This window comes from Pseudomonas sp. 273 (assembly GCF_029201425.1).
In the GTDB taxonomy this organism is placed as follows: domain Bacteria; phylum Pseudomonadota; class Gammaproteobacteria; order Pseudomonadales; family Pseudomonadaceae; genus Pseudomonas; species Pseudomonas delhiensis.
On the sequence record NZ_CP116775.1, the window covers coordinates 5,754,094 to 5,810,108 of the forward strand.

The window sequence follows — 56,015 nt, forward strand, 5'->3', positions numbered from 1 at the left end:
CTGTTGCTGGCCGGCATCAGCTGCGCCGCCCTGCTGCGCCTGCAACGCGAACAGCGGAGCCTGCGTGCGCAGACCGCCGACTCGCAGTCGCGCCTGCGCCAGGCCGCCCAGGCCCTGGCGGCGGTGGACGAGCGGGTGCTGGTGACGAGCGCCGACGGCCGCCTGGTCTACCTCAACCCACCGGCGGAGCAACTGCTCGGCGTGCGTGCCGAAGACGCGACCCTGCACCATCTCGCCCGCCTGCTGCCGGAACTGGCGCAGCCGCCCAGCGAAGGCACGCTGCCGGGCAGGCAGTACGTCACCCTGGAACGCAACGGCCGCCGCCGGCGCTACGCCGTCAGCCGCCACCCGCTGGAGGAATCCGCGCCCGGCGAGGCGTCCGACTGGGTGCTGCGCGGCCAGCAGGCGCCGGGCGGGCACGTCTGGGTGCTGCGCGACGTCACCGAGGAGCAGCGCTCGCTGCAGGTGCTGGAAGAGACGCGGCGGCGCTACCAGGACATCTTCGACGGCGTCGGCGTGGCCCTCTGCGTGCTCGACCTCTCGGACCTGCAGCGCTTCTTCGCCGACAACGGCCTGCGCGAGGCCGGCCGCCTGCAGGCCTGGCTGGAGCGCCGCGAGGAACACTGGCCGCAGCTGCTGCGGCTGATCCGCATCAGCGAGGTCAACGAGGTGGCGCGGCGCCTGCTCGGCGTGGAGAGCGGCGAGCAGGCCTGGCGGCAGCTGATCGGCGACAGCCCGCGGCGCCCCGGCAGCGCACGCGCGCGCATCATCGAGGCGATCCTCTGCGGCACCGGCCTCATCGAGCAGGAAGTCGCCATCCGCACCGGCCAGGGCGAGCTGCGCCACTTCTGGCTGCAGCTGCGCATCCCCGAGCACCTGCCGGACTATCGCGCGGTCACCCTGAGCCTGTCCGACATCAGCAGCCGCAAGCAGGTCGAGCTGTCGCTGATCGAACGCGAGAAGTTCTGGTCCGACGCCGTGCGCGCGGTGCCCGATACCCTGTACATCCACGACATCACCGCGCGCCGGGTGATCTTCAGCAACCATCACCTGGGCAGCCAGCTGGGCTACGGCAAGGAAGAGCTGGAGCAGATGGGCGAGCGCTTCTGGGAATGCCTGCTGCACCCGGACGACGTCGAGTACTACTGGCGCATACGCAACCTGCAACAGGTGATCGGCGACAACCTGCTGCTGGACAGCCAGTTGCGCTGGCGCCACCGCGACGGCAGCTGGCACTGGTTCGACATCCGCGAGCAGGCCTTCAGCCGCGCCCCCGACGGCCGTGTGGCGCGCCTGATCGGCGTGGCCAAGGACATCACCGACACGGTGGAGGCGAACAACTCGCTGCGCGAGAGCAGCCGCCGCTACCAGATGCTGGCGGAAAGCATCAGCGACGTGATCCTCACCACCGACGCCCAGCTGAACATCGACTACATCAGCCCGTCCATCGAGCAGACCTTCGGCTACAGCCCGGACTGGCTGCTGCACAACGACCTGCAGCAGATCGCCGCCAACCCGGCGCAGCTGGGGCGCCTGCACGCCCTGCTGGAGCGCGTGCGCGACGCCATAGGCGCGCCGCGCCGGCTGGCCGCCCTGCGCGAGTCCAGCGCGGTGCACCTGTTCACCTTCGACTGCCTGCGCGCCGACGGCCGCAAGGTCCCGGTGGAGCTGCGCATCGCCCTGATGTGGGACGACTCCGGGCGCTTCGTCGGCCTGCTCGGCGTGGCCCGCGACATCAGCCAGCAGCGCCGCGCCGAGCGCGAGATGCGCATGGCCGCGACCGTGTTCGAGCATTCCACGGCGGCCATCATGGTCACCGACCCGGCCGGCTACATCGTCCAGGTCAACGACTCCTTCTCGCGCCTGACCGGCTACGCCGCCGCCGAGGTGCTCGACCAGCAGCCGCGCCTGCTCACCGCCGACCAGCAGGAAGCCAACCAGCTCAAGCACGTGCTCGACAGCCTGCAGCGCAGCGGCAGCTGGGAAGGCGAGATCCTGCAGAAACGCAAGAGCGGCGAGCTGTACCCGTCCTGGGTGGGCATCACCGCGGTGCAGGACGAGGAAGGCGACCTGGTCAGCTTCGTCTGCTTCTTCAGCGACATCAGCGAGCGCAAGGCCAGCGAGCGGCGCATCCACCGCCTGGCCTACTACGACGCCCTCACCCACCTGCCCAACCGCACCCTGTTCCAGGACCGCCTGCACACCGCGCTGATGCAGGCCGAGCGGCACCGCCAGTGGGTGGTGCTGATGTTCCTCGACCTCGACCGCTTCAAGCCGATCAACGACTCCCTCGGCCATGCCGCGGGCGACCGCATGCTCAAGGAAGTGGCCGAGCGCCTGAACCGCTGCGTCGGCGACAACGATACTGTGGCGCGCATGGGCGGCGACGAGTTCACCCTGCTGCTGCCCGCGCTGGAAGACCGCGAGCGCGCGCTCAAGCGCGCCATCCAGGTGGCCGAGCGCATCCTCGCCAGCCTGGCCCGGCCCTTCACCCTGGAAGGCCGCGAGTTCTTCGTCACCGCCAGCATCGGCGTGGCCCTGTCGCCGCAGGACGGCGCCGAGCTGAGCCAGTTGATGAAGAACGCCGACACCGCCATGTACCACGCCAAGGAAGTGGGCAAGAACAACTTCCAGTTCTACCAGGCCGAGATGAACGCCCGCGCCCTGGAGCGCCTGGAGCTGGAAAGCGACCTGCGCCGGGCCATCGAGCAGGGCGAGTTCGTCCTGCACTACCAGCCGCAGTTCACCGGCGACGGCCGCCGCCTCACCGGCGCCGAGGCGCTGCTGCGCTGGCAGCACCCGCGCCGCGGCCTGGTGCCGCCCACCGAGTTCATCCCGGTGCTGGAGGAACTGGGGCTGATCGCCCAGGTCGGCGACTGGCTGCTGGCCGAGGCCTGCCGGCAGATCCGCATCTGGCACCGCGACAAGGTGCGGGTGCCCAAGGTGGCGGTGAACCTGTCCGCGCGGCAGTTCGCCGACGGCCAGTTGGGCACGCGCATCGCCGGCATCCTCATGGAAACCGGCATCCCGCCGGCCTGCCTGGAGCTGGAGCTGACCGAAAGCATCCTGATGAGCGACGTGTCCGAGGCCATGCACATCCTCTCCGGGCTCAAGCGCCTGGGCCTGGCCATCGCGGTGGACGACTTCGGCACCGGCTACTCGTCGCTGAACTACCTCAAGCAGTTCCCCATCGACGTGCTGAAGATCGACCGCAGCTTCGTCGACGGCCTGCCCCACGGCGAGCAGGACGCGCAGATCGCCCGCGCCATCATCGCCATGGCCCACAGCCTGAACCTGATGGTGATCGCCGAGGGCGTGGAAACCCAGGCGCAACTGGACTTCCTGCGTGAGCACGGCTGCGACGAGGTGCAGGGCTTCCTGTTCGGCCGGCCGATGACGGCGGAGCAGTTTGCGGCGCTGTTCTCCAGCAATGCGTTGTTCCTGCTCGGCTAGCGTCAGGATTCCCCTGTAGGAGCCTATCGTACGGGCAGGCACGGCTTCTCGTAGGAGCGAGCTTGCTCGCGAATGAGCCCCCCGCTGCGGAATCTGTTCGCGAGCAAGCTCGCTCCTACGAAGAGCACTTCGGCGTAGTTGGCAAGACAGTTGCTCCTACGCCATGCCCCCGGCGGCGCCTGTAGGAGCGCGCCCTGCGCGCGAATCGCGGGCAGGGCCCGCTCCAACAGCGCTCCCCCCGCGTGAACCCCGCTTATCCGCCACATGACCGCCTTTCATATGCCAGCGCGCGCGCCCTGGGTTAGAATGCGCCCCTTTCCCAGCACCGATCCTTATGAGGACCGCCATGTTCAGCCGTGATTTGACCCTCGCCCGCTACGATGCCGAACTCTTCGCCGCGATGGAGCAGGAAGCCCTGCGCCAGGAAGAGCACATCGAGCTCATCGCCTCCGAGAACTACACCAGCCCGGCGGTGATGGAAGCCCAGGGTAGCGTGCTGACCAACAAGTACGCCGAAGGCTACCCGGGCAAGCGCTACTACGGTGGTTGCGAGTACGTCGACGTGGTCGAGCAACTTGCCATCGACCGTGCCAAGCAGCTGTTCGGCGCCGACTACGCCAACGTCCAGCCGCACTCCGGTTCCCAGGCCAACGCCGCCGTGTACATGGCCCTGCTGAACGCCGGCGACACCGTGCTGGGCATGAGCCTGGCCCACGGCGGCCACCTGACCCACGGCGCCAGCGTCAGCTTCTCCGGCAAGATCTACAACGCCGTGCAGTACGGCATCGACGGCAACGGCCTGATCGACTACGACGAAGTCGAGCGCCTGGCCGTGGAACACAAGCCGAAGATGATCATCGCCGGCTTCTCCGCCTACTCGCAGATCCTCGACTTCCCGCGCTTCCGCGCCATCGCCGACAAGGTGGGCGCCTACCTGTTCGTCGACATGGCCCACGTGGCCGGCCTGGTCGCCGCCGGCATCTACCCGAACCCGGTGCCCTTCGCCGACGTCGTCACCACCACCACCCACAAGACCCTGCGCGGCCCGCGCGGCGGCCTGATCCTGGCGCGCAAGAACGAAGAGCTGGAGAAGAAGCTGAACTCCGCCGTCTTCCCGGGCGGCCAGGGCGGCCCGCTGGAGCACGTCATCGCCGCCAAGGCCGTGTGCTTCAAGGAAGCCCTGCAGCCCGAGTTCAAGGCCTACCAGGAACAAGTGGTGAAGAACGCTCAGACCATGGCCCAGGTGTTCATCGAGAACGGCTACGACGTGGTTTCCGGCGGCACCCAGAACCACCTGTTCCTGCTCAGCCTGATCAAGCAGGACATCACCGGCAAGGACGCGGACGCCGCCCTGGGCCGCGCCTTCATCACCGTGAACAAGAACAGCGTGCCGAACGACCCGCGCTCGCCCTTCGTCACCTCGGGCCTGCGCATCGGCACCCCGGCCGTGACCACCCGCGGCTTCAAGGAAGACGAATGCCGCCAGCTGGCCGGCTGGATCTGCGAGATCCTCGCCAACCTGGGCGACGAGGCCGTGGAAGGCCGCGTGCGCGAGCAGGTCAAGGCCCTGTGCGGCAAGTTCCCGGTGTACGGCAAGTAAGCCTTACCCGCGAACGACGAAAAGCCCGGCATTCGCCGGGTTTTTTGTTTTCGCTTTTTTGCTTTTTTGTAGGAGCGAGGGGGACGCCTAGTTCTTGCTCGCGAACGGTGCCTCCCGGTTGTTGAGGTGCGATAGATCGACTCTGCTCCCTCTCCCCAGCCCTCTCCCTGTGGTGGTTCAATTTCCTCGGACACCTCGATAGGTGGAAAATCCACTGAATAGAGGAGTCATTCATGAGCCGTAAACGCAGAACATTCGATGCCAGTTTCAAGCTGCAAGTCGTCCAGATGATCAAGGACCAGGGCCTGAGCATTACGCAGGTCTGCCGAGATATGGACCTGGGAGAGACGGCAGTTCGCCGCTGGATTCAGCAATACGAAGCCGAACTGTCGGGACAGGCGGGAGTGGGTAAGCCGCTGACACCCGAGCAGCAGCGGATTCGTCAGTTGGAGGCCGAGAATCGCCAATTGAAGCAGGACAACGACCTGCTAAAAAAGGCTTCGGCCTTCTTTGCCCGCGAACTGAAGTGATTTACCGATTAATCGCTCAGCAGCAGAAGAAGGTCGGGATTACGCGGCTGTGCCGGCTGCTGGGTGTCAGTCGGTCAGGCTACTACACCGCGCAGCGCCGCCCCTTGCGCCCATCCCTGCACTGCCCGGTAGCCGCCTCCCTGAAAGCCCTGTTCATGAGCTGCGGGCGTACCTATGGGAGTCGTCGCCTCCACGCCGCCCTCAACTCCGAAGGCGTGCGCGTAGGACGCTACCGAGTCCGCCGGCTGATGCGCGAGCACCGGCTTCGGCCTGTCTGGAAGCGCAAGTTCGTGCACACGACCAACAGCAAGCATGACCTGCCGATAGCCTCCAATCTGCTGGCCCGCCAGTTCGATCCTCCGGCCGTAAACCAGGCCTGGGTGGCGGATATCACCTACATCCGTACCCGTCGAGGTTGGCTGTACCTGGCCGCGGTGATGGACCTGTATTCGCGCAAGATCGTCGGCTGGGCGATGGCACCGAACATGCCGGCGGAACTGGTCTGTTCGGCGCTACAGATGGCGATTGCTCAGCGGCAGCCAGCACCAGGCCTGGTCGTGCACTCGGATCGTGGTAGCCAGTACGCCAGCGAGGTTTATCGTGCGCTGCTCAGGCGGCATGGCCTAGTTTTGAGCATGAGCCGCAAGGGGAACTGCTGGGACAACGCCGTCATGGAACGTTTCTTCCTGAACCTGAAAATGGAGCGGGTCTGGCAACGTGACTACGCCAATCATGCCGAGGCTATGACCGACATCGCCGACTACATCGTCGGCTTCTACAACAACGTACGTCTGCACTCCAGCTTGGGCTATCTGCCACCCACCAGCTACGAGCGCAGGCCACCCAGACAACCTATCGAAGTGTCCGAAATTATTTGACCACCACACCCTGAAGGGAGAGGGGGCCGTCCGTGCCGAGAGAAGGCATGGTTTCAGCCGGCAATCTCTGTGCTAGCCGGCTGACTCCAGAACATCAGCGTCTGCCCAACAGTCCCCTCTCCCTTCAGGGAGAGGGTGCTCTTCAGGATGAACACCAGACCCCGCCGACAAACACCCTTCGCGAGCAAGAACTAGGCGTCCCCCTCGATCCTACGAAAAGCAGTGCCCTCCCCTCAAGGCCGCACCGGCGCATCCCGCAGCGCATTGAGCTGCCGCGCCAGCGCCTCCGCTTCCACCTGGCTGTCGAACCCCTCCAGCATCACCCGGCCGTCGCGCACCGGCTCGGACACCGGCGGCAGCATGCGCAACTGGCCGTCGATCACCACCGCCAGGGCCTTGCCCCGCTGCTTTTCGGTCAGCCGCGCCAGGCGCTGGCTGGCGTCGGGGGCGAAGGTCACCAGCACGCCGGGGCGGCCGCCGTTGCCCAGCACCACTTCGGCGCGCTGCACGTCGCGCTGGGTGAGTTCGGCGCGGGCGATGACCAGCACCGCCTGGCCTTGCGGGTCGGCCAGGGTGCGCGTGCTGGCCGTGGCCTTGTCGGCGGTGGCGTGGATGTCGAAGCTGTGCTGCGGCAGGACCGGCGGCGTGCCGGCGCAGGCGCCCAGCAGGGCGAGGAGGCAAAGCGGGATCAGGCGTTTCATGGGTCGACGACGGGTCAGGCAACAGTGGAATCGGGCCGGATGCCGGTTGGACAACGGCGCGCGCCGGTCATTGCGTACCGGCCGGCACATGATAACGCCGATGGCGGCCCGGCAGGCGTGGCAGAGGTCAACGAAGGGGCTGGCACGGGCCTTGCGTTGGCAGTCGCGGCCGAGGCCGGCTAGGCTCGTCGGGGAAGCGGGCGACGGGCTCGATACCCGCGTTTCCGGCGAGCTGCTATGATGCCCGCCTTTTTTGCCCAGGCCGCGCGAGACGGCCATTGTTGACCGACCGGTCGAGCCGCAGGACGCCCAAACACGGGGAGCACGACATGCTGGAAAAGCTGTTCCAACTCAAGGCGCACAACACCAACGTACGCACCGAGATACTGGCGGGGGTCACCACCTTCCTGACCATGGCCTACATCCTCTTCGTCAACCCGAGCATCCTCGGCGAGACCGGCATGGACAAGGGCGCGGTGTTCGTCGCCACCTGCCTGGCCGCGGCCATCGGCTCGGCGATCATGGGGCTGATCGCCAACTACCCCATCGCCCTCGCCCCGGGCATGGGCCTGAACGCCTTCTTCACCTACACCGTGGTGCTGCACATGGGCCACACCTGGCAGGTGGCGCTGGGTGCGGTGTTCCTCTCGGCCTGCATGTTCTTCATCATCTCGATCTTCCGCATCCGCGAATGGATCATCAACAGCATCCCGCTGGCCCTGCGCTCGGCCATCGCCGCCGGCATCGGCCTGTTCCTGGCGCTGATCGCGCTCAAGGAATCCGGCATCGTCGTCGCCAACCCGGCCACCCTGGTGGGCATGGGCGACCTGGCCAGGCCCGAGCCGCTGCTGGCGATCCTCGGCTTCATCCTCATCGTCGCCCTGGAAGCGCGCCGGGTGACCGGCGCGGTGATGATCGGCATCCTCGCCGTGACCTTCATCGCCATCGCCCTGGGCGTGTCGCAGTTCGGCGGCGTGGTGTCGATGCCGCCGTCGCTGGCGCCGACCTTCCTCCAGCTGGACATCAAGGGCGCCCTGGACATCGGCCTGACCAGCGTGATCTTCGCCTTCCTCTTCGTCGACCTGTTCGACAACTCCGGCACCCTGATCGGCGTGGCCAAGCGCGCCGGCCTGATGGGCAAGGACGGGCACATGCCGAAGATGGGCCGGGCGCTGATCGCCGACAGCACCGCGGCCATGTTCGGCTCGCTGCTGGGCACCTCCACCACCACCAGCTACATCGAGTCCGCCGCGGGCGTCTCCGCCGGTGGCCGCACCGGCCTGACCGCCATCGTGGTCGCCGTGCTGTTCCTGCTGGCGCTGTTCTTCGCCCCGCTGGCGGGCAACGTGCCGGCCTTCGCCACGGCGCCCGCGCTGTTCTTCGTCGCCGTGCTGATGGCCTCGGGCCTGGCCGAGATCGACTGGGACGACCTGACCGTGGCCGCGCCCGTGGTGGTCACCGCCCTGGCCATGCCGCTGACCTTCTCCATCGCCAACGGCATCGCCTTCGGCTTCATCACCTGGACCGCCTGCAAGCTGCTGGCCGGCCGCTTCCGCGAGCTGAACTGGGCGCTGGTGATCCTGTCGGTGCTGTTCGTCATCAAGCTGGGCTGGTACAACGCCTGAGTCATCTTTACCCATGCTGCATGGGTATCGCTTCGCTCCACGCCATCCTACAAGTGGCATGCCGTAGGATGGCGTGGAGCGCAGCGATACCCATCGAATGCCGCCGCCCCACACGAGTTTCCCGCCCCATGAGCAGCCCTCGCTTCGACCCCGCCGCCTACGACACCCAACTGGCCGACAAGGCCGCGCGCCTGCGCGAGCTGCTGGCGCCCTTCGCCGCGCCCGAGCCGCAGGTGTTCGACTCGCCCCGCGAGCACTACCGCCTGCGCGCCGAGTTCCGCCTGTGGCGCGAGGGCGAGCAGCGCCACTACGCGATGTTCGAGCAGGGCAACAAGCACACGCCGATCCTGATCGACGACTTCCCCATCGCCAGCCTGCGCATCAACGAGCTGATGCCGCGCCTGAAGGCCGCCTGGGCCGAGCACGCCCTGGGCCACAAGCTGTTCCAGGTGGAATTCCTCACCACCCTGGCGGGCGATGCGCTGATCACCCTCTGCTACCACCGCCCGGTGGACGAAGCCTGGCAGGCCGCGGCGGCGATGCTGGCCGCCGAGCTGGGCGTGAGCATCGTCGGGCGTTCGCGCGGCAAACGCCTGGTGGTCGGCCGCGACTACGTCGAGGAAGCCCTGCTGGTGGCCGGGCGGACCTTCCGCTACCGCCAGCCGGAAGGCGCCTTCACCCAGCCCAACGGCGTGGTCTGCCAGAAGATGCTCAACTGGGCCTTCGAAGCCCTCGGCCAGCGCGACGACGACCTGCTGGAGCTGTACTGCGGCAACGGCAACTTCACCCTGCCGCTGGCCACCCGGGTGCGCAAGGTGCTCGCCACCGAGATCAGCAAGACCTCGGTGAACGCCGCCCTGGCAAACCTGGCCGACAACGCTGTGGATAACGTCACCCTGGTGCGCCTCTCCGCCGAGGAGCTGACCCAGGCGCTGAACGAGGTGCGCCCATTCCGCCGCCTGGCCGACGTGGACCTGAAGGGCTACGACTTCGGCAGCGTCTTCGTCGACCCGCCGCGCGCCGGCATGGACGCGGACACCTGCGAGCTGACCCGCCGCTTCGAGCGCATCCTCTATATCTCCTGCAACCCGGAGACGCTGGCGCAGAACATCGCCCAACTGCACGACACCCACCAGGTGACGCGCTGCGCGCTGTTCGACCAGTTCCCCTACACCCATCACATGGAAGCCGGCGTGCTGCTCGAGCGCCGCCGCGGCTAACCCAACCTGGGTTGGGCGGCGCGCACCGCGCCGCCGGCTAGGCTGCTGTGGATAACCACAAGAGAGCCTCGCCATGCACCGCTTCCTGCTTCCCCTGCTCGCCCTGCTGCTGGCCGCCTGCGCCGGCAGCGACCCGGCCAAGGTGACGGTCTCCCCGGCCGCCGACGGCCACCAGGGCAGCTTCTCCATCCAGGCGGTACGCGCCCCCGGCCACCGCCTGGACCTCGAGGACCGCTTCGACGCCGCCCTGCGTCGCGCCCTGGAAGCCAAGGGCTACCGCTTCCAGGCGCGCAATGGCGAGTTGCGGGTGCTCTATGCGCTGGGGCTGGAGCGCCAGACCGGGGTGATCCAGCGCCCGGTAGCGACCCAGGAGGGCGTGGTGAGCCAGACGCAGATCGCCGATTCCGACCTGGCGCGGCTGGTCATGCGCATCCTCGACGGAGGCAGCCGCGAGGTGCTCTACGAAGCGCAGTTGAGCAGCCAGCTACAGGACCCGAACCTGAGCCAGGAGGCTTTCGACAAGGCGCTGGCGAAGCTGCTGGAGGATTTCCCGGCGCACCGCCCCTGAGGCGGCTCAGCTGTAGCTGGAAGGCGTCTTGCGCACGAACTTGATGCTGTAGCTGAAGTCCGGCTTGCGGGTAACGCTGATGGCGCGGCGGGTGACGGTGTCCAGGGTGACGTTCCAGAACCCGGTGCTGGGCACCCGGATGCGCGCCGGGAAGCGCTCGAAGGCACCGCCGTGGTAGGCGTGGCGCGCGCCGTTCTTGAAGCTGCGGAAGTTGGCGTCGGTCATCAGGCGGATGTTGCAGGTGCGCGAGCATTCGATGACCACGAGGTCGCCCTCGTTGAGGTGTTCGCGCTTGTGGATGAATTTCATGTTGCGGGCCTGCATGTGACGGTCGAACGGGGCGCAACGATAGCATGGAAGCCGGCGCCGCCCCAGCGGCGCCGGCTGGACGCGAGTCAGTTCGCGGCGCGCAGGCGGATACCGTCGGCCTCCACGCGCTGGCCCACCTGGAACTCGGCGTTGGGCGAACGCACGGTGCGCTGGCTGCCGTCCGCTGCCTGCACCACGTAGGCCTTCTGGCTGGCGCCGCTGGCCTGCTGCACGCCGCTGCCGGCCAGCCAGCCGATGCCGGCCCCCGCCAGCGCGCCGAAGGGCCCGCCCAGGGCGCCGCCGACCAGCAGCCCGCTGCCCGCGCCAAAACCGCCGCCGACCGTGTTGTCCGGCCGTTCAGCCACCACCTGGTCCGCCTGCGCCACCGCGCAGGACAACAGCACCAGACTCATTGCACACAGGCTCGCTACTTTCATGATCGCTCCATTGGCGTTTGAAGGTAGCCAAGCCATTACAGCAAGCGTGCCAGCCCCTGGGGGCCCATGGATCAAGGGCTGGCGCGAGACGGAAGTCAAAATGACCAGCAGCAGCGGAGTCATCCTGACTCGCCGCGGAGTCTTTCGGACCTGACTCAGAGCCCTTCGAAGTCGGCGTCGCGCACCTTCTCCACCGGCGCCTCCGGCAGCGGTTCGGCCGGCTCCGGCTCGCGCCGGCCGCGCTCCAGCCAGTACAGGGCGAAGATCGCCAGCAGCGATACGCTGCCGCGGTAGACCAGGCCGTAGAGGGTGGCGTCGGTGTCGATGCCCAGGCCCGAGGACCAGGCGATGAGCAGGCGCGACAGGGTCAGGGTGAGCTGCACCAGCACCACCAGGATCAGCCCGGCGCGCAGCAGCTCGCGGCGGCGCAGGGCGAACAGCAGGAACAGCGCCAGGGCGAACTGGTGGCCGCCGTAGAACACCTGGGCGTCGCTGACCGACTCCGGTTCCATCAGCAACATGCCGCTGAGGTTGGCCATCTCGTAGGGGCGCACCCAGTACAGCAGGCCCAGGCCGGCCCATACCAGGGCCTGTAGCAGCAAGACGAAGCGGGCGAAGAGCATCCTGTTCCTCCTGGGGCCCGTCAGCCCTCGGCAAATGAAGATGGATAAAGGACACAGACCTTGCTCGGCACGCCGAGTTCGCCGGCGGCGTCATAAGCTGATACAGAGCAGGGACGGGCGCCGCCGTCCCTGAGAGTATGCTCCACGGATTTCGTTCTGACAGGAGCTTCCCATGCGCCGCATCCTCCTTCTCGCCGCCCTCCTCGCCGGCACCGCCCAGGCCGCCCAGCCGTTGACCATCGACGTGCACCGCGACGCCAACTGCGGCTGCTGCAAGGACTGGATCAAGCACCTGCAGGCCAACGGCTTCACGGTCAACGACCACGTCGAGGCGGACATGTCGGCGTTCAAGACGCGCCTGGGCGTGCCCTACGCCATGGGCTCGTGCCATACCGGGGTGATCGACGGCAAGTTCGTCGAGGGCCACGTGCCGGCCCGTGATGTGCTCGCACTGCGCGAACGCGCCGACCTGGTGGGCGCCGCGGTGCCGGGCATGCCCATGGGCTCGCCTGGGATGGAGATGGGTGACCGCCAGGATGCCTACCAGGTACTGGGGCTGGGCAAGGATGGCAAGGCGGTGGTGCTGGCGGATTATCCGGGGCGTTGAGGTTTTTCTTGAGGGCTTGGAGCCATTCTGCTGTTCTGGGACGTGGGATCGGCTCCGCCCCTCTCCCTAACCCTCTCCCTGAAGGGAGAGGGGACCGTTGGGCAGGCACTGATGTTCTGGAGTCAGCCGGCTAGCATAGAAATTGCCGGCTAAAATCAAGCCTTATCTCGGCACGGACAAGCCCCCTCTCCCTTCAGGGAGAGGGCTGGGGAGAGGGAAAGAAGCCCCCGCGAAGCACCAATGCATCCGGAGAGCTCCCTTTCCCATACGCCTTTCGCTTACTCCCCCACCTTCGCCGCCTTCGGCAACAACCCATCGGCCCGGAACATCGCCTTGATCCCCCGCACCGCCTGGCGCAGGCGGTCGCGGTTCTCGATCAACGCAAAGCGCACATGGTCATCGCCATAGTCACCAAAGCCGATGCCCGGCGAGACGGAGACCTTGGCGTCCTTCAGCAGCTTCTTGGCGAACTCCAGCGAGCCCAGGTGCGCGTAGGGTTCGGGGATCTTCGCCCAGACGTACATCGAGGCCTTGGGGTTCTCGACCATCCAGCCGGCCTCGTGCAGGCCCTTCACCAATACGTCGCGGCGCGCCTGGTACTGGCTGGCGATGTCGCGCACGCACTGCTGGTCGCCTTCCAGGGCGGCGATGGCGGCCACCTGCAGCGGGGTGAAGGTGCCGTAGTCGTGGTAGCTCTTGATCCGCGCCAGCGCCGAGACCAGCTCCGGGTTGCCGACCATGAAGCCGATGCGCCAGCCGGCCATGTTGTAGCTCTTGGACAGGGTGAAGAACTCCACCGCGATGTCCTTGGCGCCCGGCACCTGCATGATCGACGGCGCTTTCCAGCCGTCGTAGACGATGTCGGCGTAGGCCAGGTCGTGCACCACCAGCACGTCGTACTGCTTGGCCAGGGCCACCACGCGCTCGAAGAAGTCCAGCTCCACGCACTGCGCGGTGGGGTTGGAGGGGAAGCCGAGGATCATCATCTTCGGCTTGGGGATCGACTCGCGGATCGCCCGTTCCAGCTCGTTGAAGAAGTCGATGCCCGGCACCAGCGGCACCGAGCGCACCTGGGCGCCGGCGATCACCGCGCCGTAGATGTGGATGGGGTAGCTGGGGTTGGGCACCAGGATGTTGTCGCCGTGGTCCAGGGTGGCCAGCATCAGGTGCGCCAGGCCCTCCTTGGAACCGATGGTGACGATGGCCTCGGTTTCCGGGTCGATGTCCACCGCGTAGCGCTCCTGGTACCAGCGCGAGATCGCCCGGCGCAGGCGCGGAATGCCGCGGGAGGTGGAGTAGCCGTGGGTGTCTTCGCGCTGGGCAACCTGCACCAGCTTCTCGACGATGTGCGGCGGGGTGGGGCCGTCGGGGTTGCCCATGGACAGGTCGATGATGTCCTCGCCGCGGCGGCGGGCGGCCATCTTCAGTTCGGCGGTGATGTTGAAGACGTAGGGCGGGAGACGATCGATACGCGCGAAGCGGCGTGCTGAACGGGGTTCAGTCATGATTTCCTCGGTGAACGTAAGCGCCCGGAACCGTCCGAGCGACGCCGGCCACTGCGGTGGCCTGAAAAGCTGGGCTTTTCTTGTCGGCGAACATATCCGCCGTTAGGCTCGCTGTCGAGTCCTACTTTCAGCCAGGGAGCCCCATGTCCCCTCAGCATTACTGGCAGCTCGACGTCTTCGCCGAACACCCCCTCGGCGGCAACGGCCTGGCGGTGTTCGCCGACGCCCGCGGCCTGGCCGACGCTACCCTGCAGGCCCTGACCCAGGAGCTGCGCCAGTTCGAGACGCTCTTCCTCTACCCCACCGCGCAGCTGGACACCTACGGCGCGCGCATCTTCACCCAGGAGGAAGAACTGCCCTTCGCCGGCCACCCGCTGCTGGGCGCCGCCGCGCTGCTGCACCACATCCACCAGCGTGGCGAGCAGGAACACTGGACGCTGCAATTGGCCGCCAAGGAGGTGAACCTGACCACCCGCCGCCACGGCCAGGGCTTCATCGCGCAGATGAACCAGGGCCAGGCGCAGTTCGGCGCCGTGCTCGACGACGAAGCCCGGCGCTGGTTCGCCGAGGCCTTCTCGCTGCAGGCCAGCGACCTCGCCGGCTACCCCGCCAGCGTGGTCAGCACCGGCCTGCCCTACCTGCTGCTGCCGGTGCGCGGCGAGGCGCTGGGGCGCATCCGCCAGCGCGCCGAGCTATCCACGCCGATGGGCGAGCGCCTGTCCGCCCTGGGCGCGGCCTTCGTCTTCCTGCTGGACGTGGATGGCCGCGAAGGCCGCACCTGGGACAGTGCCGGGCTGGTGGAAGACATCGCCACCGGCAGCGCCGCCGGCCCGGTCGCCGCCTACCTGGTGGAACTGGGCAAGGCCCGCCGCGGCGAGACCTTCGAGCTGCACCAGGGCCGCTTCCTCGGCCGCCCGAGCCTGCTGGAAGTACGCGTCGGCGACGACGACCAGGTGCAGGTGGGCGGCAAGGTGCAGCTGCTGGCCCGCGCCGAGCTGCTCTGCCGCCTCGACTGACGGCCGGACTGGCGCACCACGCGGGCGCCGACGACACTCAACCCACGCACATTCAGGAGAAGACGCCATGCTCTGGCGCAAAGGACGACGCAGCGACAACGTGGTGGATGCCCGCGACGACAGCGGCGGCGGCATGGGCGGTGGCGGCATGCGCATCGGCGGCCGCGGCCTGAGCCTGGGTGGGGTGGCCATCGTGGTGGTGGTCGGCCTGCTGATGGGCCAGGACCCGATGCAGATCCTCGGCAGCCTGCTCGGCCAGATGGACACCGGCCAGGCCCCGGCGCGCCCGCAGGTGCAGGGCCGCCCGGCGACCGGCGCCGACCCGCAGGTGGATTTCGTCCGCGCCGTGCTCGGCGACACCGAGGACACCTGGGGGCAGATCTTCGCCCACAGCAATGCCCAGTACGAACAACCCAAGCTGATCCTGTTCAACGGCGGGGTGAACTCGGCCTGCGGCTTCGCCTCCTCGGCGGTGGGGCCCTTCTACTGCCCCGGCGACCACCGGGTGTACCTGGACCTGGGCTTCTTCCGCGAGATGGAGCAGCGCTTCTCCGCCGCCGGCGACTTCGCCCGCGCCTACGTGATCGCCCACGAGGTCGGCCACCACGTGCAGAACCTGCTGGGCATCTCGGCCAAGGTCGAGGCCGCCCGCCGCCGCGGCGCGCCCATGGAGGGCGCCAACGGCCTCTCGGTACGCCTGGAACTGCAGGCCGACTGCTTCGCCGGGGTCTGGGCCAACAACGCCCAGCAGCGCCTGCAGTGGCTGGAGCCGGGCGACATCGAGAGCGCGCTGAACGCCGCCAACGCCATCGGCGACGACCGCCTGCAGAAGCAGTCCCGCGGCACCGTGGTGCCGGACTCCTTCACCCACGGCACCTCGGCGCAGCGCATGCGCTGGTTCAAGCTCGGCTTCGACTCGGGCTCGCCGGGCAAGTGCGATACCTTCAAGGCACAGGCGTTGTAAGCAGTACGAAGGGATTCCGCCGCGGGGATATGTTCGCGAGCAAGCTCGCTCCTACGAAAAGCCGTGCTCACCTGCAATGTAGGAGCGCGCCCTGCGCGCGAATCGCGGGCAGGGCCCGCTCCTACAGGTAGCCGGGAAGCACGGTCCTCCCCCGTAGGAGCGGACCTTGTCCGCGATAGCCGGAAGTATCGGCGCGATTCGCGGATGAGATCCGCTCCGCCGCCCCGCCCGCGCCATTCCCTTGTAGGAGCGCGCCCTGCGCGCGATATCGCGGGCAGGGCCCGCTCCTACAGGTAGCCGGGAAGCACGGTCCTCCCCGTAGGAGCGGACCTTGTCCGCGATAGCCGGAAGTATCGGCGCGATTCGCGGATGAGATCCGCTCCGCCGCCCCGCCCGCGCCCTTCCCCTGTAGGAGCGCGCCCTGCGCGCGAATCGCGGGCAGGGCCCGCTCGCCAGGCGCTTTACAGGTAACGCCTGAGCGTCTGCAGGAACTCCGCCGGCTCCACCGGCTTGAGCAGGAAGTCCAGCACGTTCAGGCGCATCGCCTCGACCACGTCGCGGGCGCGGGTGGTGCCGGAGAGCACGATGATCGGCAGGAAGGTGCCCTGGGCGCTGAGCTGGCGGATCAGCTCCAGGCCCGCGCCCTCGCCGTCCATGCACAGGTCGGTGACCAGCAGGTCGATGGCCGATTCGTCGCGGCCGATGCGGCGCAGGGCCTGGGCGCTGTTGCGGGCGGTCAGGCACTGCAGGTCGGCGCTTTCGATCAGCTCGCGCATCTCGGCGAGCACCTGCGGGTCGTCGTCCACCAGCAGCACCGTCGGGGGGCGCTCGGGGCGGACGGTGATCTCCAGCAGCGCTTCGATCTCTTCGTCGTCGAGCAGGTTGCGGTACGCGTGAGGCAAGGGCTCACCCATGGCGGCATTTTGCGATGATTATAGCGGCATTCCGCCACACCACCGTAGCGACCCCCGGCCCAAGAAAAAGCCGGCCCGAAGGCCGGCTCTGTCAGCAAGGGCAACCGACCTTAGCGCACGCCTTCCTGGCGCAGCGCCGCGGGGGTGAAGTCGCTTTCCGAAGCGCTGTAGTTGAAGTCGTAGGCGGATTTCTCCTCGTTCTTCAGGCCCAGCACCAGGTAACGGCTGGAGAGCAGGTCGTACAGGGTTTCCGCGGTGTACCAGGGCACCTGGTTGTTGTAGTAGTACTGCGAGAAGGCCTCGGCCACGCGCCACAGGGTTCCGCGGCCGTCGTAGTGGTCGATCTCGGCGGCCTGCCAGGTGTCCTCGTCGATGTAGAAGTCGCGCTTGGCATAGATGTGGCGCTCGCCCGGCTTCAGGGTGGCGACCACGTGCCAGACGCGGTGCAGCTCGTAGCGGGTCAGGTCCTGGTTGAGGTGGCCGGGCTTGATGATGTCCGCGTACTTCAGCTTGGGATCGTCGAGCTTGTAGTTGTTGTACGGGATGTACAGCTCCTGCTTGCCCACCAGTTTCCAGTCGTAGCGGTCCGGCGCGCCGTTGTACATGTCCAGGTTGTCCGAGGTGCGCAGGCCGTCGGCGGCGGTGCCGGGGCCGTCGTAGGACACCTGCGGGGCGCGGCGCACGCGGCGCTGGCCGGCGTTGTAGAGCCATGCCAGGCGCGGCTCCTTGACCTGGTCGAGGGTCTCGTGCACCAGCAGTACGTTGCCGGCCAGGCGGGCCGGGGCGGTGACCTGCTGCTTGAAGTAGAACAGCACGTTGCTCGGCTTGCTCGGGTCGTAGTCCTTCAGGTCGGTGCGGAACACGAACTCGTCCTGGAAGTACACCAGCGAGTAGCTGCCGTTGACCTGCGGGGTGGCCTGGGTCACCAGGCGGCGCACGTGACCGCCGCGGTAGCGGGTGATGTGGTTCCAGATGACTTCCAGGCCGTTCTGCGGGATCGGGAAGGGGTTGGCGGTCTGGAAGTTCTGCAGGCCGTTGCCGCCCTGCACCAGGTTGGTGGCGGTGGCGTTCTTCCTGGTCGCTTCCAGCACCGAGTCAGGCAGGGTGGCGGTGCGGTGCGACGGGTACACCGGCATCTTGTAGGTGTCGGGGTAGCGCTTGAACATGGCCAGCTGGCCGGGGGTCAGCTTGTCCTTGTACTGCTCGACATTCTGCGCGGTGATGGTGAACAGCGGCTTCTCGCTGGCGAAGGGGTCGGCGAGGAAGCCCTTGGCGTCGACGGCACCGGCATTCTTCGGCAGGCCGCCGGTCCAGGCGGGGATGCTGCCGTCGGCGTTGCCGGCCTTCTCGGCGCCGACCGGAGTCAGGGTGGAGCCCAGCTTGGCAGCGTCGGCGGCGGATACCGCGGCCATCACCTGGGTGGCCAGCAGGCTCAGGCCCAGGGCCAGCGCGCCGGTTTGCAGCAGTCTCTTTGTTGTTCTCATTATCGCGTCGTCCTCGATGAGTCGTTACTGCTCGCGCAACGGCCGCGCCGCCGCGCTCGCGATCTCTGTCTGCTGGCGCCCCGCCCGGCAGCGGGCGGAGCGCGGGTAGCGCTTAGAAGTTCACGCCGAAGCTGAGCGCGACGAAGTCGCGGTCGACCAGGGTGGAGTACTTGCCGTCGAAGTAGTTGGTGTAGGAAAGGCTCGCGGTGTAGGTGTTCAGGTAGTCGGCGTCCACGCCCAGGCTGATCGCCTTGCGGCCTTCCTCGAAGTTGCCGCCCGGGCCGGGGGAGTAGCCGTCGACATCGTGGGACCAGGCCACGTTGGGCTTGAGGTTCACACCGGCGAACACGTCGTTGTAGTCCCAGATCGCCCGCATGCGGTAGCCCCAGGAGTCGGCGGTGGTGAAGCCGTCGTTCTCGCAGTTGCGCGACAGGTTGTTCTGCGGCCCGTTGGCCCCAAGCGTCGAGGCGTTGAGCACCTGGCAGGTACCCCCGGCAGCGGGCCGGGGCCGAACACCGGGTCGCGGCCGTAGCGCGCCTTGGAGGTGCTCTCCAGGCCGCCGACGTGGGTCCAGCCCACCTCGCCCACCAGGGTCAGGCGCTCGGCGCCCATGACCTGGTCGAAGAAGTGGGTGAAGGTGGTCTGCAGCTGGGTGATTTCCTTGCGGGTGTAGCCGTGCAGGTCGGTGTCCGGGGCGCCCTCGAGCACCGAGGCGTTGCCGAACACCGGGCCGCCCAGCGGTACCACGCCGGCGAACAGGATGTCGGTGGTGTTCAGCTGCACCGGGGCGTTGGGCCGGTAGCTGATCTCGCCCTGCCAGGCGGTGCCGGTGGGCAGCGTGGTGGAGAAGCTCAGGCCGTACAGGTGGATGTCTTCCGGGTACTCGACGAAGTACGAGGAGTTGCCGGCCACCAGCAGCGGGGCGAAGGCCTGCAGCGGAGTGCCGCTGAGGGATCGCGCCAGGTTGTAGGTGCTTTGCGAGGCGCCACGGCCGCTGAAGATCGGCAGGCGGCTGTGGTAGTTCATGTAGTAGCCGCCGAACTCGGTGTTCAGGGCATCGGCGTAGTACTTCAGCGACAGGCCGTACTGGCCGCTGTCGCGGGCGTCACGGTCCGGCCCGCGGCGCACCAGGGCGCCCTCGTTGTTGACGTCCACGCCGAACTGCTTGGCCAGCGCCACGTTCCCCGCCCCCAGCGCCTGGGCGTTGGTCAGCACGCGCAGGTTGTCGGTGCAGCCGTCGGCGATCACGTCGGGCTGGGAGAAGAAGGTGCCGCAGTTGTCGACCACCGTCTGGTCCCACTCCAGTTGGTAGAAACCTTCGGCGGAGAGGTTGTCGGTGAGGTTCTGCGACAGGTAGAACATGTTCACCGGCACCAGGGCTTCCTTGATCTCGGAGCCCGGGCGGCGCAACGCGGTGACGTCGAACGGGTTGATCGAGTTGATGCCGCCCTGGATGAAGGTGCTCTCGCCCCAGTTCACCACCTGCTTGCCCAGGCGCACGTTGCCCGGCAGGTCGGCGATGCTGTACTTGTGGTAGATGAAGGCATCGAGCAGTTCGGCGCCGGAGGCCTGGGCGGCTTCCTTGCGGCCGCTGTCGCTGAGCGGCTTGAACTCGGTGCTCTCGTCCTTCTGCTCGAAGTCGTACCAGTACTTGCCGCGCAGGAACACGCCGGTGTCGCCGTACTTCAGCTCCAGGTCGTGGATGCCCTTGAAGATCTTCGAGAAGGTCTTGCCGGCCTTGTAGTTCAGGTGGCCGTCGTCGGAGGTCTGCGACAGCCCCTTGCCGCCGTTGTTCACGCCGATCAGGTTCTTGTCCGGATTCTGCGTCGACCAGCTGGCGCCGACCGACAGGCTGGAATCGAAGGAACCCTCGATCTCGCCGATGTTGAAGGTGACCGCCGAAGCGGGAGTGGCAAGCGTGGAAGCCAGGCTGACGGCCAGCGGCAAACGCGCCAGGCGCCAGATCTTCTTCATTTGTGTCATCGACGCTACTCCATGTGTGATTTTTGTTATGAGTGGCAGCGACTATAGCCAGCCCCCCGACGGGCTTGATCCCTCGAAAGTGTGATTTAGCGCGTCGCTGCGGCAACGAGCCGCAAGCTAGACGGCTCGCAGAAAGGATTAGCAGAGGCTGCGCCCCGTGCCAAGCGCTTGCTTGGGGGACGCAGCCGGAGGGAAGGGATTACAGGGCGGAGAGGAATTCGCTGCCGGACTCCTGCCAACGAGCGATATCCACACGGATGCGCTTCTTGTCCAGCTTGCCCACGCTGGTCTTGGGAACTTCAGTAACAACGGCGATCTGCGAGGGAATCGCCCACTTGTTGATGTGGCCCTGCTCGACGAAAGGCTTGAGGTGTTCCTTCAACCCTTTCGCATCCAGTTGCTGGCCCTCGAAGAGCACCAGCAGGGCGAACGGGCGCTCGCCCCATTGCGGGTCCGGCACCCCCACCACGGCCACCTCGCGCACCGCCGGGTGACGGCTGATGAGGTCTTCCAGCTCCAGCGAGGACAGCCATTCGCCGCCGGTCTTGATCACGTCCTTGATACGGTCGCGGATATCGATGAAGCCCATGCCGTCGAGGGTGGCCACGTCGCCGGTGTGCATCCAGCCGCCGGCCCAGAGCTCCTCGCCCTTCTGCGGCTCGCGGAAGTAGCCCTGGGTCAGCCAGGGCGAACGCAGCACCAGTTCGCCCTGGGACTCGCCGTCGGCCGGCAGCAGCTGGCCGTGTTCGTCCATGATCGCCGCGTCCACCAGCGGCACCGGCACGCCGGCCTTGATCCGGTAGGTGGTGCGCTCGTCCTCGCTGCCGGCCTTGAGCTCCTCGTTGAGGTAGGCGCAGGAGATCAGCGGGCAGGTCTCGGACATGCCGTAGGCGGCGGTCAGCTGGATACCGCGGGCCTGGGCCGCCTCGTACAGCGAGCGGGTCAGCGCGCTGCCGCCGATGATGATCTTCCAGCCGTTGAAGTCCAGGCCCTGGGCGGCCTTGGCGTTCATCACCATCTGCAGGATGGTCGGCACGCAGTGGGAGAAGGTGACCTTCTCGCGCTTCCACAGCTCCACCAGCAGTTCCGGGTCGTAACGCCCCGGGTACACCTGCTTGATGCCGAGCATGGTGGCCACGTAGGGGGTGCCCCAGGCATGCACGTGGAACATCGGGGTGATTGGCATGTACACGTCGCTGTTGCCCATCAGGCGGATGCTGTCCAGGCTGGCGATGGTCGAGGCCATGGCCAGGGTGTGCAGCACCAGCTGGCGGTGGGTGAAGTACACGCCCTTGGGGTTGCCGGTGGTACCGGTGGTGTAGAAGGTGGTGGCCACCGAGTTCTCGTCGAAGTCGGGGAAGGCGTAGCGCGGGCTGGCCGCGGCCATCAGCGTCTCGTATTCGCCGATGCAGTCGGGCAGCGCGCAGGTCTTGTCGGCGCCGTCGGTCAGCAACAGGGTCTTCTGCACCGTGGTCAGCTGCCCGGCGATGCCCTGGTAGAGCGGCACGAACTCGCTGTTGACCAGCACGAAGCGGTCCTCGGCGTGGTTCATGGTGTAGAGGATCTGCTCCGGCGAGAGGCGGATGTTGATGGTGTGCAGCACCGCGCCGATCATCGGGATGGCGAACATCGCCTCCAGGTAGCGGTGGCTGTCCCAGTCCATCACCGCCACGGTGTCGCCGGCCTGCACGCCGGCCTCGGTGAGGACGTTGGCCAGGCGCGCGACGCGCTCGTTGAAGGTGGCGTAGTTGTAGCGCACCAGGTCGCGGTAGACGATCTCGCGGCTTTTTTCGTAGCGCGCGCCGGACAACAGCAGGCTCTTGACCAGCAACGGGTACTGGTAGGCATTGCTCGCAGCGGGGAGGAGACGGGTCTTGAGCATGTTCGGCTTACCTGTGGGACCTTCATGGGAGTCGATGCCGGTGACTGTAGAGGCGCGATCATGACCAATCATCCATCCAAAGAGTGATTTGCGGGTGACTCTTTGGCCTGATCCGGTCACGCGCTAGAATCGCCGCCACCCGGTCGTTCACGGCCGCCCCCAAGAACAAGAGCCACGAGGTAGTTTTCCATGTCCGAAATCGTCATCGTCAGCGGCGCCCGCACCCCCATGGGCGGCTTCCAGGGCAGCCTGGCCGCGGTCCCCGCGGTGGAACTGGGTGCCATCGCCATCCGCGAGGCAGTCGCCCGCGCCGGTATCGACGCCGCCGATGTCGAGGAAGTGATCATGGGCTGCGTGCTGCCGGCCGGCCTGAAGCAGGGCCCGGCCCGACAGGCGGCACTCAACGCCGGCCTGCCCGCCGCCACCGGCTGCACCACCATCAACAAGCTGTGCGGCTCGGGCATGAAGGCGGTGATGCTGGCCCACGACCTGCTCAAGGCCGGAACCAACACGATCATGGTCGCCGGCGGCATGGAGAGCATGTCCAACGCCCCCTACGTGCTGGAGAAGGCCCGCACCGGCCTGCGCATGGGCCACGCCGAGATCAAGGACCACATGTTCCTCGACGGCCTGGAAGACGCCCGCAGCGGCCGCCTGATGGGCTCCTTCGCCCAGGACACGGCGGACAGCAACGGCATCACCCGCGAGGCGATGGACGCCTACGCCATCGAGTCGCTCAAGCGCGCCCAGGCGGCGATCAAGGACGGCTCGCTGGCCAGCGAGATCGCCCCGGTGACCGTGACCACCCGCAAGGGCGAAGTGCTGGTGAAGGACGACGAGCAGCCGCTGACCGCCAACCTGGACAAGATTCCCAGCCTGAAGCCGGCGTTCAAGAAGGACGGCACCATCACCGCGGCCAACGCCAGCTCCATCTCCGACGGCGCCAGCGCCCTGGTCCTGATGACCGCCGAGGAGGCCGCCCGCCGCGGCCTGAAGCCGCTGGCGAAAATCGTCGGCCACGCCACCCAGAGCCAGGACCCGAGCGAATTCACCCTGGCCCCCATCGGCGCCATGACCAACCTGTTCAGGAAGACCGGCTGGAGCAAGGACGACGTCGACCTGTTCGAGATCAACGAAGCCTTCGCCATGGTCACCATGCTGGCCATGCGCGAACACGGCCTGGACCACGCCAAGGTCAACGTCTACGGCGGCGCCTGCGCCCAGGGCCACCCGGTGGGCTCCACCGGCTCGCGGATCATCGTCACCCTGATCAACGCCCTGCAGAAGAAGGGCGGCAAGCGCGGCGTGGCCTCGCTGTGCATCGGCGGCGGCGAGGCCACCGCGGTGGCCATCGAGCTGCTGTAACGCTGTTACCGGTAACAGAAAAAGGGCGCGACCATGGTCGCGCCCTTTTCGTTTCGGCTCCGTGCAAGCCGCTGTGTATGCCATTCCCTGCGCGCGATTTTCGGCTGCTGGCCGGAACATCGGTGGCAGGTCTGAGAGCCCCTCTCCCCGTGCCGAGAAAGGATTTGGTGTTAGACGGGTAATCGGTACAAGCCGGCTAACGCCGAAGCAACCGAACACACCGAACGGTCCCCTCTCCCTTCAGGGAGAGGGTTAGGGAGAGGGCGCTCTAAAACCCAACACCCAAAGCCCCAGCCAAGCACCATTCGCGAGCAAGCTCGCTCCTACGAAAAGCGCAAGCCCCCAACCCTCAGCGCAATTCGGTGAAAGCCAGCTTGACACCCAGCCCCACCAGCACCACCCCCATCATCCGGTCGAACCAGTGCCCCATGCGGGCGAAGCCGGCGCGCACGCGCTGCTGGCTGAACAGCAGGGCCACGAAGCTGAACCAGGCCGCGGTGGCGCAAGCCAGGTAGACGCCGTAGCCGGCCTGCACCAGCACCGGGGTGTGCGGGTTGATGACCACGGTGAACAGCGACAGGAAGAACAGCGTCGCCTTGGGGTTCAGGCCGTTGGTGACGAAGCCGCTGACGAAGGCCCCGCGCGGGGTGCGTTCGCTCGGCGCAGCGACCTCCACTCTGCCGTCGCCGCCGGCAGGCTTCGCCCGCAGCGCCTTGATGCCGATGTAGAACAGGTAGGCCGCGGCCAGCCACTTGAGGGTGTTGAACAGCATGATCGACTGCGAAACGATCAGGCCGATGCCCAGCAGCGAGTAGGTCACGTGGATGGAGATGGCGCAGCCCACCCCCAGCGCCGTCCAGGTGCCGGCGCGGCGGCCGTGGGTCACGCTCTCGCGCACCACCACGGCGAAGTCCGGGCCGGGGCTGGCCACCGCGAGCAGGTGGATCAATGCCACGGTGAGGAATTCCGTCCAGTACATGCAACCTCCGCAGGGGTGTGATTAACGCCGTCAGGCTGGCAACCTTACGCCAGCCCCGCTTCCCGCAAAAGGTACAGCCAGTGATGAACAGCTCCCGCGCCGTGTTCCTCGACACCGCCTCCCTCGACCTCGGCGACCTCGACCTGCAGCCGCTGCACCAGGCCTTCGGCGAACTGGTCCTGCACGCCGCCAGCGCCCCGGGCGAGATCGCCGGGCGCCTGCGCGAGGCCAACGTGGCCATCAGCAACAAGGCGCCCATCAGCGCCGAAACCCTGGCCCAGTGCCCGGACCTCAAGCTGATCCTGGTCACCGCCACCGGCACCAACAACATCGACCTGGCCGCCGCCCGCGAACGCGGCATCGCCGTGTGCAACTGCCAGGGCTACGGCACCGCCTCGGTGGCCCAGCACGCCATCGGCCTGCTGCTCGCCCTGGCCACCCGGCTGCCCGACTACCAGGCGGCGGTGCGCGCCGGGCGCTGGCAGCAGGCCACCCAGTTCTGCCTGCTGGACTACCCCATCGTCGAGCTGGAGGGCAAGGCCCTCGGCCTGCTCGGCCACGGCGAACTGGGCGGCGCGGTGGGCCGCCTGGCCGAGGCCTTCGGCATGCGCGTGCTGCTCGGCCAGTTGCCCGGCCGGCCGCCGCGCGCCGACCGCCTGGCGCTGGACGAGCTGCTGCCGCAGGTCGACGCCATCAGCCTGCACTGCCCGCTGACCGACCAGACCCGCGGGATGATCGGCCAGCGCGAGCTGGACCTGATGAAGCCCGGCGCCTTCATCGTCAACACCGCCCGCGGCGGCCTGATCGACGAGCAGGCCCTGGCCGACACCCTGCGCCGCGGCCACCTGGGCGGCGCCGCCACCGACGTGCTCAGCGTCGAGCCGCCCAAGGACGGCAACCCGCTGCTGGCCGGCGACATCCCGCGGCTGATCGTCACCCCGCACAACGCCTGGGGCAGCCGCGAGGCGCGGCAGCGCATCGTCGGCCAGGTGACGGACAACGCCGCGGCCTTCTTCCGCGGCGACAGGCTGCGGCGGGTCGACTGAAGCGCGAAGTGCTAAACTCGCGCCCTTTTTCAGGAGGCCGCATGTCCTACGCCCCTACCAGCGAGGTGCTGCTGCGCCAGATCGAACGTTTCGCCGGCCGCGTGCTGCTGGCCGGCCTGCCCGCCGACGGCCTGCTCGGCGAGCTGCCCCAGGCCCTGGGCTGGAGCTGGCACGCCGGCGAGCAGCGGCTGCTGGACGGCCGCCACCCGGGGCGCTGCCATTTCGGCGTGACGCCGCCAAGCGGCGAGTTCGACGCCGCCGTGCTGTTCCTGCCCAAGTCCCGCGAGCTGACCGACTACCTGCTGGCCGCCCTGGCCAGCCGCGTGCCCGGCGGCCAGCTGTACCTGGTGGGCGAGAAACGCGCCGGCGTCGAACGCGCCGCCAAACAGCTCGGCGCCCTGGCCAAGGCCGCCAAGCTCGACAGCGCGCGGCACTGCCAGCTCTGGCACGCCAGCGTCGATGGCGCCCTGCCCTGTCCCGACCTGCACGCCCTGGCCCAGCGCTACAGCCTGGAACTGGCCGACGGCGAACTGCAGGTGGTCACCCTGCCCGGTGTGTTCAGCCACGGCCGCCTGGACCGCGGCAGCGCCCTGCTGCTGGAGCACCTGGACGGCCTGCCCGAAGGCCACGTGCTGGACTTCGGCTGCGGCGCCGGCGTGCTCGGCGCGGTGCTCAAGCGCCGCTACCCGGCCAGCCGCCTGAGCCTGCTCGACGTCGACGCCTTCGCCCTGGAAAGCAGCCGCCTGACCCTTGCCGCCAACGGCCTGGAAGGCGAGGTGATCGGCGGCGATGGCATCGACGCGGCGCCCCCGGGCCTGGCCGCCATCGTCAGCAACCCGCCCTTCCACCAGGGCGTGCACACCGACTACCAGGCCAGCGAACACCTGCTGCGCGAAGCCGCGCAACACCTGCGTCCGGGCGGCGAACTGCGCCTGGTGGCCAACAGCTTCCTCAAGTACCCGCCGCTGATCGAACAGCACCTGGGCCCCTGCCGCAGCCTCGCCGAGGGCGACGGTTTCCGCATCTACAGCGCCCGCCGCCCCTGAGCCCGGGCGCCTCGTCGCGGGCCCACTACACTCCACCAGACCGAAAAGGGCGCGCCCAGCCGGCGCGCCTCACGAGCCGAGGATCGCCGTGAAAAGCACCGTGAAAGAAGCCGAGCTGACCTTCGTGAAGTCGCCGGAAAAGACCCCCGCGCACCTGAAGCGCTCGCTCAAGCCCAGGCACCTGAACATGATCGCCATCGGCGGCTCGATCGGCACCGGGCTGTTCGTCGCCTCCGGCAGCACCGTCGCCACCGCCGGCCCCGGCGGCGCGCTGCTGGCCTACGCGCTGATCGGCCTGATGGTGTTCTTCCTGATGACCAGCCTGGGCGAGATGGCCGCCTACATCCCCGACTCCGGCTCCTTCTCCACCTACGGCAGCCGCTTCATCGACGACGGCTTCGGCTTCGCCATGGGCTGGAACTACTGGTACAACTGGGCGGTGACCATCGCCGCGGAACTGGTGGCCGCGCAGTTGGTGATGCACTTCTGGTTCCCCGACGTGCCCGGCCTGTACTGGAGCGCGATCTTCCTGGCCATCATGTTCGGCCTCAACTTCTTCTCGGTGAAGGGCTTCGGCGAGAGCGAGTTCTGGTTCGCGCTGATCAAGGTGGTGGCCGTGGTGATCTTCATCGGCATCGGCCTGGCGAGCATCTTCGGCATCATGCACGGCATCGACTCCCCCGGCTTCAGCAACTTCACCACCGGCGATGCGCCCTTCGTCGGCGGCCTGCAGGCCATGGTCGGGGTGGCGATGATCGCCGGCTTCTCGTTCCAGGGCACCGAGCTGATCGGCGTCGCCGCCGGCGAGTCGGAGCACCCGCACAAGTCGATCCCCATCGCCATCCGCCAGGTGTTCTGGCGGATCCTGATGTTCTACATCCTGTCGATCTTCGTCATCGGCATGCTGATCCCCTACACCGATCCGAACCTGCTCAAGACCGACAGCAGCGACATCAGCACCTCGCCCTTCACCCTGCTCTTCGAGCGCGCCGGCCTGGCCGCGGCCGCCGGGGTGATGAACGCGGTGATCCTTTCGGCGATCCTCTCCGCCGGCAACTCGGGGATGTACGCCTCCACCCGCATGCTCTACACCATGGCCCTGCATGGCCAGGCGCCGCGCCTGTTCCGGCAGATCTCGCAGAGCGGCGTGCCGCGCTATGCGCTCTACGCCACCACGCTGATCGGCGGCCTGTGCTTCCTCAGCAGCTTCATCGGCGACAAGACCGTCTACACCTGGCTGCTCAACACCTCGGGCATGTGCGGCTTCATCGTCTGGCTGGGCATCGCCATTTCCCACTACCGCTTCCGCAAGGGCTACCTGCTGCAGGGCGGCAAGCTCGACGACCTGCCCTACCGCGCCAAGTGGTTCCCCTTCGGCCCGCTGTTCGCCTTCGCCCTGTGCCTGGCGATCACCCTCGGGCAGAACTACCAGGCGTTCGTCGGCGAGCACATCGACTGGACCGGGCTGGTCGCCACCTACGTCAGCCTGCCGCTGTTCCTCGCCATCTGGTGGGGCTACCGCCTGAAGAACGGCAGCCGCTTCGTCCGCTACGAGGAGATGGACGTCACCTCCGGCCGCGACGTCGACTGAAAGTCAGGCTTGCCCAAGCCGGACGACTTGGGCAGAATGCGCCCCGTCCTAGGGGAGTAGTCTCCCGCGAGCGGTTCCCGCCCTCGCCCGGCACGCGTCAACACACTTGGTCCGCAGACCATGGCGCGTGCGGCCCCAAGGCCCGCAGCAGTCGGGCCCGGGTTTGACAAGACCTATGACACGAGCGATCCGACCCGGGGTGGGCGGATGGCGCGTGTCATCGGTGATTAGTCGACCCGCCCCCTTAGGAAAGCCTGATGGAATCCCTGTTCGTCCCTATCCTGGTGGTTGCCCTCGCCGAAATCGGCGACAAGACGCAACTGCTCGCCCTCGTCCTCGCCGCGCGCTTCCGCAAGCCCTGGCCGATCATCGCCGGCATCGTCGTCGCTACCCTGGTCAACCACTTCGCTGCCGGCGCCGTGGGCAAATGGGTCTCCACCTTCTTCTCCGAAGCCGCCCTGAGCTGGCTGCTGGCCGCCTCCTTCCTGGCCGTGGCGGCCTGGACCCTGGTGCCGGACAAGCTGGATGACGACGAAGAGGGCGGCCTGAAGAGGTTCGGCCCCTTCCTCACCACGCTGATCGCCTTCTTCCTCGCCGAGATGGGCGACAAGACCCAGGTCGCCACCGTGATGCTGGCCGCGCAGTACCCGCACTTCTGGCTGGTGGTGCTGGGCACCACCATCGGCATGCTGCTGGCCAACGTGCCGGTGGTGCTGGCCGGCAACTTCGCCGCCGAGCGCCTGCCGCTGGCGCTGATCCGCCGCCTGGCCGCCTGCGCCTTCGCCGTGCTGGGCCTGGTCGCGGCCTGGCACGCCGCCCAGCTGTCAGGGCTGTTCTGACGGCCGCTTCGGCGTGGCGGCCAATGCCGCCGCCATGCCACAGGCCTACAGTGACAACTGTCGTCCCTAGCTGAAGGAAACAGCCATGACTGACAAGGACCTGAAACGCCTCGCCCGCCAGCACATCGACCTGAGCTGGAACAAGGGCCGCCTGGCCCTGGCCACCCAGCTGCACAGCCCGGACTTCCTCTACAAGAGCAGCTTCTCCGCCCAGCCCCTGGACAGCGCCGGCTACCGGCAGCTGATCGAGGGCATCCGCACGTCCATGGACGACCTGGAAGTGGTGGTCGAGGAATGCATCGGCGAGGGCCACAAGGTGTTCACCTGGAGCACCCTGGTCGGCACCATCAGCCGCCCCGCCTTCGGCTACCCGGCCAGCGACAAGGTGCTCAGCATCCCCGGCATGGCCCTGTGGGTATTCAACAGCCACGGCAAGCTGCAGGAGCTGTGCACGCTGATCGATATGGAAAGCTTCCGCAGCCAGATGGGCCTGCAGAACCGCCCGCTGGCGGAGCAGGCGCTGCCCTGAGGGGAAATGCCCTGCACGCGAATCGCGGATAAATCCGCTCAGCCGTAGGGCGCATAACGCCTACGGCGTTATCCGCCGTTTGGCCGCGATCCCCGGCGGCTCCAGGATTGACCTTGGCATTGGCTGTAGCGCCGGTGTATCGGCGGATAACCGCGAACGGTTATTCGCCCTACGTCGCGGGTGAGCCCGGCGTAGGGCGCATAACGCCTACGGCGTTATCCGCCGTCTGGCCGCGATCCCCGGCGGCTCCGGGGTTGCCCCTGGCATTGGCTGTAGCGCCGGTGTATCGGCGGATAACCGCGAACGGTTATTCGCCCTACGCCCCAGCCTGCGCGCGATTCGCGAACGAAGTCCGCGTCCTACAGGTACCCGTTGGCGTGGAACCAGTCGATGGCGCGGTGCAGGGTATCTTCCAGCGGCACGTGGCTTTCGAAGCCGATTTCCTCGCGGGCCTTGCGGCCGTCGAGGAACTGCCCGCCGGCCATCACCTCGATGGCGGTGTCGTCCAGCAGCGGCAGCTTGCCGGTCAGGCGGTAGCGCCAGCGGCCCAGGGTGGCCAGCGCGCGGGCGCGGTGCAGCGGCATCGGCTGCGGCGCCGGGCGGCCCAGCAGGCGGGCGATGGTGGCGGTGAGCTCGGCCATCTCCACGTTGTGCCCGGTGAGCAGGTAGCGTTCGCCAATGCGCCCGCGCTCCAGGGTCATCAGCAGGCCGCGCCCCGCTTCGCCGGCGTCGATCACGTTGCGCCGGCCCGGCACGTAGTGGGACATCTCGCCGCGACCGATGGCGGTGATCAGGCGCCCTGTGGTCGGCCCCATGTCCAGCTCGCCCAGCACCATGCCGGGAATCCCGATCACCACCGGCAGGCCGCCGCGGGCCTGTTCGCGGGCCTGTTCGTCCAGCGCCCATTTGCACATCACGTAGGCGCTCTTGCCGGTGGGCAGGCTCTCGTAGAACAGCCCCTCGTGGCCGGGCAGCCCCTGGGGGTGCATGGGCATGGCGAAGGCCGAGCCAACGTAGAGGATGCGCGACACCTTGTTGTGCTGGCAGGCCGCGTAGAAGTGGTTGGTCTGGTCCAGGGCGCTGGCCACCTCCTCCTGCCAGCGGCGCGGCCGCTGCGGGTAGTAGCCGGCGCTGAAGATCACCGCGTCCAGCCCGCTCAGGGCGCGTTCCAGCCCCTTGTAGTCGAACAGTTCGGCGACCCGGCATTCCGGCTCCAGGTAGGCCAGGCGCTGGATCTGCGAGGACGGACGGTGGATCAGCACCAGTTGGTGGCCGGCGGCCTTGATGGCGCGCGCGGCATGATGGCCGAGGAGCCCGGTGGCTCCGAGTACTGCGATTTTCACTGGCGCTCCCTGGTGATGGTCGAACCGGCCCGCGACCGGGCCGCCTGCAACGGATCGGGCTGGCCGATCCTCCCGCGCTTCACTTGCCGGCCTTGGCCTGCTCGTACAGCGGCATCACCTTGGGAATCGCGGCCTGCAGGTTGGCCATGCGGGTGGCGTCCGCCGGGTGGGTGCTGAGCAGCTCCGGCGGCTTCTCGCCGCCGGCCTGGCCCATCTTCTCCCACAGGGTCAGCGCGGCATTGGGGTTATAGCCGCCACGGGCCGCCAGCTCCAGGCCGATGAGGTCGGCCTCGTTCTCGTTCTGCCGGCTGTTGGGCAGGGTCATCAGGTACTCGACGCCGGTATTGGCCAGTTGCAGGCTGTCCTGGCCCAGGCCCGCCAGGCCCCCCAGCTGGGTAGCCATCTGCACGCCATAGGCCTTGGACATCGCCTCGCGGCCATGCTCGCGCAGGGCGTGGGCGATCTCGTGGCCCATCACCGCGGCGATCTCGTCGTCGGTGAGCTTCAACTGGTCGATCAGGCCGCTGTAGAAGATGATCTTGCCGCCGGGGCCGCAGTTGGCGTTGAGCTCGTCGCTCTTGATCACGTTGACCTGCCAGTCCCAGCCCGGGGCGTCCTGGCGGAACGCGCCGGTCTGCGGGATCAGCCGCGCGGCGATGGCCTTGACGCGCTTGGCGTCGCTGCTGCCGTTGTCCAGCTTGCCCGCGGAAGTCGCGTCGGTGAGGGTCTTCTGGTACGACTGCGAGTACATCTGGTCGACCTGCTGGCTCGACAGCATGCTGAACATGTACTGCTTGCGCTCGACGCCGACGGCGCCGCCGCTGGTGGTGTTCACCGGTTGGCAACCGGCCAGCAGCAGGGCCGCGGCCAGGCCGGCGAAACGGAATACGCTGGACATGATGCTCTCCTGAAGCATTGCATTCTCCCTGGGACAGCGCGCAATGGTAGGCCGCCCCCCGATGGCCGGCAACCGCTGTGCGAGGGAGACGACACAAGGGCGTTACAACCCATTACAAGGCATTTCCTAAGGAAACGCTGAAGTCCTGCCGATACAGCGGAACAGGCTGTCCCTGGTACGCGGGTATTTCGTCATGAAGTTCAAGTCGATCCAGTTTTCCGTGGTGGCGCTGGCGGGGGCCAGCGTGCTGGCAGTGGTGGTGGCGCTGGTGCTGTATGCCCTGTTCGCCGGCGGGCGCACCCAGACGCTGGTGCAGGAACGTACCCAGGCGCTGCTGGAAAAGGTCATCAACGAACGCCTGGTGGCCCTGGCGCGCGCCCAGGCCAGCCAGATCCAGCGCGAACTGGAATACCCGCTGACGGTGGTCAAGGGCCTGGCCCAGGCCAACATGCTGATGGACGGCAAGGACGCCGAAGGCAAGCCGCTGCTGGGCATCAGCCGCGGCGAGATGTCCAACCTGCTGCGCCAGACGGTGCAGCAGAACCCCAAGCTGCTGGACGCCTTCGCCGGCTGGGAACCCGGCGCCTTCGCCGGCCCCGACAGCCTCTACGCCGGGCAGACCGGCGCCGGCTACGACGCCAGCGGGCGCTTCATGCCCTGGTGGTACCGCAAGGCCGACGGCAGCCTCACCGTGGAAGCCATGGGCGACACCCTGGAAAGCCAGAAGGTGCTGCCCACCGGCGTGCGCGAGGGCGAGTACTACCTGTGCCCGAAGGAACGCCACAAGCCCTGCGTGATCGACCCGGCGCCCTATGAGATGGGCGGCAGGATGGTGCTGATGTCGTCCTTCAACGCGCCCATCCTGGTCGACGGCCAGTTCCGCGGCGCGGTGGGCGCCGACCTGTCCCTGGACTTCATCCAGGACCTGCTCAAGGCCGCCGACAGCACCCTGTACGACGGCGCCGGCGAACTCGCGCTGATCTCCGCCAACGGCCGCCTGGTGGCCTACACCAAGGACGCCGGCAAGCTCGGCGAACCGGCCGACAAGGTACTCGACGCCTCCCAGGCCGCCAGCCTCGGCAAGCTGCAGGGCGAGCAGCCGCTGTACCAGCAGGACGAAGCCCGCGATACCATCGCCGTGTTCCTGCCCTTCGCCATCGGCGACACCGGCACACGCTGGACGCTGATGCTGGAAATCCCGCGGCAGGCCGTGTTCGGCGAACTCAAGCAACTGCAGGGCGCGCTCAAGGCGCAGAGCGATTCCGACACCCTGGGCATGACCCTGGTCGGCCTGCTCATCGCCGCCGGCGGCCTGCTGGTGATCTGGCTGGTGGGCCACGGCATCGCCCGCCCGCTGCGCCAGCTGGTGGGCATGCTCGACGACATCGCCCAGGGCGAAGGCGACCTCACCCGCCGCCTCGCCAGCGAGCGCGCCGACGAGCTGGGCTCCATCGCCCGCGGCTTCAACACCTTCCTCGGCAAGCTGCAGGGCATGATCGGCCAGGTGGTGACCTCGGTGCAGCACGTCAGCGACTCCTCCGAGCACACCGCGGACATCGCCATCCGCACCAACCAGGGCGTGCAGAAGCAGCTGGCGGAGATCGAGCTGGTGGCCACCGCCGTCCACGAGATGACCGCCACCGCCCAGGACGTGGCGCGCAACGCCACCCACGCGGCGGAAGCGGCCAGCCACGCCGACCAGGCCGCGCACCAGGGCAGGCAGATAGTCGAAAGCAGCTCCGCGGCCATCCAGGCCCTGGCCACCGAGATCGGCCGCGCGGTCGGCGTGGTGCAGTCGCTGGCCCGCGACAGCGAGAACATCAACGCCATCCTGGTGGCCATCCGCGGCATCGCCGAGCAGACCAACCTGCTGGCGCTCAACGCCGCCATCGAGGCGGCGCGGGCTGGCGAGCAGGGCCGCGGCTTCGCCGTGGTGGCCGACGAGGTGCGCAACCTGGCGCAGAAGACCCAGCAGGCCACCCAGGAAATCCAGACGATGATCCAGCAACTGCAGAACGGCACCCGCGAAGTGGTGCAGGTGATGCAGCAGAGCCAGGAGAAGACCGACGACAGCGTGCGCCACGCCCACGAGGCCGCCCAGGCGCTGGAGTCGATCACCCAGGCGGTATCGGTGATCAACGACATGAACACCCAGATCGCCAGCGCCGCCGAGGAACAGAGCGCGGTGGCCGAGGACATCAACCGCAACGTCGCCAACATCGGCCTGGTCGCCAACCAGGTGGCCGGCGGCGCCGACGAAGCCTCCCAGGCCAGCGCCGAGCTGACCAGGCTGGCCGAGCAGCAGCGGCGGCTGGTGAATCAGTTCAAGGTCTAGAGCCCCTCTCCCCAACCCTCTCCCTCAAGCGGGAGAGGGGGCTGTCCCGAGTGGCCTGGAAGCCAGGCATCGTCCTCACACCACGCACGCGCTAACGGCATACGCGTAGGGCGCATAACGCCTACGGCGTTATCCGCCGTTTTCGCCGGGCGCCGGCATTCCGGGCCAACGGCGGATAACCGCGAACGCTTATTCTCCCTACGAACCAGGTGCCGGGCCCAAGAGCCCTCTCCCGCAAGCGGGAGAGGGGCTGTCCCGAGTGGCCTGGAAGCCAGGCATCATCCTCGCACCACGCACGCGCTAACGGCATACGCGTAGGGCGCATAACGCCTACGGCGTTATCCGCCGTTTTTGCCTCACAACGGCTCCGGCAACCGCTCGCACAACCGCGCCAGCGCCAGCGCCCAGGCCTGCTGGTCGTTCAGGCAGGGGATCAGCACCAGCTCCTCGCCGCCGGCGGCGATGAACTGTTCGCGGCCGCGCTGGCCGATTTCCTCCAGGGTCTCGATGCAGTCGGCGACGAAGGCCGGGCACATCACCAGCAGGCGCTTCACGCCCTGCTTCGCCAGGACCTCCAGCTGCGCATCGGTGTAGGGGCCGATCCATTTGGCGCGGCCCAGCCGCGACTGGAACGACACCGACCAGCGGCCCTTCTCCAGGCCCGCGCGCTCGGCGAACAGCTCCGCGGTGCGCAGGCACTGGCTGCGGTAGCACAGCGCCAGGACTTCCGGGCGCACGTGGCGGCTGTCGGCGGCGTCGAGGTCGTGGTTGCGGTCGCCCACCAGCTTGCGGATGTGCCGCTCGGGCAGGCCGTGGAAGCTCAGCAGCAGGTGGTCGTAGGGCTGCTCCAGGTAGGGCTGCACGCTGGTCACCAGTGCCTGCTGGTATTCCGGCTCGGCGTAGAACGGCGGCAGCACCATCAGGCGCATGCCATGCAGGCCGAGCTGGCGGATCAGCCGCCGGGCCTCCTCGATGACGGTGGTGGTGGTGCTGTCGGCGAACTGCGGGTACAGCGGCGCCAGGGTCACCCGGCGCACGCCCTGCTCGTAGAGGTCCAGCAGGGCGTTCTCGATGGACGGCTGGCCGTAGCGCATGGCCAGCGCCACCGGGCCATGCGGCCAGTACTTGCGCATGACCTGCTGCAGGCGGCGGCTGATCACCACCAGCGGCGAGCCCTGGTCCCACCAGATGGAGGCATAGGCATGCGCCGACTCCTCCGGGCGCTTGCGCAGGATCAGCGACACCAGCAGGCGCCGCGCCGGCCAGGGCAGGTCGACGACGTACGGGTCCATGAGGAACTGGTCCAGGTAACGGCGCACATCGGCCACCTCCGTCGAGGCCGGCGAGCCCAGGTTGACCAGCAGCAGGGCGTTGAGGGTCATGCAGCATCCTTAGTGACGGTGGGCGGCGGCCGCCGGGCGATGCGCGAGGACATCGCCGAGGGCGGCCGGCAGATCGTTGTAGCGGAACACGAAGCCGGCTTCCAGCAGGCGCCGTGGCTCCACGCGCTGGCCGCCGAGCAACAGCAGCGACAGCTCGCCGAGCAGGGTGCGCAGGGCGAAGGCCGGCACGCCCAGCAGGGTCGGGCGGTGCAGGGCCTGCCCCAGCGCCCGGGTGAAATCGCGGTTGCGCACCGGCTGCGGCGCGCAGGCATTATACGGACCGCTGGCGTCGCTTCGCTGCAAGAGAAAATCGATCAGGCCGATCATGTCCTCGATGTGCACCCAGGACATCCATTGCCGGCCGTTGCCCAGCTGGCCGCCCAGGCCGAAGCGGAAGGCCGGCAGCAGGCGGGCGAGGAAGCCGCCCTCCGGCGCCAGCACCAGCCCGGTGCGCAGGCGCACCACGCGGATGCCGAGGCCCTCGGCCTGCAGGGCGATCTGCTCCCAGGCCAGGCACAGCTCGCTGGCGAAATCCTCGCCGGCCGCCGCGCTGCCTTCGTCCAGTGGCCGCTCGCCGGCATCGCCGTACCAGCCCACCGCCGAGCCGCTGATCAGCACCGATGGCCGCTGGTTGCGCCCCTCCAGCCACTCCACCAGGCGCTCGCTGAGGCGTACCCGGCTGTCCCACAGCAACGCCTTGCGCCTTGCCGTCCAGGGCCGCTCGGCGATGGGCTCGCCGGCCAGGTTGACCACCGCGTCGACCGGCTCGTCGCCCACCGCCTCGAAGCTGGAAACGCCCCGCACCTCGCTGCCGCAAAGGTCGGCAACGCGCTCCGGGCGGCGGCTCAGCACCGTCAGCCGATGGCCGGCGGCGCTCCAGTGGCGGCACAGGCGGCGGCCGATCAGGCCGGTACCGCCGGTAATGAAGATGTGCATCTGAACCTCCTTGCGCTGAACTCCCACACCTACCATCAGTCTGGACGAGGGAACGGCGCTTGCATTACCGCACCCGTCCGAGTGTGGCGAACGTCTACGCTGTAAATGCCGGAACCGATACGCGACGCCCCCGAAGGAATGGCCACGAAGCGTGGACGGAATTCCGCTCGACCGTTCGAACGGCGACCGAACAACTATACAAATAAAACCGATTGTACAAGGTTGTTCGACTCGCTAACCTGAACACAACAACCTACGAGGCATGTCATGAGCGCCCCCATTGCCATCATTGGCACCGGAATCGCCGGACTCTCAGCCGCCCACGCCCTGCTCGACGCGGGACAGGAAGTCCAGCTCTTCGACAAGGGCCACGGCAGCGGCGGCCGCATGGCGAGCAAGCGCAGCGACGCTGGCGCGCTCGACCTCGGCGCCCAGTACTTCACCGCCCGCGACCGCCGCTTCCTCGACGCCATCCAGCACTGGCGCGACGCCGGCTGGGTCGCCGAGTGGGACCCGGCCCTGTACCAGTACCGCGACGGCATGCTCAGCCCGTCGCCGGACGAGCAGCCGCGCTGGGTCGGCACGCCGCGCATGAGCGCCATCACCCGTGCGCTGCTGCAGGGCCTGCAGGTCACCTTCTCCTGCCGCATCACCGAAGTCTTCCGCGGCGAGCACCACTGGCACCTGCAGGACTCCGAAGGCTGCAACCACGGCCCGTTCAGCCACGTCCTGGTCGCCACCCCGGCGCCCCAGGCCGCGGCGCTGCTGGCCGGCGCGCCCAAGCTGGCGGCGGCGGCGGCGAGCATCGCCATGGAGCCGACCTGGGCCGTGGCCCTGGGCTTCGCCGAACCCCTGCAGACGCCGGTGCAGGGCTGCTTCGTCCAGGAAGGCCCGCTGACCTGGATGGCCAGCAACCGCTGCAAGCCCGGCCGCGACGAGCACATGGACACCTGGGTGCTGCACGCCAGCAGCAGCTGGAGCCGGCAGAACATCGACAAACCCAAGGAAACGGTCATCGAGCACCTGCTGGGCACCTTCGCCGAAATGATCGGCTGCGCGGTGCCGGAGCCGGTGTTCGCCCTGGCCCATCGCTGGCTCTATGCCCGGCCGCTGGAAGCGCACCAGCTGGGCGCGCTGGCCGACGCCGACCTGGGCATCTACGCCTGCGGCGACTGGTGCCTTTCCGGCCGCGTCGAGGGCGCCTGGCTGAGCGGCCTGGAAGCGGCCCGCCGGCTGCTGCAGCACCTGTGAGCCCGACGGCGCCCGCCAGGGCGCCGCACCCTGTACAAGCAATTTGCCGCTGTACAACTCCCGGCCTATGCTGAAAAATAGTTGTACACGTGAAGCCTACTTGTACAGGGCCAGACCATGTCCACTTCCCCTCCCCGGCCCAGGCTCGGCATCAGCGCCTGCCTGCTCGGCGCGAACGTCCGCTACAACGGCGGGCACAAGGCTTCGCGCCTGTGCCTGGAGGACCTTGCCCGGCATTTCGATTTCGTCCCGCTGTGCCCGGAAGTCGCCATCGGCCTGGGCGTGCCGCGCCCGACCCTGCGCCTGGTCGGCGAGGCCGCCCGGCCGCGCGCCGTGGACAGCCGCGATGCGACCCTGGACCACAGTGCGGCATTGCGTCGCCATGGCGCGGAGCAGGCCGGCCAGCTGGACGAACTGGGCGGCTTCATCTTCATGCAGAAGTCCCCCTCCTGCGGCCTGCACCGCGTCAAGCTCTACCCCGACGACGGCCAGCCGCCCCTGGCGATTGCCCGCGGCCTGTTCGCCGAAGCCTTCTGCGCCGCCCGCCCCGAGCTGCCGGTGGAAGAGGAAGGCCGCCTGCACGATCCCCGCCTGCGCGAGAACTTCGTCACCCGCGTCTACGCCCATCTCGACTGGCTCGCCCTGTGCCGCGCCGGGCTGACGCACAAGGCGATCCTCGATTTCCACTCGCGCTACAAGTACCAGCTGCTCGCCCACCACCCGCGCCTGTACGCCGAGCTGGGCCACCAGTTGGCGGATATCGGCCGGCACCCGGCGGAGCATTTCGGCCCGTTGTACTACCGCACCTTCAGCCAGGCGCTGGGCCACTGCGCCAGCCGCGGCAGCCACAGCAACGTGCTGCAGCACCTGGCCGGCTACCTCAAGCGCGCCCTGGCGGCGGACGACCGCGCCGAACTGCAGCATCTGATCGAGCAGTACCGCCACGGCGACGTGCCGCTGGTGGTGCCCCTGTCGCTGCTCAAGCACCACTTCCGCCGCCACCCGCACCCGTACATCGCCCGCCAGGCGTACCTGCAACCCCACCCCGAGGCCCTGGGTCTACGCAATGCCATCTGAACGAAGCGACACCCTCCCCGACGATTATCGCCAGGCGCTGGCCGCCGGCTGGCTGCCCATCAGCGAAGTGGCGCGGCGCACCGGGGTGAACCCGGTGACGCTGCGCGCCTGGGAGCGCCGCTACGGGCTGGTCGTCCCCCAGCGCACCGCCAAGGGTCACCGCCTGTACTCCACCGAGCAGCTGGAGCGCATCCGCCACGTCCTCACCTGGCTGGAACGCGGCGTGGCGGTGGGCAAGGTGCGCGACCTGCTCGACGAACCACCACGGGCGGCGGCCGCAACCCATTCGCCCTGGGACGACCTGCGCCAGCAGGCGCTGGGCGCCATCGCCCGGCTCGACGAACAGCGCCTGGACGAGCTGTTCAACGGCGCCCTGTCGATCTACCCGGCGCAGACGCTGTGCGAGCACCTGATGCTGCCGCTGCAGCGCGACCTCCAGCAGCGCTGGCAGGGCCAGTTCGGCAGCGGCCTGGAGCGCCTGCTCTACCATTCCTGGCTGCGCAGCAAGCTCGGCGGCCGCCTGTACCACTACAACCGCCAGCAGCAGGGGCGGCCACTGCTGCTGGTGAACCAGTCGGAGCACCCGCGGGAGACCGGCCACTGGCTGTGCGCCTGGCTGGCCAGCGCCGCCGGCTGCCCGGTGCAGGTGTTCGACGGCCCGCTGTCCTGCGCCGAGATCGCCCTGGTCGAACAACGCCTGAACCCGCGCGCCCTGCTCCTCTACTCCGACCAGAGCCTAAGCCCGACGCACCTGGCGCGCCTGCTCGACGGCTGCATCTGCCCCACCCTGCTGGTGGGCGCCAGCGTGAACATCCACGCGCGGGAGCTGGCCGACCTGCAGCGCGGCAGCCACCCGGGCCTGCACCTGGCGCAGGACCCGCTGCAGGCGCGCGCCACCCTGCAGGCACTGGGCCTGCTCAACGGCGGGGGCGGCGAATGAGGCGCCAACTGCTCTGGCTGCGCAGCGACCTGCGCGTGCACGACAACACCGCCCTGGCCGCCGCGGCGCAGGCCGGCCCGGTCATCGCCTGCTACCTGCTAAGCCCCGGCCAGTGGCGCGCCCACGACGACTCGCCGAACAAGGTCGACTTCTGGTTGCGCAACCTGCAGGCGCTGCGGCACGACCTGGCGCGGCTGAACATCCCGCTGCTGGTGCGCGAAGCGGATACCTGGGGCCAGGCACCCGAAGTCCTGCTGCAGCTGTGCCAAACGCTGGGCATCGCCGCGGTACGGGTGAACGAGGAATACGGCCTCCACGAAAGCCGCCGCGACGAGACGGTGAAGCGGCGCCTGGCCGAAGCCGGGGTGGGCTTCCACAGCCACCTGGACCAGCTGTTCTTCGCCCCCGGCAGCCTGCTCACCCGCGGCGGCACCTACTTCCAGGTCTTCAGCCAGTTCCGCAAGCTCTGCTACCAGCGCCTGGCCAGCGCCCTGCCCGCCTGCCTGCCGGCGCCGCCACCGCAGGCGCCACTGGACGTGGCCAGCGACCCCGTGCCCGACGAACTGCCCGGCTTCGCGCCCAGCGCCGCCCGGGCGCGCGAGTTCTGGCCCGTCGGGGAAAAGGCCGCCGGCGAGCGCCTGGCCGGTTTCGCCGAGGACGACCTGGCGCATTACCAAGAACGACGCGACCGCCCGGACCTCGACGGCACCAGCCAGCTCTCCGCCTACCTGGCCGCCGGCGTGCTCTCGCCGCGCCAGTGCCTGCACGCGGCGCTGGCGAACAACCGGGGCGAGTTCGAGAGCGGCGGCCCGGGCCCCGTGGCCTGGATCAACGAGCTGCTCTGGCGCGAGTTCTACAAGCACATCCTGGTCGGCTTCCCGCAGGTCAGCCGCGGCCGCGCCTTCCGCGCACAGACCGAGGCACTGCCCTGGCGCCACGCGCCGGCGGACCTGGAAGCCTGGCAGCAGGGGCGTACCGGCTTCCCCATCATCGACGCGGCGATGCGCCAGTTGCTGGCCACCGGCTGGATGCACAACCGCCTGCGCATGCTCACGGCCATGTTCCTCAGCAAGAACCTGCTGATCGACTGGCGCGAAGGCGAACGCTGGTTCATGCGCCACCTGGTCGACGGCGACCTGGCGGCGAACAACGGCGGCTGGCAATGGAGCGCCTCCACGGGCACCGACGCCGCGCCCTACTTCCGCCTGTTCAACCCGCTGGCGCAGTCGCGCCGCTTCGATCCCCACGGGCGCTTCCTGCGCCAGTGGCTGCCGGAGCTGGCGCAACTGGACGGCGAAAGCCTGCACGAGCCATCGCGCCTGGGGCTGTTCGGCGCACCCGGCTACCCGGCGCCGATGCTCGACCTGGCGGCGAGCCGCGAGCGGGTGCTGGAGGCTTTCCGCAATCTGCCGGGGGCTGAATCCGCCCAGGCGAGCACGGCTTCTCGTAGGAGCGAGGGGGGACGCCTAGTTCTTGCTCGCGAATGAGCCCCGCAGCGGAGTCTGTTCGCGAGCAAGCTCGCTCCTACGAAGAGCACTCCGGATGCGGTGCTACCCGATGACCTGTAGGAGCGGGCCCTGCCCGCGATTTCGCGCGCAGGGCGCGCTCCTACATGGGAACGACGTGGGCGAGACGTCGGAGCGGATCTCATCCGCGAATCGTGCCGGGTTATCCGCCGTCGGCCGGAACACTAACGTCCGCCCTACGGATTTCCGGAGAATGGCTCGTAAACCCAGGGCATGAAAAAACCGGCCACCTGGGCCGGTTTTTTCTTACAGCAAAACTCTTACAGCGGATGGCTGTAGAACAGGCTGTAGGACTCGATGCCGTCGTTGGGCATCGACAGCCCGGCATTCGAGTAGTGGATGGCACGGATGCCCACCGACTGGCCGCCGGCGAACTTCAGGCCGAAGCCCAGGCGGTCCTCGAAGGCGAAGGCGCTGCCCAGGTCATGGTCGCCGACCTCGGAGCCGCTGAAGCCGGCGATGCCGATGCCGGCCTCGATGAAGGGCTTCACGCTGTCGCCATTGAACTGGTAGACGAACACCGGCGAGAAGGACAGCGAATAACGGGCACCCGCGCGGTCGCCGGCGCCCCAGTAGGTGACGCCGGTGTCCCAGTAGCCGGTCAGGTGGCCGGTACCGCTTTCCCACCAGGTCTTGTCCCAGTCGAAACTCGCACCCAGGCGCAGGGCCACGTCGCCCTGGCCGGTGGCGCCTGCCGCGGCGGTCAGATTCGCGGCCTGCGCTGCGCCGGCTGCGCCCACCATCATGATTGCGGCCAAGGCGGCCTGCGAGAGTAGCTTCTTCATCGAAAGATCCTTATGGATAAGCTGAATGAAAAATCCCCGCGAATAGCTAACGATTATAAGGCGAATTGCCAGATTAGGCCTCGGAATTGTCAGCAGATTGTTACGCCTATTCAGAATCTGCTTTGCTCAATCGGCAAAAAATCTGACCGATCCATCAAGGCCCCACAACACCGGCAACACCCTCTCGAACATCTCGACCGCCCCGCTGGTGAAGAAGTGCGTTTTTTTTGCCGGCCCCAGTGCCTGCAGGCCACGACTGACCAGCGATGCCTGCAGGTGGCGGGCCACCGCGGCGCCGGTGTCGATCAGCGACACCCCGCTCGGCAGCATCCGGCCCAGCAGCGGGCGCAGGAAGGGGTAATGGGTGCAGCCGAGGATCAGGGTGTCGCAGCCCTCGGCCAGCAGCGGCTCGACGAAGCCCTGGAGCAGTTCGCGGGTCTGCGGCCCGTCCAGGTCGCCGGCCTCGATGCGCTCGACCAGCCCCGGGCAGGGCTGGGTGATCACCCGCACGTCGCTGGCGAAGCGGTCGAGCAAGGCGGCGAAGCGCGCGCTCTTGAGGGTACCGGTGGTGGCCAGCACGCCGACCACGCCACTGCGGGTCGCCGCCGCGGCCGGCTTCACCGCCGGCTCCATGGCCAGGATCGGCAGTTGTGGATAACGCTCCCGCAGGTCGGAGGCGGCCGCCGCGGTGGCGGTGTTGCAGGCCAGCACCAGGGCCTTGCAGTCCTGGGCGATGAGGAATTCGGCGATGCGCCGGCAGCGCTCGCGGATGTATTCCGGGGTTTTCTCGCCATAGGGCACGTGGCCGCAGTCGGCCAGGTACACCAGCGATTCGCCGGGCAGCCGCGCGCGGATCTCGCGCAGCACCGAAAGGCCGCCGACGCCGGAGTCGAAGACGCCTATCGGCCGCTCGTCAGCCATGCGTTACGCCGCAGACCGAGCACTGCGGGTCGCGCTTCACGCGCAGCTCGCGGAAGCGCGTGCCCAAGGCGTCCACCAGCAACAGGCGGCCCACCAGCGGCTCGCCGAAGCCGGCCAGCAGCTTCAGCGCCTCCAGCGCCTGCAGGCTGCCCACCAGGCCCACCAGCGGCCCGACCACGCCGGCCTCGCTGCAGGTCAGCTCGGCTTCGCTGCCATGGCCGTAGAGGCAGTGGTAGCAGGGGCTGTCGTCGCGGCGCGGGTCGAATACCGAGAGCTGGCCTTCCAGGCGGATGGCCGCGCCGCTGACCAGCGGCTTGCCGGCGGCGACGCAGGCGGCGTTGACCGCCTCGCGGGTGGAGAAGTTGTCGCAGCAGTCCAGCACTAGGTCGACCTGGGCCAGCACCGCGGCCAGGGAATCCCCGTCCAGCGCCTGGCGGTGCGGCACCAGCTTCACCTGCGGGTTGATGGCGGCCAGGCGGGCCATGGCCGAGTCCACCTTGCTGCGCCCGACCTGGGTGCTGTCGTGCACCACCTGGCGCTGCAGGTTGGTCACATCGACGCTGTCGAAGTCGGCCAGGTGCAGCTCGCCGACGCCGGCCGCGGCCAGGTACAGCGCCACCGGCGAGCCCAGGCCGCCGAGGCCGACGATCAGCGCGCGGGCATTCTTCAGGCGCAGCTGGCCGTCGATGTCGATCTGCGGCAGGAGGATCTGCCGGCTGTAGCGCAGCAGTTCTTCGTCGTTCAACATGGCAGGCGCCCCAGGCTGATACGTTCGTGGCCGCCGAGGTCGCGGCGGCTTTCCACCTCGCGGAAACCGTTGCCCAGCAGCAGGTCGCGCACCGCCGGGGCCTGGTCGTAGCCGTGCTCCAGCAGCAGCCAGCCGCCCGGCTCGAGGAAGCGCGGGGCCTGGCCGACGATCAGGCGGATGTCGTCGAGGCCGTCGGCGCCGGCCACCAGCGCGCTCTTCGGCTCGAAGCGCACGTCGCCCTGCTGCAGGTGCGGGTCGCTGCCGGGGATGTACGGCGGGTTGCCGACGATCAGGGCGAAGCGCTCGCCTTCCAGGGCGGAGAACCAGTGGCTCTGGCGGAAGCCGACATTGGCCAGGCGCAGGCGCTCGCGGTTGCGCTCGGCCAGGGCCACGGCCTCGGGAATACGGTCGACGCCGGTGACCCGCCAGCTCAGGCGCTCGCAGGCCAGGGCCAGGGCGATGGCGCCGGTGCCGGTGCCCAGGTCGAGCACCCGCGCCGGGCTGGCCGGCACCAACTGCAGGGCGGTTTCCACCAGCAGCTCGGTGTCCGGGCGCGGGATCAGGGTGTGCGGCGCCACTTCCAGGTCCAGGCTCCAGAAGCCCTGGCGGCCGAGGATGTAGGCCACCGGCTCGCCGGCGCGGCGGCGCGCCAGCCAGCCTTCGAAGCGTTCACGCACCTCGCGGTCGACCACCCGCTCCGGCCAGGTGCGCAGGAAACTGCGCGGCTTGCCCAGGGCGGCGGCCAGCAGCAGCTCGGCGTCCAGGCGCGCGCTGGGCGAGTCGGGCAATTGCGCTTCGGCGAGCAGGGTCATGATGGTGGCCATGGCGCCTCAATCCCCCAGGGCGGCCAACTGGTCGGCCTGGTATTCCTGCAACAGCGGCTCGATCACCTGTTCCACTTCGCCCTCCATGACCTCGCCCAGGGAGTACAGGGTGAGGTTGATGCGGTGGTCGGTGACCCGCCCCTGCGGGAAATTGTAGGTGCGAATGCGCTCGGAGCGGTCGCCCGAGCCCACCAGCAGCTTGCGGGTGCTGGCGATGGCCTGCTGCGCCGCGGCCTGCTGCTGGTCGTTGAGCTTGGCCGCCAGCCAGGCCATGGCCTTGGCGCGGTTCTTGTGCTGCGAACGCTCTTCCTGGCACTCCACCACTATGCCCGAGGGGATGTGGGTGATGCGCACGGCCGAGTCGGTCTTGTTCACGTGCTGGCCGCCGGCGCCGGAGGAGCGGTAGGTGTCCACCCGCAGGTCGGCCGGGTTGATCTCGATGGCCGCCTGCTCGTCGGGTTCCGGCAGCACCGCCACGGTGCAGGCGGAGGTGTGGATGCGGCCCTGGGACTCGGTCGCCGGCACGCGCTGCACGCGGTGCGCGCCGGATTCGAACTTGAGCTTGGCGTAGACGCTGTCGCCCTCGACGCGGGCGATCACTTCCTTGTAGCCGCCGTGCTCGCCCTCGTTCTCCGAGAGCACCTCGACGCGCCAGCCCTGGCGCTCGGCATAGCGCGAGTACATGCGGAACAGGTCGCCGGAGAAGATCGCCGCCTCGTCGCCGCCGGTGCCGGCGCGGATTTCCAGGAACACGTTGCGCCCGTCGTTCGGGTCCTTGGGCAGCAGCATGCGTTGCAGGCGGTCTTCCAGCTCGGTCAGGGACGCCTTGGCGCTGGCGACCTCTTCCTCGGCCATCTCGCGCAGGTCCGGGTCGCTGTCCTTGAGCAGCGCCTGGGCGCCCTCGAGGTCGGCCTGGGTCTTGCGGAAGTCGCGGAACGCCAGGATCACCGGCTCGACTTCGGCGAACTCGCGGGAATAGGCGCGGAACTTGGTCTGGTCGCTGATCACCTCGGCGTCGCCGAGCAGAGCGGTGAGCTCCTCGTAGCGGTCGCTGAGGTTGTCCAGCTTGGTCAGCAGGGAGGCTTTCATCGCTTCTCAAGGCCCTCCTCGAGGGCGAACAGTTCCTGCGCCAGGGCCAGCGCATCGATGCGGCCCTCGGCGGAGAGTTTCTTCATCTGCACGCTGGGGGCGTGCAGCAGCTTGTTGGTCAGGCCGCGGGCCAGCTGGGCGAGGATGTCGCCGGGGTCGCCGCCGTTGGCCAGCAGGCGCTGGGCCTTCTGCAGTTCCTCGTCGCGCAGGCGCTCGGCTTGCTGGCGGTAGGCGCGCAGCACGTCCACCGCGGCCAGCTCGCGCAGGCGCTGCATGAACTCGACGACGCCCTCGCCCACCAGTTCCTCGGCGGCCTGGGCCGCGCCCTGGCGGCTCTTGAGGTTCTCGGCGACCACTTCGTGGAGGTCGTCGACGCTATAGAGGTAGACGTCGTCCAGCTCGCCGACTTCCGGCTCGATGTCGCGCGGCACGGCGATGTCGACCATGAACATCGGCTTGTGCCGGCGCTGCTTGAGCGCCCGCTCCACCGCGCCCTTGCCGAGGATCGGCAACTGGCTGGCGGTGGAGCTGATGACGATGTCGCTGTGCGCCAGGTGCTCGGGCATGTCCGCCAGCAGGATGGCCTCGGCACCCAGCTCCTGGGCCAGCAGGCTGGCGCGCTCGAGGGTGCGGTTGGCCACCACGATGCGCTTCACGCCCTGCTCGTGCAGGTGACGGGCGACCAGGGTGATGGTCTCGCCGGCGCCGATCAGCAGCGCCTGGCTGCGGTGCAGGTCGCTGAAGATCTGCCGCGCCAGGCTGACCGCGGCGAAGGCCACCGACACCGGGTTCTCCCCAATGGCGGTGTCGGTGCGCACGGTCTTGGCGGTGCTGAAGGTGGCCTGGAACAGGCGGCCGAGCATCGGGCCTATGGTGCCGGCCTCGCGGGCCACGGCGTAGGCGGACTTCATCTGGCCGAGGATCTGCGGCTCGCCCAGCACCATGGAGTCCAGGCCGGCGGCCACGCGCATCATGTGGCGCACCGCGTCCTCGTCCTCGTGCACGTAGGCGCAGCTGCGCAGCTCGTCCAGGCTCAGGCGGTGGTAGTCGGCCAGCCAGGCCAGCACGTCCTCGGCCTCCGGGTGCTCCAGCTCCAGGTAGAGTTCGCTGCGGTTGCAGGTGGAAAGGATCGCCGCCTCGCGGCTGGCGGTCAGCCGGCAGAGCAACTGCAGGGCCTCGACCATCTGCCCGGGCGTGAACGCCACGCGCTCACGGACGGCCACCGAAGCTGTCTTGTGGTTGATGCCAAGGGCAATGAAGGCCATGCGGGATCGCTGAGGTAATTCAGGAAGCCCGCAATTGTCCTACGTCGACCGATGGAGGACAACCACCGCAATACAAGCAGTCGATCTGTGCGTCTATGCTGGGTTTTGGCTGCCCCCACCCCATGGGCTTGCCGAATGGCTTATGTCATGATGGGGCACAACCCGCCGTCCAGGTCCCTCTCTTTCGTCTATGAACAAATCCCTAGCGCTGCTGACCGCCCTGTTGCTGCTCGGTGGCTGCCAATCCATGCTGCACAAGGAACCGGCGCCGAAGCCGGCCAAGGACAGTGCGGCCAGCGCGGAGAAGGGCCGCAAGTACGGTTCCTTCAGCGAGGACACCCTGTATTCCCTGCTGGTGGCGGAGATCGCCGGCCAGCGCAACCGCTTCGACATCGCCCTGGCCAACTACGTCGACCAGGCCAGGCAGACCCAGGACCCGGGCGTGGCCGAGCGCGCCTTCCGCATCGCCGAGTACCTGGGCGCCGACCAGGAAGCCCTGGACACCTCGCTGATCTGGGCCAAGGCCGCCCCCGACGACCTCGACGCGCAGCGCGCCGCCGCCCTGCAGCTGGCGCGCACCGGCCAGTACGACGAATCCATGGTGTACATGGAGAAGGTCCTCAACGGCCAGGGCGACACCCACTTCGACTTCCTCGCCCTGTCCGCCGCGGAAACCGACGCGGACACCCGCGCCGGCCTGCTGCAGAGCTTCGACCGCCTGCTGAAGAAGTACCCCGACAACGGCCAACTGCTGTTCGGCAAGGCCCTGCTGCTGCAGCAGGACGGCCGCCCGCAGGAGGCCCTGAGCCTGCTGGAGAGCAAGCCGGCCAGCCGCCATGACGTGGCCCCCATGCTGCTGCGCGCGCGCCTGCTGCAGAGCATGAAGCGCAGCGACGAGGCCCTGCCGCTGCTCAAGGCCGGCATCAAGGAACACCCGGACGACAAGCGCGTACGCCTGGCCTACGCCCGCCTGCTGGTGGAGCAGAACCGCCTGGACGACGCCAAGGCCGAGTTCTCCGCCCTGGTGCAGCAGTTCCCCGACGACGACGACCTGCGCTTCTCCCTGGCCCTGGTGTGCCTGGAAGCCCAGGCCTGGAACGAGGCCAAGGTCTACCTGCAGGAACTGGTCGAGCGCGACAGCCACACCGACGCCGCGCACTTCAACCTCGGCCGCCTCGCCGAGGAACAGAAGGACCCGGAAACCGCGCTCAAGGAATACGCCCAGGTCGGCCCGGGCAACGACTTCCTCCCGGCGCAGCTGCGCCAGAGCGAGATACTCATGGACTCCGGGCGCAGCGCGGAAGCCTCGCGACGCCTGGCCGAGGCCCGCGAGCGCCAGCCCGACTACGCCATCCAGCTGTACCTGATCGAGGCCGAGGGCCTGTCCAACCGCAACCAGGCCGACCGCGCCTGGCAGATCATCGAGCAGGGCACCAAGCAGTTCCCCGACGACCTCAACCTGCTCTACACCCGCTCCATGCTGGCGGAGAAGCGCGACGACCTGGTGCAGATGGAGAAGGACCTGCGCCTGATCATCCAGCGCGAGCCGGACAACGCCATGGCGCTCAACGCCCTGGGCTACACCCTGGCCGACCGCACCACGCGCTACGACGAGGCCCGCGAGCTGATCCAGAAGGCCCACCAGTTGAACCCGGACGACCCGGCCATCCTCGACAGCCTGGGCTGGGTCAACTACCGCCTGGGCAACCTGGACCAGGCCGAGACCTACCTGCGCCAGGCCCTGGAGAAATTCCCCGACCACGAAGTGGCCGCGCACCTGGGCGAAGTGCTCTGGGCCCGCGGCAAGCAGCGCGAGGCCCGCGAAGTCTGGAGCGCCGCCCTGCAGAACCAGCCCGACAGCCCGGTGCTGCGCGACACCCTGCTGCGCCTGACCGGGTCCAAGACCCCCTGAGATTTCCCATGCGTCTGATTCACGTCCTTGGCGCCGCCGCCCTGCTCCTGCTCAGCGGCTGCGCCGGCTTCACCACCCAGGAAGCCCTGCAAGGCCAGGGCAACGCCGACAGCTGGAAGACCCACAAGGAACGCGTCGCCGCCCTCGACGGCTGGCAGATCGACGGCAAGGTCGGCATCCGTGCCCCGAAGGACTCCGGCAGCGGCACCCTGTTCTGGCTGCAACGCCAGGGCTACTACGACATCCGCCTGTCCGGCCCGCTGGGCCGCGGCGCCGCGCGCCTGACCGGGCGCGAGGGCGCGGTGACCCTGGAAGTCGCCGGGCAGGGCCGCTACCAGGCCGAGTCCCCCGAGGCCCTGCTGGAGCAGCAGATGGGCTGGCGCCTGCCGGTGTCCCACCTGCTCTGGTGGGTGCGCGGCCTGCCGGCGCCAGACAGCAAGAGCCGCCTGACCCTCGACAGCGACAGCCGCCTGGCGCGCCTGGAGCAGGACGGCTGGGACGTGGAATACAGCAGCTACGCCCAGCAGGACGGCTACTGGCTGCCCGAGCGCCTGAAGCTGCACGGCAAGGACCTGGACGTCACCCTGGTGATCAAGAGCTGGCAACCGCGCCTGCTCGGCCAGGCGCACTGACATGCAAGCGCGCCTGACCCTGCCGGCCCCGGCCAAGCTCAACCTGTTCCTGCACGTCCTCGGCCGCCGCGCCGACGGCTACCACGAGTTGCAGACGCTGTTCCAGTTCCTCGACCACGCCGACGAACTGCACTTCGCCCCGCGCGAGGACGGGCAGATCCGCCTGCACACCGAAATCCCCGGCGTGCCCCACGACAGCAACCTGATCGTCCGCGCCGCGCGCCAGTTGCAGGAGCAGTCCGGCACCGGGCTGGGCGCCGACATCTGGCTGGACAAGCGCCTGCCCATGGGCGGCGGCATCGGCGGCGGCAGCTCCGACGCGGCCACCACCCTGGTCGGCCTCAACCACCTCTGGCAACTGGGCTGGGACGAGGACCGCCTGGCGGCCCTGGGCCTGGGCCTGGGCGCCGACGTGCCGGTGTTCGTGCGCGGCCGCGCGGCCTTCGCCGAAGGGGTGGGCGAGCGGCTCACGCCGGTCGAGCTGGAGGAGCCCTGGTTCCTCGTCGTCGTGCCGCAAGTCTTTGTCAGCACAGCAGAAGTTTTCTCCGATCCCGAGTTGACACGGGATACTCCGCCCATTAAAGTTCGCAGCCTTCTCGGGGTGGACGGTCGAAACGACTGTCAGACGGTCGTCGAGAAACGTTACCCAGCTGTACGTAACGCGCTGATGTTGTTGAACAAATTCACATCGGCCAGATTGACCGGAACCGGAGCTTGTGTGTTTGGGAGCTTCCCAAACCAGGGCGATGCTGATAAAGTTCGCCGCCAACTTCCGGCCACTCTGCCAAGCTTCGTCGCACGGGGTCGCAACACCTCCCTGTTGCATCGCAAGCTTCAAGAGCTGACCTGAGAAGGAATGCAGAGCATTCGGTTGTACGATACAGGGGCGTCGCCAAGCGGTAAGGCAGCAGGTTTTGATCCTGCCATGCGTTGGTTCGAATCCAGCCGCCCCTGCCATTAACCCCACGGGGGTTGCGTACGACGGTAACGGAAGCGCTGCACAGCAAAATTCATAGGGGCGTCGCCAAGCGGTAAGGCAGCAGGTTTTGATCCTGCCATGCGTTGGTTCGAATCCAGCCGCCCCTGCCATATACAAAAAAGCTGTTCAAAAGCCACGGCCTTTGAACAGCTTTTTGGTTCATCAGGCCCACCCTCAGCCGGCAGGTACTGCGCGTGTCCAAGATGATGGTCTTCACGGGGAACGCCAACCCCGACCTGGCACGCCGAGTCGTGCGTCAACTGCACATTCCCCTCGGTGATGTTTCCGTCGGCAAGTTCTCCGATGGCGAAATCAGTGTCGAGATCAACGAAAACGTCCGCGGCAAGGACGTCTTCCTGATCCAGCCGACCTGCGCTCCGACCAACGACAACCTGATGGAACTGGTGGTGATGGCCGATGCCTTCCGCCGCTCCTCGGCCACTCGTATCACCGCGGTCATCCCCTACTTCGGCTATGCCCGCCAGGATCGCCGTCCGCGTTCCGCCCGCGTGGCCATCAGCGCCAAGGTCGTGGCCGACATGCTGACCGTCGTGGGCGTCAACCGCGTCCTCACCGTCGACCTGCACGCCGACCAGATCCAGGGCTTCTTCGATATCCCCGTCGACAACATCTACGGCTCGCCCGTACTGGTCGACGACATCGAGGACCAGCGCTTCGAGAACCTGATGATCGTCTCCCCGGACATCGGTGGCGTGGTGCGCGCCCGCGCCGTCGCCAAGTCCCTGGGCGTGGACCTTGCCATCATCGACAAGCGTCGTCCGAAGGCCAACCAGTCCGAAGTCATGCACATCATCGGTGATGTCGAAGGCCGTACCTGCGTACTGGTCGACGACATGGTCGATACCGCCGGCACCCTCGGCCACGCCGCCAAGGCTCTGAAAGAGCACGGCGCCGCCAAGGTCATCGCCTACTGCACCCACCCGGTGCTGTCGGGCCGTGCCATCGAGAACATCGAGGGTTCCGTACTGGACGAGCTGGTGGTGACCAACACCATCCCGCTGTCCGCCGCTGCCCAGGCCTGTGGCCGCATCCGTCAACTGGACATCGCGCCGGTCGTCGCCGAAGCCATGCGCCGGATCAGCAACGAAGAATCGATCAGCGCCATGTTCCGCTGAGGAACAGGGCCTGACGAAAGCGCCCCGCCGCGGCGGGGCATTTGAAGAGTCGCCCGAACGCTGGTCGCAAGCGCTCGGGCGATCTTGTCATTTTGGAGATAGTGTAATGGTTGACTTTGTTCTGAATGCCCAAGCGCGTTCCGACCTGGGGAAAGGTGCGAGCCGCCGCCTGCGTCGTAATGCCGGTCTGGTTCCCGCGGTCATCTACGGTGGCGAGAAAGCCCCGGTTTCCGTGACCCTGGAACTGCGTGAAATCGCCAAGCTGCTGGAAAACGAGGCTGCCTTCAGCCACGTCATCGCCCTGGACGTCGATGGCGCCAAGGAAACCGTGCTGATCAAGGCCCTGCAGCGCCACCCGGCCAAAGGCTTCGTCATGCACGCCGACTTCCTGCGCGTCGTCGCCGACCACAAGCTGACCGCTCACGTTCCGCTGCACTTCCTCAACGAGGAAACCGCAGTCGGCGTCAAGCAAGGCGGCGGTGAAGTTTCCCACGTCGTCTCCGAAGTCGAAGTTTCCTGCCTGCCGAAAGACCTGCCGGAATTCATCGAAGTCGACCTGGCGAAAGTCGAAGTCGGTCAGATCGTTCACCTGTCCGACCTCAAGCCGCCGAAAGGCGTGGAACTGGTTCAGCTGGCCCATGGCAACGACCTGGCCGTGGCCAACATCCACGCTTCCCGCGTAGTCAAGGAAGAAGGTGAAGGCGCTGCCGAGTAATCACTCGCCAGCCTCTTAGCCTCCAAGGAAAGGGCCCCCGTCGTGACCGCCGTGCAACTGATCGTTGGCCTGGGCAACCCAGGCCCGGAATACGACCAGACCCGGCATAACGCGGGGGCCCTTTTCGTCGAGCGCCTGGCCGACCGCGAACGCGTCAGCCTGAACCTCGACAAGAAGTACTTCGGCCTGGTCGGCAAGTTCAGCCACCAGGGCCGCGACGTTCGTCTGCTCATCCCCACCACCTACATGAACCGCAGCGGCCAGGCCGTGGCGGCGCTCGCCGGGTTCTTCCGCATTCCGGTCGAAGCCATCCTGGTGGCCCACGACGAACTCGACATGCCTCCCGGCGTCGCCAAGCTCAAGAAAGGCGGCGGCCACGGCGGGCACAACGGGTTGCGCGACATCATCGCCCAACTCGGCAACCAGAACGGCTTCCACCGCCTGCGGCTTGGCATCGGCCATCCGGGGCACAGCAGCCTGGTCTCCGGCTTCGTTCTCAGCCGCGCCCCGCGCAGCGAGCAGGAGCTGCTCGACACCAGCATAGATTCCGCCCTCGGCGTGCTGCCGGAGATGCTCGCAGGGGACTGGACCCGCGCGATGCAGAAGCTGCACAGCCCGAAGGCCTGACCCGTCTCCGCCAGAGGTACACAGCATGGGCTTCAACTGCGGCATCGTCGGCTTGCCCAACGTCGGCAAATCCACCCTGTTCAACGCCCTTACCAAATCCGGTATCGCGGCGGAGAACTTCCCCTTCTGCACCATCGAGCCGAACAGCGGCATCGTGCCGATGCCCGACGCGCGCCTCGACGCCCTGGCGGAGATCGTCAAGCCCGAGCGGGTGCTCCCCACCACCATGGAGTTCGTCGACATCGCCGGCCTGGTGGAAGGCGCCTCCAAGGGTGAAGGCCTGGGCAACAAGTTCCTCGCCAACATCCGCGAGACCGACGCCATCGCCCACGTGGTGCGCTGCTTCGAGGACGACAACGTCATCCACGTGGCCAACAGCGTCGACCCCAAGCGCGACATCGAGATCATCGAGCTGGAACTGATCTTCGCCGACCTGGAAAGCTGCGAGAAGCAGCTGCAGAAGGTCGCGCGCAACGCCAAGGGCGGCGACAAGGACGCGATCGCGCAGAAATCCCTGCTGGAGAAGCTGATCCCGCACTTCAGCGAAGGCAAGCCGGCGCGCTCGTTGATGAAGAACCTCGGTGACGAAGAGAAGCGCCTGGTGCGCGGCTTCCACCTGCTGACCAGCAAGCCGGTGATGTACATCGCCAACGTCGCCGAGGACGGCTTCGAGAACAACCCGCACCTGGACGTGGTGAAAGCCATAGCCGAGGAAGAAGGCGCCATGGTGGTGCCGGTGTGCAACAAGATCGAGGCCGAGATCGCCGAACTGGACGACGGCGAGGAGAAGGACATGTTCCTCGAATCCCTCGGCCTCGAAGAGCCCGGCCTGAATCGCGTGATCCGCGCCGGTTACGAACTGCTGCACCTGCAGACCTACTTCACCGCCGGGGTGAAGGAAGTCCGCGCCTGGACCGTCCGCGTAGGCGCCACCGCCCCGCAGGCCGCGGCGGTGATCCACACCGACTTCGAAAAAGGCTTCATCCGCGCCGAAGTGGTCGCCTACGACGACTTCATCCAGTTCAAGGGCGAACAGGGCGCGAAAGAAGCCGGCAAATGGCGCCTGGAAGGCAAGGACTACATCGTCAAGGACGGCGACGTGATGCACTTCCGCTTCAACGTCTAAGCCCTTCGCAGGCGCCCAAGGCGCCAGCCCAGGACGAGAAAAGGCCCCGAGCACCCCGCGGGGCCTTTTCGTTCCCGGCCTACCACCCGTCCCGCTAAACGCTTGAAAGAACAGAAAAATATCTAGCCAAAGGGGTTGACAGCCCCCCGAAAGATCCGGAAAATGCGCGCCACTCGGCTACATAGCTCAGTCGGTTAGAGCGCAGCATTCATAATGCTGATGTCCCAGGTTCAAGTCCCGGTGTAGCCACCATTATTTTCAAGGGGTTAGCGAAAGCTAGCCCCTTTTCTTTTGGGGCGGCAGACTACAACCTATCTCCCCTCTTCCGCCCGCATCGCCATTCGCGAGGCCCTTGCATTCCCTCGGTAGCTAGCTCTAGCCACGACCGGCCAGTGGCTCAACTTCGTGCACGATTTGCTCACCATTTGCCGCATAGGCAGTGGCCAGCGCGCACGCGCTCTGCAGGTTCATCCAGAAATCAGCCGACGTGCCGAAGTAGCGAGCCAAGCGGATAGCCATATCCGCGGAGACATCTCGACGCTCGCGAATGATGTCGTTGACGGTCGGAACCGACACCTTGAGGGCTCGTGCCAAGGTCGTCGGAGTTATCCCCAGCTCCAGCAGGAACTCTTCATGGAGGACTTCCCCTGGATGGACGGGGCGCATTCCGTTGGTTTTCATGATCTCCCCCTCGTGGTAGCCCACTAATGGCCTGACTGAGTTAGCGATGGGAAGCGCAAGGCAGGCTACTTCTTCCAAGGATCGACATGGGCTGCGCATCGATCCAGATGCATAACGGCCGATTCCAGCTCAGCCCGTCCCAATACTGAAAGAACACGGGTATCGAGCAGGATCATTCGTCGAAGTCCGCCGCACGGGCCTTGCACTTGCTAACAGGAGGCTCGATGTCCAACTCGCTTATGGATGCAAAGCGTGCGTGAATCCGACTACCCAAGCCTCCCCGCTTTTCACTCCCGGAGAGCGCCTGAGCCAGGATCACCAGAATCTCCTCCTCCATCGAACGACCATGGCTAGCAGCAACCACACGAAGTTTGGCCTCGAGGTCTGCTTCCAGGTTTCTGATGGTGACGTTGACCATAGGAACCTCCAATGCGATCGGGATCAAAGCTCATCCAACGAAACATCCCTGGAAGGCTCTTCGCGACGCTGCCCCACGATCAGGCACAACTCGACATCGTCGTCAGCCGTTTCAGTAACGTCGGATATCTCGATCGACTGCATTAACGTAGATAGAGGCATGAAGGGCTCCAAGTGCTCAGGTGACATGCTCATGATGTTCGAGGAGCGTCCCGGAATGCTCTGCAAGATTAGGGTGCCCCTTCCTTGCATCCTGTAATGCCTGGCGAAGGTGTGCCGTAGGACGTGAACCGTCGACCTGGAGCCTCCACCTCCCCGTCCGCCGATGACCAGGCGGTTGATGTCATCTACTCCCCTTATCCCCTTACGCGTCCTTTTACGACGATTCGGCTTGCCTGCCTCCATCTGAGCCAGCGAGCGTGCCAGGTGAGCGGCGTTAGCCGGGGACCTCAGCAAGTGGAAGGTTTCCACCAGGCTGTTGAAGTCATCGAGCCTGTCCATAAGCCGCATCTGTCTTTGCTCCCTATGCGGATATCGTCTTCCCCTCACAGGTACCTCACCCACTTCGCCCTGGCACTGGCCTTCACGTCGCAGTTGGACAAGCACGAGCCCATGCCCGGAATATCCTCCGGCCTGTAGTCCGGCGGGAGGTTCGCCAGGTCGAGTTCGAGGTCGTTCAGGAAGTCGCTGCTGCCCTCTCCCCAGCCGGCGGCGGTGATGTAGCCGCGGATCTTGCTGTCGCCCGTGGCGGACAGGCGGTTGCCGGCGATGACGCT

The 56,015-nt window shown here is 67.6% G+C and carries 49 protein-coding genes, 3 tRNA genes, 1 pseudogene and 1 riboswitch (2 of these 54 only partly in view); of the genes and pseudogenes, 30 read left to right on the plus strand and 23 right to left on the minus strand.

Features of this window, described 5'->3' with window-relative positions:
• The 3 genes from PKO50_RS26260 to PKO50_RS26270 all read left to right on the plus strand — a co-directional run.
• Window positions 1-3,453, plus strand: the 3' portion of a protein-coding gene (locus tag PKO50_RS26260; RefSeq protein WP_275630532.1) for an EAL domain-containing protein. The gene continues 693 nt to the left of window position 1, outside the view; only the last 3,453 of its 4,146 coding nucleotides appear in the window; its start codon lies beyond the left edge, outside the window; its stop codon occupies window positions 3,451-3,453.
• Between the two features lie 346 nt (window positions 3,454-3,799).
• Window positions 3,800-5,053, plus strand: coding sequence for a serine hydroxymethyltransferase (glyA, locus tag PKO50_RS26265; protein WP_109934275.1), 1,254 nt, complete (start codon window positions 3,800-3,802; stop codon window positions 5,051-5,053).
• Between the two features lie 233 nt (window positions 5,054-5,286).
• Window positions 5,287-6,461 (plus strand): IS3 family transposase gene (locus PKO50_RS26270; protein ID WP_275627392.1). Its coding sequence is split into 2 segments (ribosomal slippage): window positions 5,287-5,551 and window positions 5,551-6,461, totalling 1,176 coding nucleotides; the frame shifts between segments, so codons are not numbered across the junction.
• 233 nt (window positions 6,462-6,694) lie between these two features.
• On the opposite strand, the gene PKO50_RS26275 is transcribed toward PKO50_RS26270, so the two are convergent.
• Window positions 6,695-7,162: a hypothetical protein gene (locus tag PKO50_RS26275; RefSeq protein WP_275627672.1), complete on the minus strand. Its 468-nt coding sequence runs from the start codon at window positions 7,160-7,162 to the stop codon at window positions 6,695-6,697.
• Between the two features lie 329 nt (window positions 7,163-7,491).
• On the opposite strand from PKO50_RS26275, the gene PKO50_RS26280 reads away from it, so the two are divergent.
• The 3 genes from PKO50_RS26280 to PKO50_RS26290 all read left to right on the plus strand — a co-directional run bounded on the left by PKO50_RS26280 (window position 7,492) and on the right by PKO50_RS26290 (window position 10,575).
• Window positions 7,492-8,787, plus strand: a complete 1,296-nt coding sequence (locus PKO50_RS26280; protein WP_275627673.1) for an NCS2 family permease — start codon at window positions 7,492-7,494, stop codon at window positions 8,785-8,787.
• Window positions 8,788-8,915: 128 nt separating this feature from the next.
• A complete protein-coding gene (trmA, locus tag PKO50_RS26285; RefSeq protein WP_275627674.1) occupies window positions 8,916-10,007 on the plus strand; it encodes a tRNA (uridine(54)-C5)-methyltransferase TrmA in 1,092 nt (363 codons plus the stop codon).
• A 73-nt stretch (window positions 10,008-10,080) separates the two neighbouring features.
• Window positions 10,081-10,575, plus strand: a complete 495-nt coding sequence (locus PKO50_RS26290) for a DUF4136 domain-containing protein (RefSeq protein ID WP_275627675.1) — start codon at window positions 10,081-10,083, stop codon at window positions 10,573-10,575.
• A 6-nt stretch (window positions 10,576-10,581) separates the two neighbouring features.
• Here the strand turns inward: PKO50_RS26290 and PKO50_RS26295 are convergent, their stop codons facing one another.
• The 3 genes from PKO50_RS26295 to PKO50_RS26305 all read right to left on the minus strand — a co-directional run bounded on the left by PKO50_RS26295 (window position 10,582) and on the right by PKO50_RS26305 (window position 11,944).
• Entirely contained in the window at window positions 10,582-10,884 is a 303-nt protein-coding gene (locus tag PKO50_RS26295) for a DUF1883 domain-containing protein (protein ID WP_043273615.1), read from the minus strand.
• 86 nt (window positions 10,885-10,970) lie between these two features.
• Window positions 10,971-11,321, minus strand: a complete 351-nt coding sequence (locus tag PKO50_RS26300; protein WP_275627676.1) for a hypothetical protein — start codon at window positions 11,319-11,321, stop codon at window positions 10,971-10,973.
• 155 nt (window positions 11,322-11,476) lie between these two features.
• Window positions 11,477-11,944 (minus strand): DUF4345 family protein, encoded by a 468-nt coding sequence (locus tag PKO50_RS26305; RefSeq protein ID WP_009617493.1) that lies wholly within the window; start codon window positions 11,942-11,944, stop codon window positions 11,477-11,479.
• Between the two features lie 172 nt (window positions 11,945-12,116).
• Here PKO50_RS26305 and PKO50_RS26310 point away from each other — a divergent pair, with 172 nt between their 5' ends.
• Complete coding sequence (locus PKO50_RS26310) at window positions 12,117-12,551, plus strand: DUF411 domain-containing protein (RefSeq protein WP_275627677.1); 435 nt, start codon at window positions 12,117-12,119, stop codon at window positions 12,549-12,551.
• 278 nt (window positions 12,552-12,829) lie between these two features.
• On the opposite strand, the gene alaC is transcribed toward PKO50_RS26310, so the two are convergent.
• Window positions 12,830-14,056 (minus strand): alanine transaminase, encoded by a 1,227-nt coding sequence (gene alaC, locus PKO50_RS26315; RefSeq protein ID WP_275627678.1) that lies wholly within the window; start codon window positions 14,054-14,056, stop codon window positions 12,830-12,832.
• 143 nt (window positions 14,057-14,199) lie between these two features.
• On the opposite strand from alaC, the gene PKO50_RS26320 reads away from it, so the two are divergent.
• Window positions 14,200-15,072: a PhzF family phenazine biosynthesis protein gene (locus PKO50_RS26320; RefSeq protein WP_275627679.1), complete on the plus strand. Its 873-nt coding sequence runs from the start codon at window positions 14,200-14,202 to the stop codon at window positions 15,070-15,072.
• A 67-nt stretch (window positions 15,073-15,139) separates the two neighbouring features.
• Complete coding sequence (locus PKO50_RS26325; protein ID WP_275627680.1) at window positions 15,140-16,036, plus strand: neutral zinc metallopeptidase; 897 nt, start codon at window positions 15,140-15,142, stop codon at window positions 16,034-16,036.
• Between the two features lie 461 nt (window positions 16,037-16,497).
• On the opposite strand, the gene PKO50_RS26330 is transcribed toward PKO50_RS26325, so the two are convergent.
• The 4 genes and pseudogenes from PKO50_RS26330 to PKO50_RS26345 form a co-directional block, all read right to left on the minus strand.
• On the minus strand, window positions 16,498-16,938 hold the full coding sequence (locus tag PKO50_RS26330; RefSeq protein WP_275627681.1) for a response regulator: 441 nt from the start codon (window positions 16,936-16,938) through the stop codon (window positions 16,498-16,500).
• Window positions 16,939-17,060: 122 nt separating this feature from the next.
• A complete protein-coding gene (locus tag PKO50_RS26335) occupies window positions 17,061-18,434 on the minus strand; it encodes a DUF1329 domain-containing protein (protein WP_109936254.1) in 1,374 nt (457 codons plus the stop codon).
• 112 nt (window positions 18,435-18,546) lie between these two features.
• Window positions 18,547-20,417, minus strand: a pseudogene (locus PKO50_RS26340) (DUF1302 domain-containing protein).
• 199 nt (window positions 20,418-20,616) lie between these two features.
• Complete coding sequence (locus PKO50_RS26345; protein ID WP_109936252.1) at window positions 20,617-22,299, minus strand: fatty acid--CoA ligase; 1,683 nt, start codon at window positions 22,297-22,299, stop codon at window positions 20,617-20,619.
• A gap of 189 nt (window positions 22,300-22,488) precedes the next feature.
• Between PKO50_RS26345 and PKO50_RS26350 the strand changes: the two genes are divergently transcribed.
• Window positions 22,489-23,664, plus strand: a complete 1,176-nt coding sequence (locus PKO50_RS26350) for an acetyl-CoA C-acyltransferase (RefSeq protein ID WP_275627682.1) — start codon at window positions 22,489-22,491, stop codon at window positions 23,662-23,664.
• Between the two features lie 349 nt (window positions 23,665-24,013).
• On the opposite strand, the gene PKO50_RS26355 is transcribed toward PKO50_RS26350, so the two are convergent.
• On the minus strand, window positions 24,014-24,643 hold the full coding sequence (locus tag PKO50_RS26355; RefSeq protein WP_109936250.1) for a LysE family transporter: 630 nt from the start codon (window positions 24,641-24,643) through the stop codon (window positions 24,014-24,016).
• A gap of 80 nt (window positions 24,644-24,723) precedes the next feature.
• On the opposite strand from PKO50_RS26355, the gene PKO50_RS26360 reads away from it, so the two are divergent.
• The 5 genes from PKO50_RS26360 (at window position 24,724) to PKO50_RS26380 (ending at window position 29,694) form a co-directional block, all read left to right on the plus strand.
• Window positions 24,724-25,689, plus strand: a complete 966-nt coding sequence (locus tag PKO50_RS26360) for a 2-hydroxyacid dehydrogenase (RefSeq protein WP_275627683.1) — start codon at window positions 24,724-24,726, stop codon at window positions 25,687-25,689.
• Window positions 25,690-25,730: 41 nt separating this feature from the next.
• A complete protein-coding gene (locus PKO50_RS26365) occupies window positions 25,731-26,735 on the plus strand; it encodes a class I SAM-dependent methyltransferase (protein ID WP_275627684.1) in 1,005 nt (334 codons plus the stop codon).
• Between the two features lie 124 nt (window positions 26,736-26,859).
• Entirely contained in the window at window positions 26,860-28,326 is a 1,467-nt protein-coding gene (locus tag PKO50_RS26370) for an amino acid permease (RefSeq protein ID WP_109937310.1), read from the plus strand.
• Window positions 28,327-28,365: 39 nt separating this feature from the next.
• Window positions 28,366-28,503, plus strand: a riboswitch (yybP-ykoY riboswitch).
• Between the two features lie 80 nt (window positions 28,504-28,583).
• Window positions 28,584-29,165 carry a TMEM165/GDT1 family protein gene (locus PKO50_RS26375; RefSeq protein WP_109936247.1) on the plus strand — a complete coding sequence of 194 codons (582 nt, stop codon included), beginning with the start codon at window positions 28,584-28,586 and terminating at the stop codon, window positions 29,163-29,165.
• 85 nt (window positions 29,166-29,250) lie between these two features.
• Window positions 29,251-29,694, plus strand: coding sequence for a ketosteroid isomerase-related protein (locus PKO50_RS26380; RefSeq protein WP_109936246.1), 444 nt, complete (start codon window positions 29,251-29,253; stop codon window positions 29,692-29,694).
• Between the two features lie 359 nt (window positions 29,695-30,053).
• Here PKO50_RS26380 and PKO50_RS26385 read toward each other — a convergent pair whose 3' ends face one another.
• Together PKO50_RS26385 and PKO50_RS26390 are read right to left on the minus strand one after the other, a co-directional pair.
• Entirely contained in the window at window positions 30,054-31,037 is a 984-nt protein-coding gene (locus PKO50_RS26385; protein WP_109936245.1) for an NAD-dependent epimerase/dehydratase family protein, read from the minus strand.
• A 79-nt stretch (window positions 31,038-31,116) separates the two neighbouring features.
• Entirely contained in the window at window positions 31,117-31,935 is an 819-nt protein-coding gene (locus PKO50_RS26390) for a M48 family metallopeptidase (protein ID WP_275627685.1), read from the minus strand.
• A gap of 193 nt (window positions 31,936-32,128) precedes the next feature.
• Between PKO50_RS26390 and PKO50_RS26395 the strand changes: the two genes are divergently transcribed.
• Window positions 32,129-34,270 (plus strand): methyl-accepting chemotaxis protein, encoded by a 2,142-nt coding sequence (locus tag PKO50_RS26395; protein ID WP_109936244.1) that lies wholly within the window; start codon window positions 32,129-32,131, stop codon window positions 34,268-34,270.
• Window positions 34,271-34,626: 356 nt separating this feature from the next.
• Here the strand turns inward: PKO50_RS26395 and hemH are convergent, their stop codons facing one another.
• Together hemH and PKO50_RS26405 are read right to left on the minus strand one after the other, a co-directional pair.
• Entirely contained in the window at window positions 34,627-35,652 is a 1,026-nt protein-coding gene (gene hemH, locus PKO50_RS26400) for a ferrochelatase (RefSeq protein WP_109936243.1), read from the minus strand.
• Between the two features lie 9 nt (window positions 35,653-35,661).
• Entirely contained in the window at window positions 35,662-36,588 is a 927-nt protein-coding gene (locus PKO50_RS26405) for a TIGR01777 family oxidoreductase (protein ID WP_275627686.1), read from the minus strand.
• Window positions 36,589-36,855: 267 nt separating this feature from the next.
• On the opposite strand from PKO50_RS26405, the gene PKO50_RS26410 reads away from it, so the two are divergent.
• The 4 genes from PKO50_RS26410 to phrB all read left to right on the plus strand — a co-directional run bounded on the left by PKO50_RS26410 (window position 36,856) and on the right by phrB (window position 41,343).
• The gene (locus PKO50_RS26410; protein ID WP_275627687.1) at window positions 36,856-37,839 is read left to right on the plus strand and encodes an NAD(P)/FAD-dependent oxidoreductase; all 984 of its coding nucleotides are present in this window, start codon (window positions 36,856-36,858) and stop codon (window positions 37,837-37,839) included.
• Window positions 37,840-37,956: 117 nt separating this feature from the next.
• A complete protein-coding gene (locus PKO50_RS26415; RefSeq protein WP_275627688.1) occupies window positions 37,957-38,916 on the plus strand; it encodes a DUF523 and DUF1722 domain-containing protein in 960 nt (319 codons plus the stop codon).
• A complete protein-coding gene (locus tag PKO50_RS26420; protein ID WP_109936239.1) occupies window positions 38,906-39,856 on the plus strand; it encodes a MerR family transcriptional regulator in 951 nt (316 codons plus the stop codon). Before PKO50_RS26415 ends, PKO50_RS26420 begins: the two co-directional genes overlap by 11 nt.
• Complete coding sequence (gene phrB, locus PKO50_RS26425) at window positions 39,853-41,343, plus strand: deoxyribodipyrimidine photo-lyase (protein WP_275627689.1); 1,491 nt, start codon at window positions 39,853-39,855, stop codon at window positions 41,341-41,343. Before PKO50_RS26420 ends, phrB begins: the two co-directional genes overlap by 4 nt.
• Before the next feature lie 299 nt (window positions 41,344-41,642).
• On the opposite strand, the gene PKO50_RS26430 is transcribed toward phrB, so the two are convergent.
• The 6 genes from PKO50_RS26430 to hemA all read right to left on the minus strand — a co-directional run bounded on the left by PKO50_RS26430 (window position 41,643) and on the right by hemA (window position 47,014).
• Window positions 41,643-42,167 carry an acyloxyacyl hydrolase gene (locus PKO50_RS26430; RefSeq protein WP_109936238.1) on the minus strand — a complete coding sequence of 175 codons (525 nt, stop codon included), beginning with the start codon at window positions 42,165-42,167 and terminating at the stop codon, window positions 41,643-41,645.
• Between the two features lie 126 nt (window positions 42,168-42,293).
• A complete protein-coding gene (gene murI / locus PKO50_RS26435) occupies window positions 42,294-43,088 on the minus strand; it encodes a glutamate racemase (RefSeq protein WP_275627690.1) in 795 nt (264 codons plus the stop codon).
• The gene (locus tag PKO50_RS26440; protein WP_275627691.1) at window positions 43,081-43,836 is read right to left on the minus strand and encodes a molybdopterin-synthase adenylyltransferase MoeB; all 756 of its coding nucleotides are present in this window, start codon (window positions 43,834-43,836) and stop codon (window positions 43,081-43,083) included. Before PKO50_RS26440 ends, murI begins: the two co-directional genes overlap by 8 nt.
• Window positions 43,830-44,660, minus strand: coding sequence for a peptide chain release factor N(5)-glutamine methyltransferase (gene prmC / locus PKO50_RS26445; protein ID WP_275627692.1), 831 nt, complete (start codon window positions 44,658-44,660; stop codon window positions 43,830-43,832). Before prmC ends, PKO50_RS26440 begins: the two co-directional genes overlap by 7 nt.
• Before the next feature lie 6 nt (window positions 44,661-44,666).
• Window positions 44,667-45,749, minus strand: coding sequence for a peptide chain release factor 1 (gene prfA / locus PKO50_RS26450; protein ID WP_275627693.1), 1,083 nt, complete (start codon window positions 45,747-45,749; stop codon window positions 44,667-44,669).
• Window positions 45,746-47,014, minus strand: coding sequence for a glutamyl-tRNA reductase (gene hemA, locus PKO50_RS26455; RefSeq protein WP_109936233.1), 1,269 nt, complete (start codon window positions 47,012-47,014; stop codon window positions 45,746-45,748). The genes prfA and hemA overlap by 4 nt, the downstream gene beginning before the upstream one ends.
• Before the next feature lie 190 nt (window positions 47,015-47,204).
• Here hemA and PKO50_RS26460 point away from each other — a divergent pair, with 190 nt between their 5' ends.
• The 10 genes from PKO50_RS26460 to PKO50_RS26505 all read left to right on the plus strand — a co-directional run bounded on the left by PKO50_RS26460 (window position 47,205) and on the right by PKO50_RS26505 (window position 54,393).
• A complete protein-coding gene (locus PKO50_RS26460) occupies window positions 47,205-48,926 on the plus strand; it encodes a tetratricopeptide repeat protein (protein ID WP_109936232.1) in 1,722 nt (573 codons plus the stop codon).
• Between the two features lie 8 nt (window positions 48,927-48,934).
• Window positions 48,935-49,558 (plus strand): lipoprotein insertase outer membrane protein LolB, encoded by a 624-nt coding sequence (gene lolB, locus PKO50_RS26465; protein WP_275627694.1) that lies wholly within the window; start codon window positions 48,935-48,937, stop codon window positions 49,556-49,558.
• 1 nt (window position 49,559) lies between these two features.
• A complete protein-coding gene (ispE, locus tag PKO50_RS26470) occupies window positions 49,560-50,408 on the plus strand; it encodes a 4-(cytidine 5'-diphospho)-2-C-methyl-D-erythritol kinase (protein ID WP_275627695.1) in 849 nt (282 codons plus the stop codon).
• A 32-nt stretch (window positions 50,409-50,440) separates the two neighbouring features.
• A tRNA-Gln gene (locus PKO50_RS26475) sits at window positions 50,441-50,515 on the plus strand.
• 57 nt (window positions 50,516-50,572) lie between these two features.
• Window positions 50,573-50,647: transfer RNA gene (locus PKO50_RS26480), tRNA-Gln, on the plus strand.
• An 84-nt stretch (window positions 50,648-50,731) separates the two neighbouring features.
• Window positions 50,732-51,673 carry a ribose-phosphate pyrophosphokinase gene (locus tag PKO50_RS26485; protein ID WP_024128138.1) on the plus strand — a complete coding sequence of 314 codons (942 nt, stop codon included), beginning with the start codon at window positions 50,732-50,734 and terminating at the stop codon, window positions 51,671-51,673.
• A 106-nt stretch (window positions 51,674-51,779) separates the two neighbouring features.
• Entirely contained in the window at window positions 51,780-52,388 is a 609-nt protein-coding gene (locus PKO50_RS26490) for a 50S ribosomal protein L25/general stress protein Ctc (RefSeq protein WP_275627696.1), read from the plus strand.
• Window positions 52,389-52,430: 42 nt separating this feature from the next.
• The gene (gene pth / locus PKO50_RS26495; RefSeq protein WP_275627697.1) at window positions 52,431-53,015 is read left to right on the plus strand and encodes an aminoacyl-tRNA hydrolase; all 585 of its coding nucleotides are present in this window, start codon (window positions 52,431-52,433) and stop codon (window positions 53,013-53,015) included.
• A gap of 25 nt (window positions 53,016-53,040) precedes the next feature.
• On the plus strand, window positions 53,041-54,141 hold the full coding sequence (ychF, locus tag PKO50_RS26500; RefSeq protein WP_109936227.1) for a redox-regulated ATPase YchF: 1,101 nt from the start codon (window positions 53,041-53,043) through the stop codon (window positions 54,139-54,141).
• 175 nt (window positions 54,142-54,316) lie between these two features.
• Window positions 54,317-54,393, plus strand: a tRNA-Met gene (locus PKO50_RS26505).
• A 123-nt stretch (window positions 54,394-54,516) separates the two neighbouring features.
• Here the strand turns inward: PKO50_RS26505 and PKO50_RS26510 are convergent.
• From PKO50_RS26510 to PKO50_RS26520, 3 genes are all read right to left on the minus strand, one after another.
• A complete protein-coding gene (locus PKO50_RS26510) occupies window positions 54,517-54,822 on the minus strand; it encodes a HigA family addiction module antitoxin (RefSeq protein WP_109936226.1) in 306 nt (101 codons plus the stop codon).
• A 172-nt stretch (window positions 54,823-54,994) separates the two neighbouring features.
• Complete coding sequence (locus tag PKO50_RS26515; protein WP_109936225.1) at window positions 54,995-55,240, minus strand: Arc family DNA-binding protein; 246 nt, start codon at window positions 55,238-55,240, stop codon at window positions 54,995-54,997.
• Window positions 55,241-55,784: 544 nt separating this feature from the next.
• Window positions 55,785-56,015, minus strand: the final stretch of a protein-coding gene (locus tag PKO50_RS26520; RefSeq protein ID WP_275627698.1) for a polymer-forming cytoskeletal protein. 1,746 nt of this gene lie beyond the right edge of the window; only the last 231 of its 1,977 coding nucleotides appear in the window; its start codon lies beyond the right edge, outside the window — the gene reads right to left on this strand; it ends in the stop codon at window positions 55,785-55,787.

What these genes read in the sequence shown, in the direction of transcription:
- glyA (WP_109934275.1), top strand. Translation starts at nt 3,800, where the DNA reads ATGTTCAGCCGTGATTTGACCCTCGCCCGCTACGATGCCGAACTCTTC.
- PKO50_RS26275 (WP_275627672.1), bottom strand. Translation starts at nt 7,162, where the DNA reads ATGAAACGCCTGATCCCGCTTTGCCTCCTCGCCCTGCTGGGCGCCTGC.
- PKO50_RS26280 (WP_275627673.1), top strand. Translation starts at nt 7,492, where the DNA reads ATGCTGGAAAAGCTGTTCCAACTCAAGGCGCACAACACCAACGTACGC.
- trmA (WP_275627674.1), top strand. Translation starts at nt 8,916, where the DNA reads ATGAGCAGCCCTCGCTTCGACCCCGCCGCCTACGACACCCAACTGGCC.
- PKO50_RS26290 (WP_275627675.1), top strand. Translation starts at nt 10,081, where the DNA reads ATGCACCGCTTCCTGCTTCCCCTGCTCGCCCTGCTGCTGGCCGCCTGC.
- PKO50_RS26295 (WP_043273615.1), bottom strand. Translation starts at nt 10,884, where the DNA reads ATGAAATTCATCCACAAGCGCGAACACCTCAACGAGGGCGACCTCGTG.
- PKO50_RS26300 (WP_275627676.1), bottom strand. Translation starts at nt 11,321, where the DNA reads ATGAAAGTAGCGAGCCTGTGTGCAATGAGTCTGGTGCTGTTGTCCTGC.
- PKO50_RS26305 (WP_009617493.1), bottom strand. Translation starts at nt 11,944, where the DNA reads ATGCTCTTCGCCCGCTTCGTCTTGCTGCTACAGGCCCTGGTATGGGCC.
- PKO50_RS26310 (WP_275627677.1), top strand. Translation starts at nt 12,117, where the DNA reads ATGCGCCGCATCCTCCTTCTCGCCGCCCTCCTCGCCGGCACCGCCCAG.
- alaC (WP_275627678.1), bottom strand. Translation starts at nt 14,056, where the DNA reads ATGACTGAACCCCGTTCAGCACGCCGCTTCGCGCGTATCGATCGTCTC.
- PKO50_RS26320 (WP_275627679.1), top strand. Translation starts at nt 14,200, where the DNA reads ATGTCCCCTCAGCATTACTGGCAGCTCGACGTCTTCGCCGAACACCCC.
- PKO50_RS26325 (WP_275627680.1), top strand. Translation starts at nt 15,140, where the DNA reads ATGCTCTGGCGCAAAGGACGACGCAGCGACAACGTGGTGGATGCCCGC.
- PKO50_RS26335 (WP_109936254.1), bottom strand. Translation starts at nt 18,434, where the DNA reads ATGAGAACAACAAAGAGACTGCTGCAAACCGGCGCGCTGGCCCTGGGC.
- PKO50_RS26345 (WP_109936252.1), bottom strand. Translation starts at nt 22,299, where the DNA reads ATGCTCAAGACCCGTCTCCTCCCCGCTGCGAGCAATGCCTACCAGTAC.
- PKO50_RS26350 (WP_275627682.1), top strand. Translation starts at nt 22,489, where the DNA reads ATGTCCGAAATCGTCATCGTCAGCGGCGCCCGCACCCCCATGGGCGGC.
- PKO50_RS26355 (WP_109936250.1), bottom strand. Translation starts at nt 24,643, where the DNA reads ATGTACTGGACGGAATTCCTCACCGTGGCATTGATCCACCTGCTCGCG.
- PKO50_RS26365 (WP_275627684.1), top strand. Translation starts at nt 25,731, where the DNA reads ATGTCCTACGCCCCTACCAGCGAGGTGCTGCTGCGCCAGATCGAACGT.
- PKO50_RS26375 (WP_109936247.1), top strand. Translation starts at nt 28,584, where the DNA reads ATGGAATCCCTGTTCGTCCCTATCCTGGTGGTTGCCCTCGCCGAAATC.
- PKO50_RS26380 (WP_109936246.1), top strand. Translation starts at nt 29,251, where the DNA reads ATGACTGACAAGGACCTGAAACGCCTCGCCCGCCAGCACATCGACCTG.
- PKO50_RS26390 (WP_275627685.1), bottom strand. Translation starts at nt 31,935, where the DNA reads ATGTCCAGCGTATTCCGTTTCGCCGGCCTGGCCGCGGCCCTGCTGCTG.
- PKO50_RS26395 (WP_109936244.1), top strand. Translation starts at nt 32,129, where the DNA reads ATGAAGTTCAAGTCGATCCAGTTTTCCGTGGTGGCGCTGGCGGGGGCC.
- hemH (WP_109936243.1), bottom strand. Translation starts at nt 35,652, where the DNA reads ATGACCCTCAACGCCCTGCTGCTGGTCAACCTGGGCTCGCCGGCCTCG.
- PKO50_RS26405 (WP_275627686.1), bottom strand. Translation starts at nt 36,588, where the DNA reads ATGCACATCTTCATTACCGGCGGTACCGGCCTGATCGGCCGCCGCCTG.
- PKO50_RS26410 (WP_275627687.1), top strand. Translation starts at nt 36,856, where the DNA reads ATGAGCGCCCCCATTGCCATCATTGGCACCGGAATCGCCGGACTCTCA.
- PKO50_RS26415 (WP_275627688.1), top strand. Translation starts at nt 37,957, where the DNA reads ATGTCCACTTCCCCTCCCCGGCCCAGGCTCGGCATCAGCGCCTGCCTG.
- PKO50_RS26420 (WP_109936239.1), top strand. Translation starts at nt 38,906, where the DNA reads ATGCCATCTGAACGAAGCGACACCCTCCCCGACGATTATCGCCAGGCG.
- phrB (WP_275627689.1), top strand. Translation starts at nt 39,853, where the DNA reads ATGAGGCGCCAACTGCTCTGGCTGCGCAGCGACCTGCGCGTGCACGAC.
- PKO50_RS26430 (WP_109936238.1), bottom strand. Translation starts at nt 42,167, where the DNA reads ATGAAGAAGCTACTCTCGCAGGCCGCCTTGGCCGCAATCATGATGGTG.
- murI (WP_275627690.1), bottom strand. Translation starts at nt 43,088, where the DNA reads ATGGCTGACGAGCGGCCGATAGGCGTCTTCGACTCCGGCGTCGGCGGC.
- PKO50_RS26440 (WP_275627691.1), bottom strand. Translation starts at nt 43,836, where the DNA reads ATGTTGAACGACGAAGAACTGCTGCGCTACAGCCGGCAGATCCTCCTG.
- prmC (WP_275627692.1), bottom strand. Translation starts at nt 44,660, where the DNA reads ATGGCCACCATCATGACCCTGCTCGCCGAAGCGCAATTGCCCGACTCG.
- prfA (WP_275627693.1), bottom strand. Translation starts at nt 45,749, where the DNA reads ATGAAAGCCTCCCTGCTGACCAAGCTGGACAACCTCAGCGACCGCTAC.
- hemA (WP_109936233.1), bottom strand. Translation starts at nt 47,014, where the DNA reads ATGGCCTTCATTGCCCTTGGCATCAACCACAAGACAGCTTCGGTGGCC.
- PKO50_RS26460 (WP_109936232.1), top strand. Translation starts at nt 47,205, where the DNA reads ATGAACAAATCCCTAGCGCTGCTGACCGCCCTGTTGCTGCTCGGTGGC.
- lolB (WP_275627694.1), top strand. Translation starts at nt 48,935, where the DNA reads ATGCGTCTGATTCACGTCCTTGGCGCCGCCGCCCTGCTCCTGCTCAGC.
- ispE (WP_275627695.1), top strand. Translation starts at nt 49,560, where the DNA reads ATGCAAGCGCGCCTGACCCTGCCGGCCCCGGCCAAGCTCAACCTGTTC.
- PKO50_RS26490 (WP_275627696.1), top strand. Translation starts at nt 51,780, where the DNA reads ATGGTTGACTTTGTTCTGAATGCCCAAGCGCGTTCCGACCTGGGGAAA.
- ychF (WP_109936227.1), top strand. Translation starts at nt 53,041, where the DNA reads ATGGGCTTCAACTGCGGCATCGTCGGCTTGCCCAACGTCGGCAAATCC.
- PKO50_RS26510 (WP_109936226.1), bottom strand. Translation starts at nt 54,822, where the DNA reads ATGAAAACCAACGGAATGCGCCCCGTCCATCCAGGGGAAGTCCTCCAT.
- PKO50_RS26515 (WP_109936225.1), bottom strand. Translation starts at nt 55,240, where the DNA reads ATGGTCAACGTCACCATCAGAAACCTGGAAGCAGACCTCGAGGCCAAA.